General features: G+C 63.7%; 46 protein-coding genes (1 of these 46 running past the window's edge). 11 read left to right on the plus strand and 35 right to left on the minus strand.

Annotated elements, in window-relative coordinates; genetic code table 11:
- Positions 1-362: 362 nt before the first annotated feature.
- The 6 genes from I8J29_RS21800 to I8J29_RS21825 all read right to left on the minus strand — a co-directional run bounded on the left by I8J29_RS21800 (position 363) and on the right by I8J29_RS21825 (position 11,063).
- Positions 363-1,775, minus strand: a complete 1,413-nt coding sequence (locus tag I8J29_RS21800; protein ID WP_208849598.1) for an AraC family transcriptional regulator — start codon at positions 1,773-1,775, stop codon at positions 363-365.
- A gap of 112 nt (positions 1,776-1,887) precedes the next feature.
- On the minus strand, positions 1,888-3,696 hold the full coding sequence (locus tag I8J29_RS21805) for a cache domain-containing sensor histidine kinase (RefSeq protein WP_208849599.1): 1,809 nt from the start codon (positions 3,694-3,696) through the stop codon (positions 1,888-1,890).
- On the minus strand, positions 3,689-5,314 hold the full coding sequence (locus I8J29_RS21810; protein ID WP_208849600.1) for a response regulator: 1,626 nt from the start codon (positions 5,312-5,314) through the stop codon (positions 3,689-3,691). The genes I8J29_RS21805 and I8J29_RS21810 overlap by 8 nt, the downstream gene beginning before the upstream one ends.
- A gap of 177 nt (positions 5,315-5,491) precedes the next feature.
- Entirely contained in the window at positions 5,492-6,535 is a 1,044-nt protein-coding gene (locus I8J29_RS21815; RefSeq protein WP_208849601.1) for a DUF3231 family protein, read from the minus strand.
- A gap of 865 nt (positions 6,536-7,400) precedes the next feature.
- On the minus strand, positions 7,401-8,093 hold the full coding sequence (locus I8J29_RS21820) for an ankyrin repeat domain-containing protein (protein WP_208849602.1): 693 nt from the start codon (positions 8,091-8,093) through the stop codon (positions 7,401-7,403).
- A 228-nt stretch (positions 8,094-8,321) separates the two neighbouring features.
- Positions 8,322-11,063 carry a glycoside hydrolase family 2 protein gene (locus tag I8J29_RS21825; protein WP_208849603.1) on the minus strand — a complete coding sequence of 914 codons (2,742 nt, stop codon included), beginning with the start codon at positions 11,061-11,063 and terminating at the stop codon, positions 8,322-8,324.
- A gap of 157 nt (positions 11,064-11,220) precedes the next feature.
- Between I8J29_RS21825 and I8J29_RS21830 the strand changes: the two genes are divergently transcribed.
- Positions 11,221-12,153: an ArsR/SmtB family transcription factor gene (locus I8J29_RS21830; protein WP_208849604.1), complete on the plus strand. Its 933-nt coding sequence runs from the start codon at positions 11,221-11,223 to the stop codon at positions 12,151-12,153.
- Positions 12,154-12,556: 403 nt separating this feature from the next.
- On the opposite strand, the gene I8J29_RS21835 is transcribed toward I8J29_RS21830, so the two are convergent.
- Together I8J29_RS21835 and I8J29_RS21840 are read right to left on the minus strand one after the other, a co-directional pair.
- Positions 12,557-14,299 (minus strand): SulP family inorganic anion transporter, encoded by a 1,743-nt coding sequence (locus I8J29_RS21835; RefSeq protein WP_208849605.1) that lies wholly within the window; start codon positions 14,297-14,299, stop codon positions 12,557-12,559.
- Between the two features lie 163 nt (positions 14,300-14,462).
- Complete coding sequence (locus I8J29_RS21840) at positions 14,463-14,789, minus strand: ArsR/SmtB family transcription factor (protein WP_090647888.1); 327 nt, start codon at positions 14,787-14,789, stop codon at positions 14,463-14,465.
- A gap of 289 nt (positions 14,790-15,078) precedes the next feature.
- Between I8J29_RS21840 and I8J29_RS21845 the strand changes: the two genes are divergently transcribed.
- Positions 15,079-15,408 carry a PadR family transcriptional regulator gene (locus I8J29_RS21845; RefSeq protein ID WP_208849606.1) on the plus strand — a complete coding sequence of 110 codons (330 nt, stop codon included), beginning with the start codon at positions 15,079-15,081 and terminating at the stop codon, positions 15,406-15,408.
- Positions 15,405-16,115 carry a VanZ family protein gene (locus tag I8J29_RS21850; RefSeq protein ID WP_208849607.1) on the plus strand — a complete coding sequence of 237 codons (711 nt, stop codon included), beginning with the start codon at positions 15,405-15,407 and terminating at the stop codon, positions 16,113-16,115. The genes I8J29_RS21845 and I8J29_RS21850 overlap by 4 nt, the downstream gene beginning before the upstream one ends.
- Before the next feature lie 82 nt (positions 16,116-16,197).
- Here I8J29_RS21850 and I8J29_RS21855 read toward each other — a convergent pair whose 3' ends face one another.
- The 3 genes from I8J29_RS21855 to I8J29_RS21865 all read right to left on the minus strand — a co-directional run bounded on the left by I8J29_RS21855 (position 16,198) and on the right by I8J29_RS21865 (position 18,352).
- Positions 16,198-16,440, minus strand: a complete 243-nt coding sequence (locus I8J29_RS21855) for a hypothetical protein (protein ID WP_208849608.1) — start codon at positions 16,438-16,440, stop codon at positions 16,198-16,200.
- Between the two features lie 102 nt (positions 16,441-16,542).
- Positions 16,543-17,316, minus strand: coding sequence for a phytanoyl-CoA dioxygenase family protein (locus I8J29_RS21860; protein ID WP_208849609.1), 774 nt, complete (start codon positions 17,314-17,316; stop codon positions 16,543-16,545).
- Between the two features lie 268 nt (positions 17,317-17,584).
- Positions 17,585-18,352 (minus strand): DODA-type extradiol aromatic ring-opening family dioxygenase, encoded by a 768-nt coding sequence (locus tag I8J29_RS21865; protein WP_208849659.1) that lies wholly within the window; start codon positions 18,350-18,352, stop codon positions 17,585-17,587.
- Positions 18,353-18,565: 213 nt separating this feature from the next.
- On the opposite strand from I8J29_RS21865, the gene I8J29_RS21870 reads away from it, so the two are divergent.
- The gene (locus I8J29_RS21870) at positions 18,566-18,922 is read left to right on the plus strand and encodes a winged helix-turn-helix transcriptional regulator (RefSeq protein ID WP_208849610.1); all 357 of its coding nucleotides are present in this window, start codon (positions 18,566-18,568) and stop codon (positions 18,920-18,922) included.
- Between the two features lie 157 nt (positions 18,923-19,079).
- Here the strand turns inward: I8J29_RS21870 and I8J29_RS21875 are convergent, their stop codons facing one another.
- The 3 genes from I8J29_RS21875 to I8J29_RS21885 all read right to left on the minus strand — a co-directional run bounded on the left by I8J29_RS21875 (position 19,080) and on the right by I8J29_RS21885 (position 21,394).
- On the minus strand, positions 19,080-20,189 hold the full coding sequence (locus I8J29_RS21875) for an acyltransferase domain-containing protein (RefSeq protein ID WP_208849611.1): 1,110 nt from the start codon (positions 20,187-20,189) through the stop codon (positions 19,080-19,082).
- Positions 20,190-20,387: 198 nt separating this feature from the next.
- Positions 20,388-21,101, minus strand: a complete 714-nt coding sequence (gene yidC / locus I8J29_RS21880) for a membrane protein insertase YidC (RefSeq protein WP_208849612.1) — start codon at positions 21,099-21,101, stop codon at positions 20,388-20,390.
- A complete protein-coding gene (locus tag I8J29_RS21885) occupies positions 21,035-21,394 on the minus strand; it encodes a hypothetical protein (RefSeq protein ID WP_208849613.1) in 360 nt (119 codons plus the stop codon). Before I8J29_RS21885 ends, yidC begins: the two co-directional genes overlap by 67 nt.
- A gap of 210 nt (positions 21,395-21,604) precedes the next feature.
- Here I8J29_RS21885 and I8J29_RS21890 point away from each other — a divergent pair, with 210 nt between their 5' ends.
- Positions 21,605-22,762 (plus strand): copper amine oxidase N-terminal domain-containing protein, encoded by a 1,158-nt coding sequence (locus tag I8J29_RS21890; protein ID WP_208849614.1) that lies wholly within the window; start codon positions 21,605-21,607, stop codon positions 22,760-22,762.
- Here the strand turns inward: I8J29_RS21890 and I8J29_RS21895 are convergent.
- From I8J29_RS21895 to I8J29_RS21930, 8 genes are all read right to left on the minus strand, one after another.
- Positions 22,717-23,448 (minus strand): hypothetical protein, encoded by a 732-nt coding sequence (locus tag I8J29_RS21895; protein WP_208849615.1) that lies wholly within the window; start codon positions 23,446-23,448, stop codon positions 22,717-22,719. The two genes, I8J29_RS21890 and I8J29_RS21895, sit on opposite strands and share 46 nt — an antisense overlap.
- Positions 23,449-23,735: 287 nt before the next feature.
- On the minus strand, positions 23,736-24,482 hold the full coding sequence (locus tag I8J29_RS21900; protein ID WP_208849616.1) for a class I SAM-dependent methyltransferase: 747 nt from the start codon (positions 24,480-24,482) through the stop codon (positions 23,736-23,738).
- A gap of 268 nt (positions 24,483-24,750) precedes the next feature.
- Positions 24,751-25,194 carry a GNAT family N-acetyltransferase gene (locus tag I8J29_RS21905; protein WP_208849617.1) on the minus strand — a complete coding sequence of 148 codons (444 nt, stop codon included), beginning with the start codon at positions 25,192-25,194 and terminating at the stop codon, positions 24,751-24,753.
- A gap of 62 nt (positions 25,195-25,256) precedes the next feature.
- On the minus strand, positions 25,257-26,765 hold the full coding sequence (locus tag I8J29_RS21910; RefSeq protein WP_208849618.1) for a hypothetical protein: 1,509 nt from the start codon (positions 26,763-26,765) through the stop codon (positions 25,257-25,259).
- Between the two features lie 191 nt (positions 26,766-26,956).
- On the minus strand, positions 26,957-28,273 hold the full coding sequence (locus tag I8J29_RS21915; protein WP_208849619.1) for a glycoside hydrolase family 140 protein: 1,317 nt from the start codon (positions 28,271-28,273) through the stop codon (positions 26,957-26,959).
- Between the two features lie 232 nt (positions 28,274-28,505).
- Positions 28,506-32,780: an IPT/TIG domain-containing protein gene (locus I8J29_RS21920; RefSeq protein ID WP_208849620.1), complete on the minus strand. Its 4,275-nt coding sequence runs from the start codon at positions 32,778-32,780 to the stop codon at positions 28,506-28,508.
- 810 nt (positions 32,781-33,590) lie between these two features.
- Positions 33,591-34,613 carry a Gfo/Idh/MocA family protein gene (locus I8J29_RS21925; protein WP_208849621.1) on the minus strand — a complete coding sequence of 341 codons (1,023 nt, stop codon included), beginning with the start codon at positions 34,611-34,613 and terminating at the stop codon, positions 33,591-33,593.
- A 1-nt stretch (position 34,614) separates the two neighbouring features.
- Positions 34,615-35,460 (minus strand): sugar phosphate isomerase/epimerase family protein, encoded by an 846-nt coding sequence (locus I8J29_RS21930; RefSeq protein WP_208849622.1) that lies wholly within the window; start codon positions 35,458-35,460, stop codon positions 34,615-34,617.
- A gap of 162 nt (positions 35,461-35,622) precedes the next feature.
- On the opposite strand from I8J29_RS21930, the gene I8J29_RS21935 reads away from it, so the two are divergent.
- Entirely contained in the window at positions 35,623-36,522 is a 900-nt protein-coding gene (locus I8J29_RS21935) for a helix-turn-helix domain-containing protein (RefSeq protein ID WP_208849623.1), read from the plus strand.
- 315 nt (positions 36,523-36,837) lie between these two features.
- Here I8J29_RS21935 and I8J29_RS21940 read toward each other — a convergent pair whose 3' ends face one another.
- Together I8J29_RS21940 and I8J29_RS21945 are read right to left on the minus strand one after the other, a co-directional pair.
- Positions 36,838-38,712, minus strand: a complete 1,875-nt coding sequence (locus I8J29_RS21940; protein WP_208849624.1) for a heparinase II/III domain-containing protein — start codon at positions 38,710-38,712, stop codon at positions 36,838-36,840.
- Between the two features lie 18 nt (positions 38,713-38,730).
- Positions 38,731-39,243 carry a GNAT family N-acetyltransferase gene (locus I8J29_RS21945; RefSeq protein WP_208849625.1) on the minus strand — a complete coding sequence of 171 codons (513 nt, stop codon included), beginning with the start codon at positions 39,241-39,243 and terminating at the stop codon, positions 38,731-38,733.
- 449 nt (positions 39,244-39,692) lie between these two features.
- On the opposite strand from I8J29_RS21945, the gene I8J29_RS21950 reads away from it, so the two are divergent.
- Positions 39,693-40,784: a hypothetical protein gene (locus I8J29_RS21950; RefSeq protein ID WP_208849626.1), complete on the plus strand. Its 1,092-nt coding sequence runs from the start codon at positions 39,693-39,695 to the stop codon at positions 40,782-40,784.
- Between the two features lie 221 nt (positions 40,785-41,005).
- Here the strand turns inward: I8J29_RS21950 and I8J29_RS21955 are convergent, their stop codons facing one another.
- Positions 41,006-41,863 carry an AraC family transcriptional regulator gene (locus I8J29_RS21955; protein WP_208849627.1) on the minus strand — a complete coding sequence of 286 codons (858 nt, stop codon included), beginning with the start codon at positions 41,861-41,863 and terminating at the stop codon, positions 41,006-41,008.
- 327 nt (positions 41,864-42,190) lie between these two features.
- Here I8J29_RS21955 and I8J29_RS21960 point away from each other — a divergent pair, with 327 nt between their 5' ends.
- A complete protein-coding gene (locus I8J29_RS21960) occupies positions 42,191-43,960 on the plus strand; it encodes a glycoside hydrolase family 36 protein (protein ID WP_208849628.1) in 1,770 nt (589 codons plus the stop codon).
- A 249-nt stretch (positions 43,961-44,209) separates the two neighbouring features.
- Positions 44,210-45,262 carry a hypothetical protein gene (locus I8J29_RS21965; RefSeq protein WP_208849629.1) on the plus strand — a complete coding sequence of 351 codons (1,053 nt, stop codon included), beginning with the start codon at positions 44,210-44,212 and terminating at the stop codon, positions 45,260-45,262.
- Positions 45,263-45,411: 149 nt separating this feature from the next.
- On the opposite strand, the gene I8J29_RS21970 is transcribed toward I8J29_RS21965, so the two are convergent.
- The 7 genes from I8J29_RS21970 to I8J29_RS22000 all read right to left on the minus strand — a co-directional run bounded on the left by I8J29_RS21970 (position 45,412) and on the right by I8J29_RS22000 (position 54,071).
- Positions 45,412-47,010, minus strand: coding sequence for a response regulator transcription factor (locus I8J29_RS21970; protein WP_208849630.1), 1,599 nt, complete (start codon positions 47,008-47,010; stop codon positions 45,412-45,414).
- Positions 47,011-48,954, minus strand: coding sequence for a cache domain-containing sensor histidine kinase (locus tag I8J29_RS21975; protein WP_208849631.1), 1,944 nt, complete (start codon positions 48,952-48,954; stop codon positions 47,011-47,013).
- 205 nt (positions 48,955-49,159) lie between these two features.
- Positions 49,160-50,854, minus strand: coding sequence for a type 2 periplasmic-binding domain-containing protein (locus I8J29_RS21980; RefSeq protein ID WP_240546397.1), 1,695 nt, complete (start codon positions 50,852-50,854; stop codon positions 49,160-49,162).
- Between the two features lie 156 nt (positions 50,855-51,010).
- Complete coding sequence (locus I8J29_RS21985) at positions 51,011-51,907, minus strand: carbohydrate ABC transporter permease (protein ID WP_208849633.1); 897 nt, start codon at positions 51,905-51,907, stop codon at positions 51,011-51,013.
- Positions 51,908-51,910: 3 nt separating this feature from the next.
- The gene (locus I8J29_RS21990) at positions 51,911-52,804 is read right to left on the minus strand and encodes an ABC transporter permease (protein ID WP_208849634.1); all 894 of its coding nucleotides are present in this window, start codon (positions 52,802-52,804) and stop codon (positions 51,911-51,913) included.
- 291 nt (positions 52,805-53,095) lie between these two features.
- On the minus strand, positions 53,096-53,347 hold the full coding sequence (locus I8J29_RS21995; protein ID WP_208849635.1) for a hypothetical protein: 252 nt from the start codon (positions 53,345-53,347) through the stop codon (positions 53,096-53,098).
- A 67-nt stretch (positions 53,348-53,414) separates the two neighbouring features.
- Complete coding sequence (locus I8J29_RS22000) at positions 53,415-54,071, minus strand: M48 family metallopeptidase (protein ID WP_208849636.1); 657 nt, start codon at positions 54,069-54,071, stop codon at positions 53,415-53,417.
- Positions 54,072-54,276: 205 nt separating this feature from the next.
- On the opposite strand from I8J29_RS22000, the gene I8J29_RS22005 reads away from it, so the two are divergent.
- Entirely contained in the window at positions 54,277-54,672 is a 396-nt protein-coding gene (locus tag I8J29_RS22005; protein ID WP_208849637.1) for a VOC family protein, read from the plus strand.
- A gap of 124 nt (positions 54,673-54,796) precedes the next feature.
- Here I8J29_RS22005 and I8J29_RS22010 read toward each other — a convergent pair whose 3' ends face one another.
- The gene (locus tag I8J29_RS22010) at positions 54,797-55,564 is read right to left on the minus strand and encodes a pirin family protein (protein WP_208849638.1); all 768 of its coding nucleotides are present in this window, start codon (positions 55,562-55,564) and stop codon (positions 54,797-54,799) included.
- A 328-nt stretch (positions 55,565-55,892) separates the two neighbouring features.
- Between I8J29_RS22010 and I8J29_RS22015 the strand changes: the two genes are divergently transcribed.
- Positions 55,893-56,099, plus strand: coding sequence for a hypothetical protein (locus I8J29_RS22015; RefSeq protein ID WP_208849639.1), 207 nt, complete (start codon positions 55,893-55,895; stop codon positions 56,097-56,099).
- A 147-nt stretch (positions 56,100-56,246) separates the two neighbouring features.
- Here I8J29_RS22015 and I8J29_RS22020 read toward each other — a convergent pair whose 3' ends face one another.
- Together I8J29_RS22020 and I8J29_RS22025 are read right to left on the minus strand one after the other, a co-directional pair.
- Positions 56,247-57,308 (minus strand): BtaManbiosPhlase, encoded by a 1,062-nt coding sequence (locus I8J29_RS22020; RefSeq protein ID WP_208849640.1) that lies wholly within the window; start codon positions 57,306-57,308, stop codon positions 56,247-56,249.
- Positions 57,309-57,437: 129 nt separating this feature from the next.
- Positions 57,438-57,671, minus strand: partial view of an MTP-1 family protein gene (locus I8J29_RS22025; protein WP_208849641.1) — the final stretch only. Its footprint extends 708 nt past the window's final position; only the last 234 of its 942 coding nucleotides appear in the window; its start codon lies off the right edge, out of view; the stop codon is at positions 57,438-57,440.

The raw sequence follows: 57,671 nt of genomic DNA on the forward strand, positions 1-57,671 counted from the left end.
TGGTTTGAAGCAAAGAAAGAATGAGGGTGTCTATGTGACCTTTTAACACCTCTTTGTTAACTTCCATTTTTTTCACCTCTTGCAATCACTATAAAATAGATTACTCTATAATACAAGGTATTGGATTAAAAAAATTGCCAACTGTTATTCAATTCTAATGACCGTTAGCTGAGAAAACGGCAGCTTTTAAAGCTAGCTGCCGTTTCTGCGAACTTGAACTCTCGTTTCCCGTCAGTATTTGCGAAATGAATGAACAATCCTGCCCGTTAGCTTAATGCCCGCCTGCAATCTACACGGTCTACTACTTTATTTTTCAGTCTATTATTTTCACCGAACACTTGCGGCGGGTTGCGGCGCGCCCGCTAGTCCGCGGTCGCGCCGCTCCGGTACTCGCCGGGACCCGCGCCGACGACGGCCTTGAACAAGCGGCTGAAGTAGGCCTGGTCGGCATACCCGACCTGCTTGCCGACTTGATACACCTTCATGTTCGTCTCGCGCAGCAGCGCCTTCGCCCGGTCGATGCGATACCGCGACAGATGCCACGTGAACGGGCGGCCCGTCTCCGCCGTGAACAGCGCGCTCAAGTAATTCGGCGTCAGCTCCAGCCGCTTGGCCAGCAGGTTCAGCGTCAAGCCGGGATCGGCATGGTCCGCTTCGATCATCAGCAGCGCGAGCCGGACGATCCGGCCGACGAAGCCGGCGTCGCGCCCCGGCGCCGGGAACAGCTCCGCCGCGTCCAGGCCGCACAGGCTGTGCTTGTACAGGCCGCGAAGCTCCCCGGCTCCCCGGGCGATGCCCCCGATGCCGAGGCGGATGGCGACGCCGAGGTTCTTCTCGAGCAGCGCTTTGCTGCGCGCCGCGTACTCCTCGATCGGCGGCACGGCCAGCCGGTCGGACAACAGCACCGCGGTCATCAGCTGCTCGCCGACGATGACGACGGCGTTCCCGTGCGGGGCGAGCGCGTCCTCCAGCAGCACCTTCGCCCAGAACCGCTCCGGCTTCGTCCAGAAGCCGCGGTCCGGAATCATGACCGAGAACACGCCCGCCCAGCGAAACGGCGGCAGCGCGCTCCCGCCCGGCCCGCCGTCCCCCTCCGGCGCGCGGAGCAGCTCCTGCACGCGCTTCTCGAGCGCGTTGCGCTCGCGCAGCCGCTGCACGGCAGGCGCTTCCCCGCCGGAACGCTCGCCGGCCGGCCGCGCCGGCTTCGCTCGCTCCGCTTGCCCATCGGCACCCTGGCCGTCGCCGTCCCGGGCTTCCCCGGCATACTCGGCGAGCGCCAGCAGCATCTGCAACGCCGCCGCGCGTTGGGCGAAGCCGTCGTCCGCCCCGCCTTCCCGGGCTTCGTCCGCGCGCGCCGCCAGAGCGTCGAAGTACGGGCGCAGCGTGCGCGCCGCGTCCGAATCCGCGGCGAAGAGACGATTCCCAAGCCCCGCGAGGCGGCCGTGACAGACGGCGTCGTCGACGTCGAGATGCAGGCAGAAATACGTCATGGACGGGGACGGTCCGATCCGGCTCCGATGCGCGACGCCGGGCTGGATCAGCAGCAGATCGCCTTCGCGCTGCTCGTAGTCGACCCCGTCCAGCGTCATGGTCTGCCGCCCCTCCAGCACGAGGTTCAGCTCGAACAACGGGTGGTCGTGATCGGGATACGTCCAGCCCTCGCCGACCGTCCGCCCGTGCATGCCGTACAGCTGCGCCGAGAACCGAAAGTCCGGCAGCGCGTGCTGCCGCAGATTGTAGCGCCTTCCGGCACCGGCGTCGGATATCCAGGACATGCGCGTTTCGCCTCCTTTTGCTTTCCGAGTTGCGTCGTTCATTCCTTCAAGGTGCTCTCCATACGGTGCGCCAAGCCGGGCTCGCGGTTTGGCGCCTCCTCCGTGCCCGCCGTCACTTCGCCGGCCGCAGCTCCCCTTCCTTCAGGATCGGGTGCCGCAGCAGGATGCGCGTTCCTTCCGGGGACGTCTCGATGCGCAGCTTGCTGCCGTCGCCGAAATACAGCTTCAGCCGGTCGTTCACGTTGCGCAAGCCGACGCCCCGGGCGCCCTCGGCCGACCTGCCGTTCGGATCGGCGTTCTGCCCCAGCTTCTCGATGACGTCGGCGGGGATGCCGCCGCCGTTGTCGATGAGATCGACGACGAGCTCGTCGCCTTCGCGGCGGGCGCTGAGCAAAATTTTGCCCTGCTCGAAATTGTCCCGGATGCTGTGCTGGATCGCGTTCTCGACGAGCGGCTGCAGCAGCAGACGAAGGAACGGCACGTCCTTCAGCTCGGCGTCGACCGCGTACAGGATGCGGATCGTCCGGCCCATGCGCGCCTGCTCGATCTGCACGTACGCCTTCACCTGCTCGATCTCGCGCCCCAGCGTCGTGATTTCTTTGCCCTGGTTCAGGCTGAGCCGCAGCAGGTTACCGAGGGCGGAGACCATTTCGCTGATCTCGCTCCGGCCGTGGTTTTCCGCCTTCCAGCGGATCGACTCCAGCGTGTTGTACAGGAAGTGCGGGTTGATCTGGTGGCTCAGCACCTGGAACTCCAGCTCCTTCTTCTGCCGCTCCGCCCGCGACGCTTCCTCGATGAGCCCTTCGATCCGGCGGATCAGGCTGCCATAGCCCCGGTACAGCCAGCCGACCTCGTCCTGCCGCGACGACGCCGGGATGAGCTGATGCAGGTTGCCTGCTTCCAGCCGCCGCATGTACCGGACGAGCCGGGCGATCGGCTGGGTGAAGTACGCGGTGATGTACAGCACGACGCCGATGCAGCAGAGCAGGTAGATGACGAGGAAAATGACGAGCAGCCGGTTGATCTCCGCGATCGTGCCCGTCAGCTCCTTCAGCGGCGTCAGGCTGGCGATCGCCCACGGATAACTGTCCATCCGCACGTACGTCGCGAAGTACTGGATACCGTCGATCATGACGGTCTCCGAGCCCTGCGCGCCGCCGCCGCTCCCTTCGCCCTGCCCGATGAACCGCTGCGCCGGAAACGGGCTGCCCGTCCATTCGTTCGCATGGGAATCGTACAGCACCGTTCCTTTCTCGTCGAGCAGCAGCACCTTTTGGCCGGACATGCTCCCCGACGGGGAGAAGAACCGCTTCAGCTGGTCCTCGGACAGGTCGGTGGCGATGATGCCGCGCGGCACTTGGTCGTACAAACCGGAAAACCGCTTGATATACGTCAGCAGCGGCCGCTCGAAATTGCCCTTCTCCGGCATCGACAGCCGCCACGTCGGGCTGACCGTATTGAGCGAGCGGCGAAACCACGGCTCGTCCTGCACCCGTTCCGGCTCCCCGATCGTGCTCATGTAATCCTTGTATTTGGCCGGGTCGATCGGGTAGACGTGGATGCGGAACGCGTCGATGGACGACGTCTTCTGGTAGATGAGGCTGACCAGATTGAGCGTGAACGCGTCCTCGGTCGCGGCGTTCGCCGGCGCCGGGGCGCTCAGCAGCGCCTGCAGCTGCTTATTGCCGATCAGGCCGTTCACCTGGTCGTTGAGATTTTCCAGGTAGCTCTCGAAATTGCCCCGCGACTGCTGCAGGTAATTAATCGAGGCGTTCATGTTGGCGTCCGATATGCCCTCGATCGCCTTGATGTGCGCGTAGTACGCGAACCATAAAAAAGGGACGATAATGATCATGAAGAAGATCAATATCATCCGGTTGCGAAACGAAGACGCGAGGCGCAGGGACACCGGACTAGTCATGGCCCGCGATCCCCTGCAGCCTGCGGTATTCCTTCGGCGTGTGGCCCGTCTGCTTCTTGAACAGCTTCGCGAAATGAACCGGATCCTTGTAGCCCACCTGCGAGGACACCTCGTATACCTTGAACTGCACCGATTCCAGCATCCGCTTCGCCCTCTCCATCCGCAGGTCCGTCAAGTATTCGAGGAACGTCTTGCCCGTTTCTTTCTTGAACAGCTTGCTCAGCCACACCGGCGTCACGTGCACTTCTTCCGCCACGTGCTGCAGCGTCAGGCCTTCGGCGTACCGGTCGCGGATGAACCGCTCCGCCGCCTGGATGATCTGGCCGGGCGACACGCTCTGGGTCCGGAAGCCCCCGGCGATCGTCAGCAGCGCCTGCTCCACCTGGTCCTTCAGCGATTCCAGCGTATCGAACTGCTCCAGCCGCTCCCAGACGGCCATCGGATTGCGCTCCCACGTCCGGTCCGCCCAGCCGTGCTGCCACGCTTTCTTGAACAGGTCGAGCAGCCACTCGAAGATCCGCTGCTGGATGTCCCGGATCTGCGTGAACGACCAGCCCTGCACCATGTCCACGAACAACTCCATCGCCGTCCGGATCTCCTCGTCCGTGCCGTAGCGGATCAGGTCGAGCACCTCCGCCGGCTGCCGGAGGGACAGGTTGTCCTGCTCCGCCTCGCTCTCCCAGCCGAGTCCCGTCAGCAGGCGGTTGCCGCCGTAGACGGCTTTCTGCTCCAGAATCTCCTCCGTCTCCGTGTACATCGCGTTCAGGTCGCTGGCGTGGCCGATCGTGCAGCCGAGCGCCCCGCTGACGTTCGCCTTCACGTACTTGTTGATGCGCCGGATGCACAGCTGGCCCAGCTCCTTGTACTGCTCGAGCCGCTGCGCCTCCGGGCAGTCGAGCAGCAGCACCCAGCGGTGTTTGCCGTCCTCGTAGAGCACCGAGCGGTAGGCGCAGTCCTCCTCCAGCGTCTGGCGCACGACGTTGCCGATGCCGAAGAGGATCAGGTTCCGCTCCTCCCGGCGCTCGACCGCCTTCAAGTCGTCCGCTTCGAGCAGCAGCAGCGCGAGGCGCTCGCCCATGAGCCAATCCAGCTCGAGCGTCCGCAGCCGGTGCGCGATGCGCGTCTCCCGGTAGGCGTTGTATTTGGTCTCGACCAGCTCGCGCAGCACCTCCTCGCGCATCTTCGGCAGCGCGCTCTGCACGTGCGACTGGAGCAGCACCTCGTTATCGCGGTCGCGCTTCTCCTTTTGCAGCTGGTCGATTATCCGCGACAGAATCGCGCCCAGATCCGCCGTGTTGATCGGCTTCAGCAAATAATCCATCGCGCCCAGCTTCATCGCGCTGCGCACCATCTCGAAATCGTCGTAGCCGCTGATCACGATCGCCTTCCAGCCGCCCGCCCGCTCGGCGCCGTAGCGCTCGATCAGCTCCAGCCCGGACATGCGCTTCATCCGGATGTCGGTCAGGATCAAGTCGGGCTGCCGGGTCCGGGCCAGCTCCAGCGCGGAATCGCCGTCCTCGGCCGTAATCGCTTCCATAATCCCGTACGCGTCCCACGGAAAATTGCGGCGCAGCCCCTCGCGGATCTCCCATTCGTCGTCAACGATCAGCACCAGCATCGCGCTCCCGCCTTCCCCGTTCTTTTCCCCGATCATATAACGGGCGCGGCCCGTTATACAAGATGCCAATCTTGTCTTTAGGGGAGAGAATCCAAGCGTTATTTCGGCGACGAGGTCGGAAGGGCGCAAACAAATAGGCCGCCCATTCGAATGGCGGCCTAATCGGGCATCGCAGCATCAGTGCCGGACTAAAGCATCGCGGTCGGCCGCTTGCGGCGGCTCCTCCAGCCACCCGTGTTCGATCAGGATGTTGGCGCCGTCCTCGACGTAATTTCCGACTTGCAGCAGAAAGCGCCCGTATTTCTCGACGAGATCGTGCCGGGCGCTCAACGATATCGCATTGCCGTACGAGCGAACGCGCATCGTATACATATCGAGTTTGTGAAACAGCATTAATTTGTCCGAGAACGGGGCTGCCGTCGAGGTGGTGATGAACGGATCGAGGATCGGCGGCGCGAATAGGTTTTCCCGTTCGAGAATTTTGCTGAAGTGGGCGTGGTGCTTCTCGGCGAGTTCTCTCCCGCGAACGAAATACGACTTGGCTTGCTCCGATCGGGCGACTTGGCTGAAGGCGATCAGAACGGCCTTGCTGATGGCGTTGTTTTCGATGTTATCGTACAGATGCGTGATTTCCATCGCTTGAAGCGGCCGGACATCCCCGAAAAATCCGTTCAAATAGCTTTGCTTGCGGATGAAGTCCACCCGCTTCGGATACGGGATATACGGGGGCTTGACGATCAGTCCTTTTGCAAGCAAGGCTTCGTTCACCCGGTTAATCATCGAGAGCGTGAGCGTGACGCATTGCGTAAAAAATTCGCGCAGGTCCGGTCTTGTCATCAACGGAACGGCGATGGAATAGAGGCTGAGTCCTGCCTTGCCGACGTACTTCAAATAGAACAGGCAAAAGTCATCCGCGAATAACCGCGGCGCCCCGGTAATGAGGTCATCCGCCGTGAATCCGACGGGAATCGGGTAATTCTCCTTCGCGAAGATGTCTCTTATCGTCTGCGCGAGCTGTTCCGCTATCTCAAGGGCATACGCCAGAATGCTTCTGATTTCTTCGTTCTCGGCATGCTCCAGCATATGGCTCAACACGCAGATCCCCATCGTGTTCCCCATATAAGTCGTCCAGAGCTTGCCCTGTTCGGAGGACGTTAACGGTTCGTCGGCGCCGGTTTCGGGGATTAAGGGCATTGTGGATGTTGGTTTAATGATGATCATGCGTTGGTTCGCCACCCTATTAAAATTTGCCCTTAATATAACCTTAAACCGCTATCCTATACCTTTAGGCGCCTAGCCGACGCGCCGTAAACGGCATTTCGGGCCGATTATTTGGACGGGAAAATGAAACGGGACAGCCGCAGCCGCCCCGTACAATCGGCAAAATCGCGGCCGCGGCACGTATGTACGGGATGTGGTACTGTACATTTGGTGAAATTGCGGCTGCGGCGTGTATGTACGGGACGTGGTACGGTACATTTGGTGAAATTGCGGCTGCGGCGCGCATGTACGGGATGTGGTACCGTACATTTGGGTGAAATTGCGGCTGCGGCGCGCATGTACGGGATGTGGTACGATACATTCGGCGATTTTCCGGCCGCGGCGCGCATGTACGGGACGTAGTACGGTACATTCGGCGATTTTCCGGCCGCGGCGCGCATGTACGGGATGTGGGACCGTACAATTGGCGAATTCGCGGTCCCGTCTCGCATGTACGGGATGTGGTACGGTACATTTTGCGAAATTGCGGCCGCAGCACGTATGTACGGGATGTGGTACGGTACATTTTGCGAAATCGCGGCCGCGGCACGTATGTATGGGATGTGGTACGGTACATTTGGTGAAATTGCGGCTGCGGCGCGCATGTACGGGATGTAGTACGGTACATTTGGCAAAATCGCGCTTGCGGCGCGCATGTACGGGATGTGGTACTGTACATTTGGTGAAATTGCGGCCGCGGGACGTAGTACGGTACATGCCTCCCGCCGCGAACCGCCGCCCCGGCAAAAAGCCGCCGTTGGCGCCAAGCCGGTCCGCTTCCGCGAGCCGGCCCGACGCCAACGGCGGCTCCGGACGCAGCCAGGCGCTACGTCGCCGCGAACAGGGTCAGCGCCTTCTTCCGGTTGTTCGCTTCGGCCAGCGCCTTCGGCGTGACGCCCGCCGTGTTGGCTTGCTCCGCGTCGGCCCCGTGCCGGAGCAGCAGCTGCAGCAGCTCCGCCGGGTCCCTGCGCTTGACGGCGTGATGCAGCGCCGTGTTCCCCGCTTCGTCGGCTTCATCAACGTCGGCGCCGTGCTTCAGCAGCCACTCGGCGATGGCGAACCGCTTCCACTTGTACGCGGCGAGAAATACGCCGCCGTCGATCTCGGCGCCGTACCGGCGGAACAATTCGGCCGCCTCGACGTCGTCGTTCCAGGCGATGGCGAACTGGCAGTTGCCGGGGTTCGCGCCCTCGGCCAGCAGGTAGCTTACCAGCGCGTCGTTGCGGCCGCGCGTGTAGGCATACCAAAGCGGCGTCGCGGGGAAGAAGCCGCATGGCGCGGACCCGGACGCGATGCGGTGCACGGCGTTGATGTCCATGCCGCTCCCGAGCAGCAGCTTCAGCAGGGGCAGGCCGTTCGCCGCCTTCCGCGGGTCGCCCGACGCGTCGAGCCCGCACAAGTGATGCAGCGCGTTCTTGCCGTCCTCTTCCGACCAGGCGAGCCATTTCGGCTCTTCCCGCAGCAAACCGCGGACGGCGTCAAGGTCCGCGTTCCGCACCGCGCGAATGAATCGGTTCATCGGTCATCTCTCCCTCCGTGCGTGCCAAGCGGTACGCTAGCGTACCGCTTAACTTCCCCGCGGCCGGCCGAAAATCCTGCCGCCGGTCCGGCCCTTCCGCACGATTCAACCGGGCTCCTGCCAACAGTCGCGTGCGCTTTCCGCCCGCCTACCCGACCCGCGACGCGCGAACGCCAAAAAACGGGGCAGCCGCAGCCGCCCCGTCCCGAAATTCCTTGAATGCGCCGATTAGTTCACGTTGACCAAAATATCGATCGGATACCGGCCGGCATTGCGTCCGTACAGCGCCAATCCGCCCTCGTCCGCCTCGACCGTCAGCTTGAACGCGCGGCTCCGGTCGAGCTTCGCGACGATGCTGCTCGGCAGCACGACCTTGCACAGGTAGCCGTAGGAACCGGCTTCGTCCAGCTTGTTGTGGACTTCCTGGTACTGGTACGACAGCGCGCCCTGGCTGTCCGCCGGATTGTCCGGCAGCAGGAACGAAGCGACCTCTTCGCCGTCCACGAGCACGCGGATCCGCGATTCGTGGCGCTCGTCGTCCGTCATGTAGTACGTGTTGGCGTTGTATTCCACCGCCGCGTCCGCGCCGTGCATGAAGTCGATGCCGTGCGCCTTCTCCCGCGCGCCCTCGATGTTGCGCGCCAGCAGCCGCTTCGCGCTCGCCTCGAAGTAGAGGTCCGCGTGCCGCAGCAGCGGAAGCTCGCCCGCGTCCGGCAATCGCACGTCGTAAACGAAAGCGCCCGCCCGGCCGCCGTTCGTCTTGCCCTCCTGGATCGCGTTCCATTGGTACGCGAACGTCTGCTCCGCGAAGCCCGTCACCGGCACGGCGACGAACCGGCCGTCCGCGTCGTACACCGGCGTCTCGCCGCCGCCGCGCACGTCGAACGTCACGAAGTTGCGCGTCACGACCGTGCCGTCCGCCGCGCGCAGCGTCAGCGCCAGCACCGCGAGCGCATCCTGCTTCGGCAGGTCGAACGCGATCGGCGCATGGATCGCCTTCACGCCGAAGCCGTTCCAATCCAGCTCGATGACGCCGCGGTCCCCCGTCACGCGGGTGCCCAGATTGTCGTGCCAAAGCTCCCAGCCGAGCAGCAGTTTCTGCCCGTGGTAGCGGTCCGAATAGCTGGACTTCAGCAGCGGCACCGACAGGCGCGTTCCGGCCTGCGCCGTCTGGCAAGGCGGCGCGTCGATGACGATGAAGTCCGGCGCGTGCAGATCCGCCAACGTCATGCCCGGCACGAAGCCCTCGTAGCCGAAGAATTTCTCGCCCCCGTCAAGGCGGTAATACCCGTTGAACTCGTTGGTCACGTCGCGCAGCTCGGTGAAGACGAACCCGCACATTTTGTCGTGGCGGCGGAATTCGTTCATCATGTAGCGGTAGTGCCAGGCGAGGTCGCTGTCGCCGGCGCCGCTGACGAAGCCCCAGACGTTGCCGCATTCGCTGTTCAGCAGCGGCGCGTCGGATTGGACGTTGCCGCCGGCATAGTTGAACGCGGAGCCCGGATACGTCTTCTCGACGACCTCCGTCACGTGCGCCCGCACCTGCTCGTAACCGTTAATGTAGAAATGCCACGTGTTGATGTCCGATTCCACTTTGTCGTAGTTGCACGGCGAATTGTCTTCGACGAGGCGCGTCGGGTCGACGCTCTTCGCCCAGCGGTACATCGCGCGCACCCATTCCTGCGTCTCCGGCAGGTACGTCGCGACGGCTTGGTCGCCCGCCTGGCCCGTCAGCGCGAGCGTCTCGGCGTCCGTGCGCAAGCCCCACGTCTCGTTGAACATGATCCACGAGAAAATCGACGGGTGATTGAAGTCGCGGTCGATGATCTCCTTCGCCTCGCGCTCGTACGCCGCGCGGGTCGGCTCGTCGGGATTGCCCCAGAAGCACGGCATATCCTCCATGATCAGCATCCCGAGCTTATCCGCCCAGTACAGCTTGCGCGGCTCCTCCGGCTTGATGTGAATCCGCACGAAGTTCAGGCCGAGGCGCTTCGCCAAATAAATCTCGTCGCGCATCTCGTCGTCCGTCGGGTACGTGAAGAAGCCCGTCTCGTGGAACGATTGGTCCAGCGTGCCGTTCAGGTACACCGGCTTGCCGTTCAGCGTCACCCAGCGGTAATTGCGGTCGCCGAACAGCGCCGTGCCGACCTCGCGAATGCCGAAATACGTCGTCACGGCATCCGTGCCGCCGTCGCCGGCCGCGAGCTTGATCTCGCCCTCGTACAGGTACGGGGTCTCCGGGCTCCACAGCTGCGGGTCCTCCACTTGGAACGATACGCCGACCAAATTGCCGCCCGGCGCGAGCGACACGTTCTCCGCGTGGCAGACCGCGCCGTCGCCGAAGTTGAACTGCAGCGAAGCCTCGCCGGCTTTGCTCGCCGCGATAATCAGGTTCGCCTGCACGGTACCGTCGATCTTGGTGACGAACTTCGCCTGCTGCACGTAAGCCTGCGGGCGCGCCTCCAGCCAGACCGGCTGCCAGATGCCGCGAATCTCGCCGTAGCCCTGCTTGCCGCGCGTCTGCGACTTCCGGTCGTAATCCTCCGCGCGCACCATGATCGTGTTCGGAGCGTCCGTTTGCCAAGCCGCCGTCACGTCGAATTCGAATTCGCCGTAGCCGCCGGAGTGGGAGCCGGCGTGCGTGCCGTTCACCCAGACGTCGCAGCGGTAGTCGACCGCGCCGAAGCGCAGGAATACCAGCGATCCGGCCGCTTCCGGCGTCCAGCTGACCTCGCGCTTGTACCAGCCGATGCCGCGCTCGTCGCGGCCGATGCCGGACAGCGGGCTGGCCCACGAGAAGGGCACGACGATTTCGGCGTCGAACTCCGCGGAACCGCTCTCATTTTCGCTCTCGAGACGGAACGACCAGGCGCCGTTCAGGTTCAGCCAATCCCGGCGCTGCCAGTCCGGACGCGGGTATTCGGGGCGGGGCACGGAGGCCGCCGACGTTTGCACTGCTTGAGCTGCCATGAGGGGAGCACAACCTTTCGGATCAAAGTAGGTTACTTCTAGCACCGATTCTAGCACTGGTATATAATTTAATCAATATGTATTATACTTTTACAATATAACAGTTTTCGAGTACACTGATCGTATCCGAATCGACCGATGAAAGGCTGGCGTCACCATGAGTTTTGAATCCAGGCAAGACCTGCTGCGTTTCCCCTCCTCCCGGATCGTCGACGTGGCCAAAGCACTGTCCGGCGACGTGCGCGTGCGCATACTGGAAGCGCTCGGCGAGAAGCCGATGAGCATCAGCCAGCTGGCCGAGGCGCTCGGCGTCGCGCAGCCGACGATCTCCATCAACGTGCAAATTCTCGAGAGCGTGGAACTCGTCTCTTCGGCGCTCGGCGCGAACCGGGAAAAAATCTGCTCCGCCACCTGCCGGTCCATCCAGCTCGACCTGCCGGTGAAGCTCGGCGAAGGGCTGCACCGCACGGAGGAGCTGCACATGCCGATCGGCATGTTCTCGCACTGCTCCGTCCAGCCGACCTGCGGCATCGTGACGAAGGAATGCGTGCACGTCGGCTCCGTGGACGATCCGCGCTCCTTCTACATGCCGGAACGTTTCGAAGCGTCGCTGCTCTGGTTCTCCGGCGCCGGCTACGTGGAATATTATTTCGCCAACCCGATGCCGCCGGGCGTGACGATCGACGAGCTGGGCTTCAGCGCGGAGCTATGCGCCGAGGCCTCTTCCTTCCAGATGGACTGGCCCTCCGACATCTCGCTTTACATCAACGATATCCTTGTCGGCACCTATACCAGTCCCGGCGATCTCGGCGACCGCAAAGGCAAGCTGACACCCGATAAGTGGCGCAGCGGCACGGAGTACGGCCAGCTGACGGAATGGCGCGTGACCGGGGAAGGCAGCCGGGTGAACGGCGCCGCCTCGTCGCCGGCGACCGTCGACGCGCTCGGGCTGCAGTACAACAAGCCCATCCGCGTGCGGCTCGAGGTCGGCGAAGACGCCGTCAATTGCCGGGGCTTGAACCTGTTCGGCTCGGACTTCGGCGATCACCGGCAGGACTTGGTGCTGTCGTTCATCCGCTACGCGGAGTAAGGACGGAGCGAGGCGGGCGAGTGCGAAGGACAAAGCCGTACGAACCTCACGAGCCGTGCAAACGAGCAGCATGGACCTATGCACAATACGCACAGCACGCACGATTCAAACCCGAATAAGCGCGAGACCGCCATGCGCGGTCTCGCGCTTATTCGTCGTGAGCGGGGCATGGCCTTGCGGCAGGGGGCGCCGCCGCATGAAAATCCCGGTTCGCCCATGGCGACCCGCCTTTGGTCCGGCGCGGCGGAAGGCGGCGAAGGACCAATGTCCCGTTGTGGACAACTTTCGCTGTGGATATGTGCATCGCATTCCGTTCTACGTGGAATTCCTCCGCTTCCGCTTGTGCGCAATGGGGATAACCCTGTGCATAAATCGGGGCTGGAAGGCTGGCAGAACAGGCAGCTTAGCCTTCGATGTCGCCCGCGGCGCCAGCTCCGGCCGCTGCAGCCGAATCAGGCCGCGCGGCCGGCCGTTCCCCGGACCGGCCGCGCAGGCTGTCCGCCCGAAGCGGCCTCGAGCGCGCGTACGCGTACGCCTCGTCCGCGCGCGCGAACCGGTGGCCGGGAGCCACGAGCCGCTCCCACTCGGGCTTGGCAAGCACCCGGAACGGCTGCGGCCGGAGCCCGGCGACCAGCACGGTGCCGCCTCGCCGCGCGAACGGTTCCAGCGCGGCGGCCAAGCAAGCCTCTCCCGTCGCGTCGATGTAAGGAACCCGTTCCGCGTCCAAGATCAGCACGTCCCTCCCGGCGTCGGCCTCGTCCCGGAGCATCCGCTCCAGCCGGTGCGCCGTAGCGAAGAACAGCGCGCCTTCCACCGCGAACGCGCCGATGCGGCCGCCATGCGTATCCGGGCTTGCCGCCTCCGCCGCCGTTCCTTCCCTTCCCTGCGGCTCCGGAAGCCGCCGCACGATCGTCAGCGCGCCGCCCATCCGCAGGATGAAAATCAAGCCGGACAACAGTAGGCCCGCTTCGACCGCGGTCGTCAGGTCCGTCAAGACCGTCAGCAGGAACGTCGCGGCCGGCACCAGCGCCTCGAGCCCTCCCGTCTTCAGCAGGCGGGCGAACGCGCGGCGCTCGCTCATGTTCCAGGCGACGACCATCAGAATCGGCGCCATGGCGGCCAGCGGAATGGCGGACGCGTACGGGGCGAGCAGGAACAGCACGAGCAGCACCACGATGCCGTGAATCACGCCGGATAACCGCGAAACCGCGCCGCTCTTGATGTTCGTGGCCGTCCTCGCGATCGCGCCCGTCGCGGGGATGCCCCCGAACAGCGGCGCGGCCATGTTCGCGATGCCCTGGCCGATCAGCTCGCGGTTGCCGTCATGCCGGGTGCCCGCCATGCCGTCTGCGACCACGGCCGACAGCAGCGACTCGATGCCGCCGAGCAGCGCGATGACCAGCGCGGGGCGAATCAATTCGACGATGCGCTCGAGCGACAACGCCGGCCAATGGATCGCGGGCAGGCTGTTCGGTATGGCGCCGTACGCGGTGCCGATCGTGGCGACATGGCCTGGGTAGAACAGCGAAGCGGCGGCCGTGGCGGCAAGCAGGCCCGCCAGCGAGGCGGGCATGCCGGGCAGCAGCTTCGGCGCGAGCAGGATGAACGCCAGGGAGATCCCCGCCGTCAGCAGGCTATAGCCGCTCGCGTCCCCGAGGTGCAGCGCCAGCTCCTTCATGTTGGGGAGGAACGCTTCGTGTTTCTTCAGATCCTGCAGGCCGAGGAAATGGCCGATTTGCCCGGCGAAGATCGTCACGGCGATGCCGGCCGTGAAGCCGACCGTGACCGGCCGCGGGATGAACGCGATCCACTTGCCCAGCCTGAGGAGGCCCATGAGGAGCAGGAGCACGCCTGCCAGAAAGCCCGCCAGCAGCAGATTCTCGTAGCCGTACTGCAGTACGATCGCGAACAGCACCGGCACGAACGCGCCCGTCGGGCCGCCGATTTGAAACCTCGAGCCCCCGAACAGCGACACGCAAATCCCGGCGACGATGACGGTGAACAAGCCGTATTCCGGCTTGACGCCCGAGGCGATGGCGAACGCCATGCCGAGCGGAATCGCGACGATGCCGACGATCAAGCCGGCCGTCGCGTCCTGCCGCAGCGAACGCATGCCGTAGTTTCGGAATCCGTCGCCAAGCTTCATGGACAACATCTCTTTTCTTTTGAATATTTGATTATTTGAATATATAGAAAATGATACGCCCGCTTTTTGCCTGCTGTCAACCGCGCTTATATCCGCCCGCCTTTCCCCGGAACAACAAAAAAAGGCTCGACGGTGCGGCGGCCGTTTTGCCCTTTTGCGATGGCTATTGGTTTTTGATGTTCTCGAGCAGCGATATCGCGTTGATCAAGTGGTTGTCAAAGATTTGCCGGGCGACCTTCAGCAGGTCCTTGATCAGCGGATCCCGCAGCGCGTAGATGACGGACGTGCCGTCCTTCGTCCCGACGACGACGTTCTTGCTCCGGAGCACCGCGAGCTGCTGCGAGACCGCCGAGCCTTCGCTTCCGAGCAGCGCCTGAAGCTCGTTGACGGTCCGGTCGCCTTCCGACAGCACCTCGAGAATCCGGATCCGCAGCGGATGCGCGAGCGCCTTGAAAAAATCGGCCTTGAACTGCTGGACTTCCTGAATCATGGCGCCTCCCCTGCACGTTGACATTAAGATTAGCCCCTATCATATCATATTTGCCGGCCAAACGCGCATCCGAATGTGGATAACCTCGCCTGTGGATATGTTTACGGGCGTGCCGATCGCATGGCAATCAGGCGCTTGGATGTTGTGCATGTTGGGGATAACGTTGTGCATAAGTCCGAAAACGGGACATTCGGCGGCGACCGTCTCCCGCGATGCGCCAGGGACTTCCTGCCAAATATGTCTTGTATAGCGACATACATCGGTATACAATATCGGTGAGGTGAACGTCGTGGACAAGGAGCTCTTGAAAGGCAGCATCGACATCCTCCTGCTGTCCGTCATCCGGAGGCAGGATACGTACGGCTACGACATCGTCCAGCAGCTGCGGACGCTTAGCCGGGACTCGTACCACATGAGCCAAGGCACGCTGTATCCCGCGCTCAAACGACTGGAGCAAAAGGGGCTGCTCCGCTCGTATTGGTCCGACAACGCGGAAGGCGGCCGCCGGAAGTTCTACGCGCTGACGGACGCGGGCCGCGCGGAGCTGGCGGAGAAGCTGCAAGCCTGGGATCAGGTGCATGCCTTGATTCAATCGTGCAGAAAGGCGGGTTTCGCATGAATCCATTTCACGAGTATTTGGACCGGATGCTGAAAGGCGTCCGCGCTTCGGAAGCAGCGAAACGGGAGCTGTATGACGAATTGCTGGATCATCTGCAGCAGCTCCGGGCGGACTACGCGGCGCAGGGCTTGGCCGACGAGCATGCGGTACGGCTGGCCGTCGCCGATTTCGGCGATTCCGGCCGGCTGGGCGGGCTGCTGAACAAAGCGATGTCTCCGTATCGCAAATGGCTCCGGGCCAGCGCGTGGGTCGTCCTGGCGGTTTATGCGCTGAAGGTGATTCAGGTCTTATTCCTCAATTGGTCCAGGTTCAGCATGCGGAGATCGTCGTTTGATATGCCCGGCTATTACCCGCATGCCAACTTGACCCCGTTCGTCAGCATCCGCAACTACGCCATGAACTACAGCCATTACAACTTCGACATTTGGTTCTTCAATCTCTTCGGCAACGTGCTGCTGTTCGTGCCCTTCGGCTTCCTGCTGCCGATTCTGTTCCGGAAAGCACGAAGCGCGTCCGCCATGCTTGCCCTGTCGCTCGCATGCAGCCTCGCGATCGAGCTTACCCAGCTGGCGACCCGTCTGGGCCAGTTCGACGTCGACGATCTCCTGCTGAACGCGCTCGGCGGCTTGACCGGCTTCGCCGCCTGGGCCGCGGCTTCGAGGTCCGCGCGATGGGTCGCCAATAAATATCGTCCGGCCTCGGCCTGAGCCGGACAGCCGCGGCAGCAGAAGGCTCCGACCGTTACGGTCGGAGCCTTCTTTATACAACGAATACGCATCGGCTTCGGAGTCAACCATTCGCCTTTGAAGCGGCGGACGATAAGATCCATCTCAAGCCCGCATCCTTGACGAAGACGCCCGTTCCCGCCTCGCTCGCCTGCTGCAGAGACTCGACCTTCCCCTCCGTCTGATCGTCACCCTGATTCCGGCTGACGCCAAGCCCGTACTTCATGCCGATCAGCGTCCACGCGATCGCAACTACCGCAAGAACCGCCACGATCATTCCCATGATCTTCAGCTCCCGGTTCACCATCGTCAACCGCCCCCTTTTATCCCTCAGACGGAAGAAACTGGATAAAAGTTGCGCCGGTTTCGCCGACGCGGGCCTGAATCGTTCGCGCGCCGGCGAACCGGCTTACGCGCGGGTTCCCGTGCTTTGCTCGACTTCCTCTTGCGTCACGAAGCCCGCGTACGCGCTGCGCCCATCCTTGGCGATAACCGGCCCGTTCAGAAACTCTTTGCCGGTATCCGGATTGTACGACCCGACGACGGAATACTGAATGACGTAGCCTTTGCGCGTCGTCCGGCTTCGGTTCGGCGTGCTGCGGTGGAAGAGCAGGGAATGGAACGCGACCATGCTGCCCTTCTTCAGCTCGACCGGAATGCCCGGGTCGTCGCCTCGGTAGCAGACATAGCCGATCTCCGAGTGCACGTGCTCGACGAAGCCCTGCTTGTGCGAACCCGGCTGGACGTAAATGCAGCCGTTCTCGATCGTCGCGTCCTCGAGCGCGAGCCAGCACGTCACGTAATGCACCGGCTCGGTCGGCACGTAGCCGTTGTCCTGATGCCACGGAAAATCCCGTTTCGCTTCCGGGCGCTTGTACACGGACTGGTCCCAATACAGGCGCGTGTCCGGCCCGAGCAGCTCCGTCGTGATCGCCGCGAACCGCTCGTCCGCGATGAACCGCTGTATGTCGGGATGCCGGTAGTTCAGATGGCTCGTAAAATTGATCTCGTTGGCGGCGCTGATGAAATCCCGCCCCTTCTGCAGGCGGCGCGCCGATTCCTCGTCCAGCCGGTCGATATGCCCGCGAATCGCGTCGATCTCGTCCTCGCCGAACAGATGCTCGAACACGATGTACCCTTGTTCCTCGTACTGCTTCAATTGCGCTTCGGTCAGCTTCAGCATGCGTCATCGCTCCCCATGGATTGGTGAACCGGCCGGACGGCGGAGCCCGCAACGAAGGACGGCAGCCGGCCGGTTGTAATCGCTTGCTTTCATTGTCCGCGATGCGCGCGTCCCGCTCAATGGCTTATCTCCGCCGGTTCGTTGTACGTTTTCCACCTTTTCCGGCGGTCGGGGCGCCGCCGCCGCGGACATGACCAAAAAGCCGGCCCTCCCCTTGGCAGGGAAGAGACCGGCTTTCGGCCGAGCGCTTATCGCATGCGGCGCAGCGTCACATCTCGAGGCACAGCAGCGAGAAGGTGCCCATCTGGAAGCCCTCGAACAGGACGCGCGGCGCCGTCTTGCCCGAAGCGCTGCCGTACGCGAGCAGCAGCGGGACGAAATGCTCCGGCCGCGGCACGGCGCGAAGCGCGTGCGGCGCCAGGCGCTCGTAGTCCGCGAGCGCCTCGGCATCCCGTTTCGTCACCTTGTCGGCGATCCACGCGTCGAACTCGGCTGCCCACGGCTCCGCGTGCTCCTGCTTCCATTTGATCTCGCCGAAATTATGCACCGTCGTGCCGCTGCCGATGACGAGGATGTCTTCCTCGCCGAGGCCGCGCAGCGCTTCGCCGATCGCGAGCTGCCGCGCCGCCGGCAGAAACGGCTGCACGGATATCGTCACGACCGGGATGTCCGCGTCCGGATACATGTGGCGCAGGAACACCCACGCGCCGTGGTCCAGGCCGCGGCTCGCGTCCCGCCGCGTCTCGATCCCGTGCCGGGCGAAGCGCGCCTCCACCTCCGCCGCGACGTCCGGCGAACCCGGCGCGGGATACGTCAGGCGGTACAGCTCATCCGGGAAGCCGCCGAAATCGTAGATCGTCGGCAGCGGCCCCGCGGCGAACGAAACCGTCGCGACCCGCGTCTCCCAATGCGCGCTGAAGAGCACGATCGCCCGGGGCTTCCAGCGTGTGCCCGTCTGTTTGAGAAAAGCGGTGTACGCGGATTCCTCCACGGCCATCATCGGCGAACCGTGGCATATGAACAGGGAAGGCAGCAAGGCGTTCATCTCCTTTACGCCCGTTCCGCGCGGCTTCCGCATCTCCGAAACCGGCCGCTAGCGCGCCCGTCATGAGGCGAGCCGCCTCCCGCGGCGGTCCCTTGTGCGCGGAAGGGCTTTAGGGTTATAATACGACAATAGACTTACTTTTAGTAAGTAGGCACGTTCGCGTGCCCTAGTACCCTTTGGGAAACCGGCAAGGAGGATTTCGACTTGGACGAATGCAAAGCAAACACGGCGCTCGACATTCTGATCGGCAAATGGAAGCCAATCATCCTCTATCATCTCGGCAGGGGCGGCACGATGCGGTTCAGCGAGCTGCAGAAGACCATTCCGGAAATCACGAAAAAAATGCTGACCTCGCAGCTGCGCGAGCTCGAATACCACGACATCGTACACCGCGAGATTTACATGCAAATCCCCCCGAAGGTCGAATACTCCATCACCGAGTACGGCCAGACGCTGTTTCCGATCATCAGTCTCATGCACGATTGGGGCGAGAAGCATGTCGTCCATCTCGAAGAAAAGTACAGCAATAACGACGATGCGTTACAGGAAAACGCGAACTGAAACGGCGAAAGGCCGCGGTCCGGACGAAATCGGACGGCGGCTTTTTTTTGCGCGCAGGGGCGAGCCCGCCGCATCGACGGCGCGCGGCGGGCGGCCAGCGAAATCATCTCCATCTTCGACCAGTGTTCCCCGATCGCCGCCGCGTTACGCGCGAGCGCTATGCCAATCGAAACCCGCCCGCATTATGAATCCGTCCGCCCGCGGCGAGATGATCGCGCACGATGCGCTGCAGGGTCGTCTCGGCCTTCGCGCTCGGCAGGTCGGCTAGCGTCGTGCCATAGCCGAATACCCGCTCCAGCGTCTGCGATTCGTTCGACAGCACCGGCACCGGATGATAGTCGCGCTGGAACCGGACAATGTTGGACGACTCCGGCAGCAGCGTCCGGAACGCCGGCGCGAGCAGCCACGAATCGCAGACGAACGCGCGGTACGGGTTACTCGGGAAATGCGTCGCCGCGAAGGCGGCAGCGCGCGCGTACGAGTCCCGGCACCCTTCGGGGGAGAGGCGCTCGCCTTCGGGGACGTGCACGTTCAGCACGGGATCGCCCTTCTGCAGCGCAAGCTCCCATTCGTCCGCGCCGAGCCGGACCGTCTTGCGGTCCGCCGCGCCGAGCGCGGAGACCGGATGTCCCTCATAACGCGCGCCGTCGAACGCATACGCGGATTCCCAGCCGCCCGCTGCGTCGAAGAGGCCGCATGTGCCGTCGAGCTGTCCGTCGCTCCGGTAGCGCACGCCGCCTTCGGACAGCACCGCGACGCCGCCCGTTGTCCGGTGGCGGAACGCTTTGGCGGGGAACGGACAGGCCGCGAAATGGAACTGCAGCCGTCCCAGCCGGAACAATTCCCCGCGCAGATGCTGATGCAGCCAGCCGAGCTCGCTCAGCCCCCAGCGCCCGTGACGGCGCAGATGCGCGCGCATCCAAATGACGAGGTCGTGCACCGTGTCGACGAGCACCTCTTGCGGCAGGCCGCGCGCCGCATAGCGTTCCGCGAGCAGCGGAATCGCGCCCGCGTAGACGACCGCCGCCAGCAGCGCGCCGTCCGCGCCGAAAGCGAGCAGCTCCCGGTTCACGTCGTCAGGCGGCCGGTTCGCATCCTCGAACAGCTCCCGTCGGAAACGCACCGCCGCTTCCGCCAGCTCGCCGTCCCCGCGGACCGCCTCCGCCGCCTTGCCCAGCACGTCCGCAATATCCGCCGGAAACCGCGCCGCCTCGCAAATCGCCGCCAGCTCCCCCGGCGCCAAAAAATCCCCGCTTGCGCTTATCATCTCTGCCTCTCCCCTTATCGGCCCGGGAACCATTCCTTCGGCCCGCGGCCCGAATCCTCATCTCCTCCCACTATAGCAAGCGCGGCGAAGCGCCGGCAAGCCGTACCGGCAATAACGAAAAAGCCTTCGCCCCGAAAAGGGGCGAAGGCTTCGATAACGCGGAGCGCGGGAGCCGCGGAGCGCAGCCGCGGCGGCTCCTTACGCCGTGCCGACCGCGGCGCCGGCGGCCTCCTGCGGATACAGCCGCTTGGAGATCAGCGTCTGCGCGATCATGACCAGGCCGCCGACGCTCCAATAGAGCGGCAGCGCGGCAGGCGCCGTGAACGAGAACACCCCCATCATGACCGGGGACAGGTACAGGAGCAAGCCCATGCCCTTCGCGCCGTTCATCGGCGGCTGAGCGGCCTGCTGCAAGCGCGCCTGCAGCAGATAGACGCCCGCGGCCACGAACGGCAGAATCGGATCCGGGCTTCCGAGCTGGAACCACAGGAACGTATGATGCGCGAGCTCGGGATTCGAGCGGATCGCGAAGTAGAGGCCGGACAGGATCGGAATTTGCAGCAGCATCGGCAGGCAGCCGGCGTTCAGCGGGTTGTAGCCGTGCTTGGCGTAGACCGCCATCGTTTCTTCCGTTTGCTTGCGCTGCTTGTCGGGAGCGGCGCTTTTGGCGTATTTGCGCTTGACGGCCTCGAGCTCCGGCTGCATGGCGGCCAGCTTCCGCCGCATGCCCTGCTGCCGCTTGTACTGGTTGATCATGAACGGCATGAGCGCCAGCCGGACCAGGATGGTGATCGCGACGAGCGCGAGGCCGAAGCTGCCGTCGAACCAGCCCGCGAAGTGGTCGATCAGCCAAGTGAAAGGCGAGACGAAATAATCATGGAATACCGCGATTTGCGCGTACGTGTCGGACATCTTGAAAATCCTCCCTGTTGATGGTTTGCGTCGGTCGTCATCAACAGGGTCGTGCACGGGGATGAATCATCGTCGGGCGCTTCCTTGCGTTTCGTCAGCCGGACATACCGCAGGCTCTGAACCGGCGCATCGACGGCCGGCAGCTTGGGCAGCGCCGGACCGCCCGCCGTCTCGCGGAAAGCCGTCCAACCCTTCGCCGCCGAGGCCGGCAGCGCGAACAGGCACAGATACGCCAGCGACACGAGCGTGCAGATGGAGATTGCGTACAGCAGCGCGTCATGAAGCTCGAACAATGAGGATCACCCCCTTCGGTGCAATGCGTGTTCGTCCATTGTAGTCCTATTCGCCCCGAGCGGCATCGGTCGCAAGACGGACGGCGCCGCGTCGTCGGGGCTCAAGATTTGGAAGCCGGCGCAACTTCTGGCGGGCGGCTTTCGTCATTCTTCATAACAATCTCCTCTACTCCTGTCTTCTACTTCAATTTCTGAAAGGCGATGATTCGATTGAAACTGAAATGGCTCGCGTCGGCGGCGCTCGCCGCGTCGCTGCTGGCGCCCGCGACCGCCGTTCACGCCGCAACGCCCGCATACGCAAGGCTCTCCTGGGACGGCGGCGGCGATTCGCTCGGCACCGCGATCATGAAGAACGGCACGGTATACGTGCCCGCGAATACGCTCGAATCGGCCGGCATGACCGTGCGGTGGGACAAGTCGCGCCAGCGCGCCGATTATGCCGGCTACGGCAGAAGCCTCGCCGTGCGGATCGGCGGCACCTCCGCCGTGCTGGACGGCGATCCGGTCCGGGGCATGCCCGCCCCGTTTCTGTACCAGGGCCAGCTGTACTTGAGCGGACGGTTCGTCGTCGCGGCGCTCGAAGGCGATTCCGTCGCCTGGGACGCGAAAACCCGCGTGTTCAGCGCCAAGCACCTGCACACGTACGCGGGCTTCAGCCAGACGTACGGCGGCCGCACGTACAGCGTCGTCAAGCGCACGGGCGAATTGTTCGCAAGCACCGGCAAGAACGGCGCGCAGGTGAAGCTGGCCGACCTCGGCTCTCAGCTGTACGACGGGGTGTCGATGGAGTTTCAGCCGACCGAAGGCGGCCTGCTGCTGCTGACGATCACCGACAACTACGGCGAGCCGCATCTTAACGATCACCGGTTCGCGCTCCTTCTGAAGAACGGCGCCGTCATCCGCCAAGCGGACGTCCATTATTGGCAGCGCTTCGAGAAGAACGTCGCCGCCTACGGCGATCATCTGCTGCTCACGGACGGGCAGACGCTCCGGGTGATCCGGGACGGCACCGGCGCGGTCGAGCAGACGATCGATCTCGTCAAGCTCGGCGGCGAGGATGGGCCTTACTTCGTCGAAGGCGCCGCGGACGATTACCTGCTGATCCGGCCGAACGCTTCCGGTCTCCTGACGCTCGTCGACCGCACCACCGGCGCGAGCGTCAAGCTGTACAAGCAGCTGCTCGACGCCGAAGGCCAAGCGTACGCGACGGAAAACGACGTTCCCTACCATGGCGACGAGCTGCATTTCGTGAAACGCGACGGCGATACGCTCTACTTCGAGGACGACAGCCCTTTCGCGAAGGATAGCGGCCGCCTGCTGCCTTATAAGCTCCCGATTCCGGCCGAAGGCGGCACGTCCGGCCCTTGACCGGCATCCGCCGCGCCCCCGTTCTCCGGAACGGGGGCGTTTGCCGTTCTTCCTTCGCCCGGCCTTTCCGCCGCGTCCGCCGTTTCCTTCTTCCGCCACACGTTGCGGTACAGGCCGGTCACCGTCAACGTGACGGTGCCGGTCTCCTGCAGCGACACGCCGCCGGCCTCGTACGCGCCGGCCGGGAACACGTAGAACGCGAATTCGTCGCCGTCCTTCTCGTTAAGCCCTCCGATGGCGAAGACGGGGCTCTCGTAGTTCTGCCCGTTGTACGCCGCCGTCATGGAAGCCGTCATGTCCGACGAGAAGGCATGCGCGCCCATGGTGCGGTGCCGCGACCCGGAGACGAGATCGGCGCCGTCCGGCGAATACGTGCCGTGCGAGCGAAGGCCGATCCGGTACCCGCCGGTCATGGCGCTGCCGGTATTGTCGACCCAGCCGACGTCGATGACGTACGAACCGTCGTCGTACAGGACTTTGCCGGTATTGCCGCCCAAGTCGGCCAAATCGATATCGACGGAGTAGCTGCCGGGAACCGGGTAGCCGCCCGTATCCGTGAACGAATCCGTGTCGTTGACGATGCGGGCCATGCCTCCCTGCCACGCGCCGATCCGCGGCTGCGCATAGCGGTAACCGGCCAGGATGGCGACGCACAGGACGGCCGCGGCAATCGCTCTCGTTTTCATGCTTGTCCCCCCGATCAAATTGTTGTTCGCACCGAGTTCCGGTTCGCGCCGGACCGATGCCGGCCGTTCAGGCAACCTGCGGAGCCGATGATAACCCGTTAATCCGTCTTACGATGAAAACGGCGATCGGTTCCCCCAGCCGGGTGGAAAGCGGAAATTTCGGCAGCGGCGCGGCTCCGCGGCGTTCGGCAGGCGCAAAGCAAAAGGAGCCGCGGATAAGCGGCTCCTTTTGCTTCGTATTCGACGCGCAGGTCTGGCAGCACCGGGTGTCGCGGAACGGGCGCGCGTTATTTCCGCGCGACGATCAGCATCCGTTCCGCGTTCGTCCGGATGCCCTTCTCGGTCCGATGCTCCTCGGCGAAGCGCGCCAGCACTTCAACGTCCTCGTCCCGCTCGCCGAACTCCGGAATGATCGGCGCGTGCTTCAGCAGAAACATCAGATCCTCCGCCGACCGGTAGTACTCCGCCGCGTCATACCGGAACGACTGCACGTCGCCAAATCCGGCATCGCGAAGCTCGCTGACGCAGCGCCGCAGCAGCGTGCCGGGCGGCGCCTCCCGCCAGCCGCGGCCGAACGCCGCGACGAGGTTGCGTTTGTCCCCTTCGCCGACCTGCTGCGTGACGAAGACGCCGCCCGGCTTCAGCACCCTGGCGACCTCGCCCGCGTGGAACGGCGCATGCCGGCAGCAGACGACGTCGAAGCCGCCGTCCGGAAAAGCCAACCGCTCCGCGTCCATCCGCAGGAAGCGGACGTTCCGCCGCCCGCTGCGTTCCGCGTTCCGCTTCGCCGTCTCGATCATGCCGGCCGCCCGATCGATGCCGACCAGCTCCCGCGCGGCATCCGCGAGCACGAGCAGCGCTTCGCCGCCGCCCGTGCCGATGTCGAGCAGCGCGTCCTCCGGCCCGCACCGGGCGCGCACCTCCTCCGCGTACTGCCATGCTTCGCCTTCCGCGACCGTCCGCACGGCGCTGAAATTCCAGCCGTTCCGCGCGCCCGTCCGTTCATAAAAGGACCGGTAGTCCTTGTTCGTCATCGTGTCATTCCTCCCGTTATTCGGCGAGAAGCGCCATCCCTCCCCGCCTCGTTCGTCATCGCATGCCGCCCGGAGGGCAGAGTTCCCCCTTGGCGGCCGGTACGCGTCTCAGCCCGGCCCGGCTAGCAGCCGCTTCGAACGATTCGGTGCGCCAACCTCTTCGCCTCCATTCGGCAGAATCTACCTGTAATTGTAAATGGCCGCAAGCATCCCCGGCAATCCCGGCACGATTGCGGCATGCAAAAAGGCGCCGCATCGGCGCGGCGCCTTAATCGTCTTCGTCTTCTTCCGTCTCGCCGGCTTCGTACGTGCAGCGGAACCGCTCCGTACCGGGGTATTTCTCGCCGAGGCTCACCACCGTGAACCGGCTGCTCCGGTAGAAGTCGGCGGCGTCCTCGTCGGTCTCGGCCACGAGCGCCGTCGGCTTTTCCAATTCCAGCAGCTCCAGGATCATCCCTCTGCCGTAGCCCTTGTACCGCTCCTCGGGCGTCACCGCGATATGATCGATCTCGACCGCGCCGCCGTCGATCCGGTGGTAGCCGATGAGGCCGATGACGTCGCCCTCCGATTCGTAACCGAGCAGCGTGTGCCCGGAGCCGTCCTTATAGAGCTCGACCGCCCGCCGGAGATGCTCCGGATCGGGAAACACCGACCATTCCAGCAGCTCCCGGATGGCTTCTTCGTCCAGCCGCGATGCGATGTTCACTAACATGCGTAAGACCGCCTTTGCTTGGTTTCTCTGGGCCATTATAGCATAATCGTCCGTTCCTTCGCTTACTTGGCGGCCGGCCGCTCGATCCCGTCGATGACCCACGCGCCGTCCGATCGCGCGAGATGGAATTCAAGCCGGTACGTACGCCGGTCGTCCTTGGCATAAGCCACGTTCGCGGTGGCATCCGTCTTGCCGTCGCCCTGCACCTGAACGTCGAACGGGTCCTCCGCGAGCGCGGCCGAGCCGCTGAATGCCTGCAGCCAAGCGCCGCCGACGAGCTCCGTCTGCGCCTTCGAGCAGGCCGGGCACAACGCCTCCAGCCGCCGGTCCACCTCGGGGGCGTCTTCGAAACCGGCCAGCGCCCGCAAGGACAAATACTGCGTCACGGCGCTCTCGGCATCCGCCGGGTAGTCCGGGAGCGCCACGATCGTGCCCGTATGCACGAAAGCGCCGCGCTGAAGGGAGTACGTGCGCGTCACGTCGTAGAACAGCACGTCGTAGCTGGTCCGGTGCTGTACGTAGCCGTCGTAATCGCCGTTCTGGTCCGCGTCGATCAGCGCGTCCTCGCCGACGCCGGTCGGGGAGGCGCTGCTCACGAGCCGGATCGGTTTTTTGCCCGGAAGGGCGATCAATTCGAAGCCTTCCAGCGAGACGCCGTTCGTCAGCTTGGTCTCCACGACGGGCGATTTCCGGTCCGACAGCCGCACGAGCTCGATCTCGTAGACGCCGTAGCCGGTGCCTTCCGCCAGATTGCTTCCGAGCTGCGCGACGCCGCGTTCCCCCTGCTTCAGCACGTAGATTTCGCTATACAACCCGTCTCCGTCCCGGGTGTTCTTCACGCCCAGCACCGCTTCCGATTCGCCGTCTCCGTTCAGGTCCGTCTCCACGAAGAAGCCGATCGCGCTCCCGTCCTGCAGCGGGTGGCGCTCCGCCATGAAGTCGAGGTACGCCTGCGGCACCTTCGGCCCGGTCTGCGGCGCGTCCGCCATGGCTTCGGGGTAATCGACGCCGTTGACCTTCACCCCGGTCACCGTCTTCGCGGCCGCGTCGCAGACGACCTCGACCGTCACGCCGTCCTGCCCGTTCACGAGCTTGAAGTCCCAATACCCGTTCGCATGGGCAAGCTCCCGCATCAGGCGCCATAGCGAAGCATGGTCCGCCAGATCCTTCTCGCCGGGATAGCTGACGTAAAAGGCCGGGTAAGCCGCGTCCCGCGTCAGCTCGACCTTGGTGACGAAGAACGGCGCATCCTGCAGGATCGCCTTGGCCGGATGATTCCAGCCGGCGATGTCGGTGATCGTCAGCGTCCCGTCGGCCGAGGCGGCGCCGGCCGCGCCGTTCCCTTCGGCCGGGTCGGACGCCGGACCGTCCGCGCCGCCGAGCGGAGTCGAGCGGGCGTCGGCATCGCCGGAGCCCGCATCTCCCGTTCCGACAGACGTATCGATCGGCGTTTTCGCGCCGTCGCCCGGCGTCCCGGCGCCGGGTTCGTTCGCGCCGCTGCAGGCGGCGAGCATAAGTTGGGCAACCATCAGACCTAGCAGCGGAACAAGCCGCCATCGTAATGTTCGCATAGATTCCCCCGGCGCTTTTTTTGCCTAATTATACCACGCGCCGGCGAAGCCCCGCGGCCTTTCGGGCCCGCGCGCGCAAAAAAAATTCCGAGGCGCCGGCCTCGGAACGTTCTTCACGCTTGCCTGGCAGGGCCGGAAATTAGCGGGATGCTTCCCTGCCGCTTCGCGACTGACCGCGGGACAGGTCCGCGCTAGACGGCGTCCAGCACGAGCACCCAATCGCTGCCCCTTCCCGCTTGCGGCGGCAGAAACGTCGCTTCGCCCGCGTTCGGGAACCGGCCGATCGCCGTCGTTTCGCCCGTGCGCGGATCGAACCAGGAGGCGTCGACTTCCTCGCCGGCGATCCGGCCCATTGCCGCGCGCAGCGCGAGACCGTTCGGGGAATACAGGAACGCGTGCCGCTCGCCCCTCGCCGCGACCGCATGATTGGCGCCTTCTTCGTTGGCGGCGAGCAAGCTTTGGTCCGGCACCCGCTCCAGCATCGGGCGGGACTCCGCAAGCGTGCGCACATGCCGCATCTGCGCCGCGCCGGGACGCAGGATCGCCTGCTTCCACGTCATGATGAACGTGCTCGTCGGCTCCGTATTCAGCGACCAGACGCAATGGTGCCCGTACGTGATGCCGAAGCCGCCGGCCAGCACCCCGTAATACGCGGCCTTGCGCACGTCCGCCTCGTCGAAATAGCCGTTAACGGGGTTAAAGCCCCGCGGATGGTCCTCGTAGCAGGGCTCCGCCTCGAGCATCGGCTTGACCGGCGTCCGCGCGTAGTCGGCCGCCACGAGCTTGTAGTTGGTTTGCTCGCCGAGGCCGTGGCTGGATTGAATCATGTTGAAGTCGAGCCACGGCTCGCCATGCACGTGATGGGAGGAAGAGTGTCCGCCCATCGGATGGAACGTCCGGAGATGGCGGTTGCCGTCGCCTTCCGCGAGCCCTTCGGCCATGGCGTTCACGATCTCGAAATGGCGCCGCTGCGTCAGCGCCCGGTCCCCGCCGAGCACCCAAATCACGTTCGACCGCTCGCGGTAGCGCTCGCCGAGCCACCGGCCGTAGGTCCGCGCGTTGTCCGGCGCGAAGATGTCCGGTCCCTCGCCCCAGGCGATATGGTACTTATCCCCCCAGGTCGGCAGCAGCGCGATATACAGGCCGAGCTCCGCCGCCTTGTCCACGACGTAATCGACATGATCCCAATACGAATAGCCGCCCGGCTCCGCGCCCGTATCGGGCGTCGACGGATCGAAGGCGCCGTTCGCCGACCGGAGCAACGGCACCCTGCCGTACGCGTTGGGCTTCGTCAAGCCTCCGAATTCCGCGAGGCCGACGGCTTGAATGACCGTATAGCCCCGTTCCGCGCGATTGCGCAAATAATGGTCCGCTTCCTCGCGCGTGGACCGGTGGAACAGCTCCCACGCCGTATCGCCGAGCCAGAAGAACGGCGCGCCGTCCTCCGTCACGAGATAACGCCGGTTCTCGCTCACCTTCAATCTTGGCAAAGCCGCGTTCGTCGACATTCGCTTCTCCTCCGCGCATTCAAAATGGTTCAACCCCGCCATAAACCGTTTCACTTCGCAATATAGCACGGCAAGTAAGCGCTGTCCATTCTAAATATACGCGTTGTATACAATCGATCCGCGACCCGTGGGCCAAACGCAAAAAAGCCCGCGCGTCTAGGACGCTCGGGCTTCCGCGCTTCAATCGCGGACAGAATCGATAGCTAATAATCGCGGATTCATTGGCTGAGCATTAAGGTTCCGCTATATACGTGAAGGCATCGGAGACGGTGGATGAACCGCCTTCTCCCATCACGATGACATCAACGAATCCCGGAGCGCTAGCCGGCGTTACGAGCGTAATCTGGGTATCCGAATTGATTGTAAACGGAACCTTCTCGCCTCCGAACCAAACCTCCGTAGTGTGTGCAAAGCCGGAGCCCGTAATGACTACCGCCGTACCGCCAGTAACCGGGCCGGCCGTCGGGCTAATTTGAATGATATTAGGCATCGCCGCGTACGTATACGAACCGGTTAACGTCCCCGAACCGCCGTAAGTCGTAACCGTTACGTCAACCGGAGCGCCTGCCATGCCTGCCGGTACAATGACATTGAGCTGCGTGGGCGAGATAGGCGTGTAGTCGTAAACCGATACGCCGCCGAACGTAACGCCGGTCGTCCAATACAACCCGCTTCCCGTGATGGTCACGGTATTGCCGCCGCTGTCCGGACCGATAGGTTTGCTAATGCTCGTTACCGTTGGGGCGGCGACGTACGTAAAGCCTCCGATTACGGTTCCCATGCCGCCCGCCGTCGTGACCACTACATCTACCGCGCCCTCCATGCCAGCCGGTACGGTGGCCGAGATTTGCGTATCCGAGATGACCGTGAACGATACAGCCGCTTCGCCGCCGAAGGTAACCGATGCCGCGTCCGTAAGGCCGTTACCCGCGATCGTTACGAGAGTGCCTCCCGCAACCGAACCATAAGCCGGACTAATAGCATTGACGACCGGCGTCGCAACAAACGTATATCCGGCAGTCGCCGTTGTCGATCCGCCAAACGAGGTTACCGTAACGTCCGCCGAACCGGTAAACCAAGAAGATGGTACGATGACTGTAAGCTGCGTGTCCGTCACGATTCCCGTAATCGAGCCTGGCATGCCGTCGAACGTAACGGCCGTCGCGCCCGTAAAGCCGCTTCCGGAGATGGTTACGATATTGCCGCCGCTATCCGGTCCGGCTGCCGGACTGATGCTTGTAATCGACGGGACCCCGACATACGTAAAGCCGCCCGCCTTGGTTCCCGTGCCGCCGGACGTCGTGACCGCGAGATTCGCCGAACCCGGAGCCGCTGCCGGCGAAGTCGCCACGATCATCGTATCCGAAAACACGGCGAACGATATGGCCGGCATGCCGCCAAACGTGACGGCCGTCGCGCCCGTGAACCCGGTGCCCGTAATCGTCACGCTCGTGCCGCCCGCTGTCGGACCGGCCGAAGGGCTGACGCTCGCAATCGTCGGCGCCGCCACGTACGTGTAACCCGCGGCCTTGGTCCCTGTACCGCCGATCGTCGTAACCGCGACGTTTGCCGAACCTGCCGAGCCTGCCGGGGCGGTAGCCACGATTTGCGTATTCGATACAAGGGTGAACCCGGTCGCAGCTGTGCCGCCAAACGTGACGGCCGTTGCGCCCGTAAACCCGGTGCCCGCAATCGTCACGATCGTTCCGCCTACTGTCGGACCGGCCGATGGGCTGACGCTCGCAATCGTCGGCGCAGCCACATACGTATACCCTGCGGCCGCCGTCGCCGTACCGCCGATCGTCGTAACCGTCACATCTACCGCGCCTGCCGTTCCTGCCGGAGCGACAGCCGTGATTTGCGTATTCGAGTCCACTTCGAACGAGGCAGCCGCCTCTCCGCCAAAGTTAACGGCCGTCGCGCCCGTAAACCCGGTGCCCGTAATCGTCACGCTCGTGCCGCCCGCTGCCGGACCGGCAGACGGGCTGACGCTGACCGTAGCCGGAGCCGCTACGTACGTAAAACCTCCGACCTTGGTTCCCGTGCCGCCGATCGTCGTGACCGCAACATTCGCCGCGCCTGCCGTTCCTGCCGGAACGGTTGCCGTGATTTGCGTATCCGATACGATCGTATACCCCGTAACCGGCTCGCCGCCGAACGCAACGGCCGTTGCGCCCGTGAAACCGATGCCCGTGATCGTCACGCTCGTGCCGCCCGCTTCGGGGCCAACCGCCGGGCTAATGCCGGCAATCGCCGGAGCCGCTACGTACGTAAAGCCGCCGGTCTTGGTTCCCGTGCCGCCGACCTTCGTAACCGTGACGTCCGCCGCTCCCGCCGTGCCTGCCGGCGCGACTGCGGTGATTTGCGTATCCGAATCAACCGTGAACGAGGCAGCCGGCGCGTCTCCGAATGTAACGTCCGTCGCGTCCGTGAACCCGGTGCCCGCGAGCGTCACGCTCGTACCGCCCGCTGCCGGACCGGCCGCCGGGCTGACGCTCGCGACCGCCGGCTTCCGGACGATCGTCACCGCGCTGCCGTCCGTCGTGGCTTCGACCGTCAACGAATAAATGCCCTGGGCGTTCTTCACGTTAATTTGGAAGGTTGCCGGCTCGCCCGTGACAGGGTCGCCGTCGTCAACCAAATGCGTTGCCGTATAGACGCTTCCGACATTCGTAAACGTATCCGGGTTGCTGCCGTTGATTTTAAAATTGTCGAGCTTCGTAACCGGAACGTCCGCCGTAAAGGTCAGCGTGATCGTATCGCCGATAGCCGCGACGCCCGGGCTTTCGTTGTTTGAAGCGATGCCGACGTTCGAGATGACCGGCGGAGCCGCCTGGTCGACGACGACCTCGCGCGTCGCTTCCGCGGCCGGATTGCCGGCGGTATCGCGAACGTTGTAGTGTACGACATACGTTCCGGCCGACGTCGTGTCGATGGAAGAGACCGGCTCGCCGTTCTTCGTGTACGTGACCGTCGCGCTCAAAGCCGAATCCTGATTGTCCGTCACCGTAACGCCCGCATCCGCATAGTCGCTGCCGTATGCGACATGGACAGTCGCTTCGCCTTTCAGCGCGATTACCGGCGGCGTACGGTCCGGCGTGCTCGTCACCGGCGACGACGGACGCACCAGATCCGAGCCCGCGCCGTTGTTGACGGCGCTCGTACCGCCGGCAATCGCGGCTCCGCCGCCTCCGGTCACGCCGGTCACGCCGGCCGCGACCGAAATGCTCGTTCCCGGCGTCGTGATTTTGGCATTCGCGCCGCCGGACTTAACCTCGACCTTCGCAACCTTGCCCGCGCCGGCAACCTCCGTGCCTTCGGCCGCGGTCGCGACCGCGCCGACCGTTCCCGCGACGTCCACCCGGGCGCCTGCGGCTTCCGCGTTCACGGTCACCGTATCCGCGCTCGAGTCTTCGTCGACGATGACTCTCGAATGCTCGCCGCTGATGCTCACTTCCTTCATGGTCGCTTTCCGAGCGGTCACCGTGACTTCGGGCGCCGCGACCGCGATGCTGCCGACGGTCCCCTGCACGTTCACGTCGTCGGAGCCGTCGTCCACGTAGACGACTTCGACCCTCGCATCGTCCTGCACCTTCACGCTGACGACGCCGTCGATTCGGGACACGATGACCCGCGATACGGATGAATTCCCTTTAATGATGACGGAATTCTCCCCGCCTCCGCGAACGACCATCCTGCCCGTGACGTTCACGTTATGCAGCGTGATCTCGCCGTTGCCGACCCCGTCGCCGAGAATCAGATCGCCGTTCACCGTGACGTTATCCAGCATGACGCCCGGCGCGTTGATCAGGACGTTCCCCTGCGCAACCTCCGTGACGACGCCTGCCGAACGGACGTATTGCTTAATCATGTTATCGAGCGTCTGCGCGAACTCCGCCCGCGTCATGCGCCCCTTCGGGTTTAATTTACCGTCTGCCCCGTGAACGTAACCGGCGTTCGCGATCGCATGGACGCTCCCTTTGGCCCAAGCGGACAGCTCGCCCGCGTCCGCGAACGCGACGTTCGAGGCCTCCGCCGGCTGCAGCTTGAATACGCGGGCGAGAATCGTGAACGCTTCTTCGCGCGTGACGGCATCCTTCGGCCGCATTTGGCCGTTCGAACCGCCGACGGCGCCCATATGATAGGCGATCGCCATGTCCGGCGCGTACCAAGCCCCCGGCGCCACGTCCTCAAACGCGGCAAGATCCCCCTTCACGGAAGCGCCGAACATCCGCACGACGATCGAGGCCATTTCCGCCCGCGTCAGTTGGGCATTGGGATTGATCTTGCCGTCCGCTCCCCGCAGCAGTCCGTTCGCGACCGCATGCTGCAGCGCGGACGTCGACCAATCGCTCGGCATATCCGCGAACGCTTGCGCCCCCGCGCCTTGCCCCGCCCCGGCCGCCCCGGCCGCGCCGGCCGCAACCGGCAGCGCGCCGAACAGCATGGACGCGGCGACGAGCATGCTCACGCCGCGAAGCGTCTTCTTCGTCCTTCGTAAACGCAATTCCATTCTCCCCTTTTCTGTAAACCGAGTCCGCGGAAAACCGTCAAAACAAAACTTTCACGTTCTGACAAAATTCAGCAAAATTCTCCGTTTCCCTAGTATAGTTCCAGCGACACTAGTCCGCAATGCCTATTTTCATAGATTTACCAAGACCGGGGACGCAAAGGCGGCTTCGCGAAGAGGGAAGCAGGCTTGGAGAATGCCGCCGCATCGACGACAGACGACCCCCGCCAGAAGCGCAGACAAAAAGCCCCGACGCGCCGGCCGTCCGCCGATCTCGTCGAGGCTTTTCCGTTACAACGCAAGGACCGGCCGCACTCCTGGAAGCGATGCCGCCCTTATTCCCCTGCCGCCGTCAACTGCTTGCGGCCGACGATGACCCTGTCTGACGCGGGGCAGGCTCGCGATCTGACGGTCGTAGACGCTCCGGTCGTAACCGATGACGACCGTGCCCGGTCTTTGCCGAGCGGCTCTCCATAGACAGAGCGGTCCGGACGAATGGTTCGGCTTCGCGGCGATATCCGCCATGGCTGCGTCGTACCGCGCGACGGCTTCGTCGGACGCGCCATATTTTCTTGCCAGTCTTAAAGCACGACATAATCTTCATAAAAAAGAACCGGCCGGGCACGTAACGTGCCTCGGCCGGTTCTTCGCCCAATCTCGGAGCAGGACCGGGTGCTGCATGACGTTGCGCCGAGCACGGCGGACCGGCTTCGACAGCCGGCCGCCTCGCCGGCATCTGCCGGCAAGACCTGCCCGCCAGCCGATCGGCCTGCCCTGACCAGATGGCGCCCCGATCCGCGCCGCGCGTCAGTTCGCCGCGTTGACGGTCCGCGTCCGCGGCGCCACGAGCTCGCCGCCGAGCTCCGCCGAGCGCTGCTCCGCTTCGATGATCGCCATCGTGTCCAGCGTCGCTTCCGGCGGACAGACGGCGACCGGCTGCCCGGACGCCACGGCGTCCAGGAAGTAGCGAATCTCGCGGTAGTAGCCCGCGTCCTGCGGCAGCTCCGCCTTGAAGCCGGGCTCGCCGACGGGATGCACGGACACTTCGCCCTCCGCGAACACGATGCTCGCGCCCTCCAGGTTCACCCGGTACGTCATCGCGAACTTGATGTCGCCTTCCAGCGTCCAGTCCGCCTGCGCGTTCAGCACCATGCCCTCCGGATAATAGTAGTTCGTCGAGACGACGTCGTACCCGCCCTTCGGCGCGACGACCCGGCCCGACGTCGATACCTTCGCCGGCAGGCCGAACAGCCAATTGACGATGTCCGTGTCGTGGACGTGCATGTCGAGCAGGCAGCCGCCGCTGTTTTCGCCGTTCAAGTACCACGGCAGCGGATAGCCCGACCCGCGGAAGAAGTAGCCGGCTCTCACGTTGCCGTAGCGTCCGTCCGCGACGCAGGCTTTCAAATATTCATAGGCCGGCCAGAAGCGCAGGCACTGCCCGATCATCAGCGTCCGGCCGGAAGCGGCCGCCGCCTCCGCCATCCGGAGCGCCTGCTCCGACGTGCGGGCCATCGGCTTCTCGCAGAGCACGTGATAGCCCTGCTCCAGCAGCGAGCAGGCCAGCTCCGCGTGGAACGGCGTCGGCACCGTGATGTCGACGATGTCCAGCGTTTCGTCCCGCAGCATCGCCTCGACCGAATCGTACAGCGCGTACGCCGCCAGCCGGTCGTTCTTCAGCTCCGCGATCTTCAGGTCGCAGATCGCCGTCAGCTCGACGGGATAGCCCTCCCGCGCCAGCCGTTCGTACACGTCCAGGTGGACGCCGCCCATCGAGCCGATGCCGATCAGGCCGACCCTGAGCGTCCGGTTGTCGTTCGCGTTCGTCATCTTAGCCTCGTCTCCCTTCCAAAATGCGGTCCATCGCCAGCGACGCGTTGTAGACCATTTGATACGGATCGTGCTTGTACGTCCCCATCTCGGCGATGAGGTAGCCGTCGTAGCCGACGGCCTCGAGCGCGTTCATGACGGCCGGGAAATCGACGTCCCCCGCCAGCAGGTCGACGAAGCCGTGCAGCCCGCCCGCCTCCAGCCGGTAGTCCTTCACGTGCACCTTCTTGATGCGCTTGCCGAGGATGCGGACCCACTGCTCCGGGTACCCCGTCGCCAGCACGTTCCCCACGTCGAAATACGCCCCGACGTACGGCGAATTGACCGCGTCGATGAAGCCCCGCAGCTCGAGCGGCGAGAGCAGAAACTTGTTCCAGACGTTCTCGAGGCCGATGTTGACGCCGGCGGCGCGCGCGTCGTCCGCCAGCCGCGAGATCGCGTCCAGCGCGCGGTCGTACGCGTATTCGTAGTCGACGACCTCGAAGTCCGGGATGAATGCCACGCCGACGGCGCCCGGCACGACGAGTATCGTGTCCACGCCGAACGCGGCGGCCAGCTCCAGCTGTTTGCGGCAAATGTCCATCGCCCGGGCGCGGACGGCTTCCGATTCGCTCGTCATGCTGTTGCTCCAATACAGTCCCGTGGCCAGGCCGCAAATTTCCACGCCGGCCGCTTCCGCCTGCGCCGCGATGGCGCGCGCGTCCTTCTCCGTCGCCCGCAGCCCGAGCTCGCCCGACTCGTCGAGCGTCAGCTCGATGCCGTCGTAGCCCGCCCGCTTGGCGATGCCGAGACAATCCGCGATCGGCGTCCCGCCCGGGAACGACCATTTGTTGATCCCTTTTTTCACCGTGGCTCCTCCTTCGGCTTGCTTGCCGTTTTGCATCATTCCGTCATGCGTATTTTCATTATAGCGAGCGGAACGTATAATGAATTTGGACGATAGAGGCATTAGTTGGACGATTCCGGTTCGTTTTTTTCAAGGCTTTTCAAGAAAGGGGCCAGGCTCGCGATGACGGAAGAACCGCTCTACCCGCTGCGCCGGACGGCTGCGTTCCGCGAGTGGAGCCCGAGCATTCATTACGCGAAATACCAGGTGCTGCAGCCGGCCGCGCTGGAGTGGCGGCGCTTGTACGACTATGAGCTGCTGTACGTGTACGAAGGCGAAGCCGCGACCGAGATGAACGGCCGGCGCCACGCCGTCCGGACGGGCCAGCTGGTGTTCCTGCCCGCGGGCATCCGGCACCGGAACGCGGTCGTCGCCCCGAACACGCGGCTGCTCGGCATTCACTTCGATTTCTTCGACGAGCTGGCGGTCCTCTCCGACGCGGACTTGGTGGTGAACGAGGAGACGGCGGACGCGGCGAAATTTTGCCGGGAGGCGCACGCGGAGCCGTTCGCGCCGCTGTCGGCGTTCGCGGTCTTGACGCCGCCGCCGGCCTGCGTCGCGCTCATGGAGGCGATCGTCGAGGAGTTCTCGGCCCGGCCGCTCGGCTACGAGCTGGCCTGCAAGTCGCTCATGCTCGGCGTGCTGTCGCAGCTGCTCCGGCTGCAGTACGCCGAGCCCCTGTCCGGCGCGACGATCCACGTCGCGCGCATCCGGGAGCTGATGGCCGAGATCGAACGCCGACCGGCCGAGCGGTGGAGCAATCCGCTGCTCGCGGAACGGCTCGCGATGAACGAGGACCATATGGCCAAGCTGTTCAAGGGCGTCGCCGGCCAGGCGCCGGGCGAGTTCGTGCGCGCCGCCCGCCACCGCGAAGCGCGCCGGCTGCTGCGGGAATCCGACCTGACGGCCGAGCGGATCGGGGAGCTCGTCGGCTACGCGGACCTGCATTATTTCAGCCGCGTTTTCCGCAAGCTCGAAGGCGTGTCGCCGCGGGCGTACCGGAAGCTGTCGCGGGTGTTGTAAGGCACGGCGAACGACGGCAATGCCGACAATGGCGAACGCCGGACAGGGACGCGTCGACGGCGATTGAAGACGGCGAACGACGGCAATGCCTGATAATGGCGAACGCCGGAGAGGGACGCGTCGACGGCAATTGACGACGGCAGACGATAGAAGCGCACGACGACGAAGGCACATCGGCGCAAGACGAAGAGACCCTCCTCGGCGAGGAAGGTCTCGTTCGCGCGGCGCGTTCGGGCGGCATGTTTCGGCTTTACGATAAGACACCCCCATGCTCAGACGAGCCGGGGGTGCCGTTCTGCGTTACGGCAGCGACTTCTAGCAGCGGCTGATACGGATGACGCTTTCGCCGGTTTCGGCGGGCGCCCGCAGCGTCAACCGAATCCGGTACAGCTGCTCGCCCCACGCCTCCCGCATCACGGGGTCCTCCAGCGGCACGCGCTCCGCTTCGCCGGCATACCGGTCTCCGTCATACGCGATCCGGATCCGGTTCCCGCGCTCGTCCTCCAGCACGAAGCTTCCGCCGCCCTCGCCGCGGGGAAGGCGAGGCGTCATCAGATGAAGCGCGACGCCGGCCGACGGCTGCCGCAGACGATACGCGTCCCGGATTTCCACGTACGGCGACCCGCCGCGGACAAGCGTGCACGTCCGCCGCCAGCCGACGATCCCGGCCGCGTCCGGGTAGGCGCCCGCAAGCTCCATCGCGAGCGAAGCCGCCTCGTCATCCCGCTCGCAACGGACGTCGCCGGCCCGATACGGCCTGCCGTTCATCTGCTGAACGCCGTTCGCCAGCGGCACGTTGTGGTAGGCGGACCGCACGGCCCATTGGTCATACCGCTCGGCGAAAAACGATTTGGACGTATACGTCAAGACGCCGGGATCCACGAGCATCGGCGAGCCGTCGCAATAGACGATGAAGTGCCCGATATCGTTATGGTTGTGGCTTTCGTCGTTATGTCCGCCCTTGGCGGCCAGATAGAGCCCTGCGGAGGATCCTTCCCGTTCCCGCGCCGCCATCCATTGAATGCCGTCCAGCCAAGCGTCCCGGACGTAAGGCGAATCGCCCGAATACCGCTCGACCTCCGCGTAATGCAGAATCGCCGGCAGGAGGCGGAACAGGTTCGCGAACTCCGGCCGGGTCGCCTCCGCCCCCCGCATCCACTGCGCTCTCGCGCCCAATTCGGCAAGCCGGGCGTCCCCGGTCCGCCGCCCGTAGCGGTAGACCAGCTCCGCGGGAATCGCCACCCGGGGCGGACTGTCCGCGGCGTTGACGTAATACGCCTCGTCGATGAAGACCTTGTACAGGAAGGCGCCCATGCGCCGGATCAGCGGCTCTTCGCAGCCGTCGATCGCCCCCTCCGAGGCGCCGTGCAGCAATTCCAGGCAATCGAACAACGCCCCCGCCGCGTACAGCCAATATTTCGGCCCTTCCTCGCAGCCGCCGTCGGGATGCAGCCGTTCGAGGTAGCGGTCCAAGCTCCGCAGCGCCTTGGCGACCGCCGTTTCCCGCCGCGCGGGGTCCGCTTCCAGCAGCAGGACGGCCGCCAGGCAGTTGGAATGGCACCACGGGTTCCAATTGTTCAGCATCCGTTCCCCGTGAAAACCCATCCACCAAAAATCGTCCCGCTCCAAGTACGGATCCAGGATCCGCTTGCCAACCTCCAGCTCGATGCGCTCGCCGATCATCCGGCTCGTTTCGTCTAGCACGGGCCTCAGCAGGTACAGCGTCCAGGCGAGCAGCGCCGCCGTCTCGGCCGCGAAGAGCTCGATCACGGGATCCGATACGTCCGGGAGCAGCTCCTGCCGCTTCATCATGTAGCCGTGCGCGGGAATGCCCCAGAACGTCTCTTCGCAGATGGACCAGATGCCATTGACGATTTCGTCGGCGAAGCGGCCCCGGTTCTCGATGCATTCCGCGACGACGAGCTCGGCCAGCGCATGCCTCCGCTCCCAGGAAGCCCGGTCGTAGCGTTCGCGGTCTCCCGTCCGGCCGTAGGCCATGTACGCCGCGGCCGGCAGCGGTGCCCAGCCTTCTTCGAGCCGGCGCTCGCCTTTGCGGAGCCAAAAGGACTTCAGCGTCTCCGGCAGCGCCTCCCACGACTCGCGGTCCCCGATCGCGGGAAACGGCTTGTACCGGTCCTTCGGGAGCAGCAGCTTCCCCAGGTCTTCATTCGCATAGCGTTCCGCAAGCATCGAACGTCCCCCTTGTTCTCAGCCGCCGAAAGCATACGCCATCAGCACTTCGTGCGCGTACGTCCCGTCGTCCAGCTTCAGCGCGTTCCGCTCCAGCCCGTACGCGGCGAAGCCCAGCGACTCGTACAGCCGCTTCGCGGGCGCGTTCGTATCCACCACGGCCAGCTGCGCCAGCTCCAGTCCGGGCAGTTCGCCGGCGCGGCGGAGCAGCTCCGCCATCAGCCCGCGGCCGACGCCGCGTCCCTGTGCCGCCGGATCGACGTACATGCCCCAGATCATGCCTTTATGGCGCATCTTCCGCGAAGCTTCCCGGCGAAACCCGACGATTCCCGCGAGCTCGCCCGCTTCCGTGAACGCGCCCAGGATGAATTGGCCCGGATCCGCGGAGAACCGCGCCTGCACGTCCGCGAACGGCGTGTCCTTCGCTTCCTCGTAAGCCGAGCCGAAAGCCAGCGGATACCGCCGCAGCGCTTCGAGCCGCAAACGCCAAAAGCTCGCCGCGTCCTCGACCGTCAGTCTTCTAATGTCCATCTCCCGATTCTCCTTCCTTTCCGAACCCCGTAAGGCCTCGCGCCTGAGCCCCGCACCGGCCGCGCGCTTGGGCGCGAAACCGGCGGGCCGGCGCAAGCCGGCCGGGACGTCGCGGCGCCATCGCCGCCGCGACGTCCCGTTCGGCGTTTCTTACCCTTTCGCCGGCCGCCGCCGATTCCCTCCCGCGCGGTTCCCGCCGGCCGCCCGGCCATGCGCCTCGAAGCGGCCAAAACGGCAATCGGCGTGCTCCGCGCCCGATCTTGTGGTAGAATCTTATGGTAAACCATAGGGAATTCCCGCGAGCCTTGGCGGCGTCCGGCAGGATTTTTTCCACAACTGTCGAATACTGTCGTGATACCCAATCAATTCATAGGGGACAGAACCAGCAAGTTACTGCATAATGAGAAGTGTGCCAGACTATTTTTGACATGAAAAAGGGAGCACGTACCATGATCGTACATTACACAAAAGATATCGCCAGCGCCCTCGGCATTTTGAGCTCCGGCGAGCTTCAAATGACGCGTCTCGGCGGCTTGGACGAATCGAACGACGCTTTACGCCACTTGAACGACTTCAACCGCCTGCACTATACGCAGGATCTGATCGCCACCTTCAAGCAAGCGCTGAAACTGATGAACCAGACGCCGAACCTCGACCAGAAGCAATTCTTCACGCATACGTTCATGGCGGCGCAGCTCCGCAAGGTCGCGTACCAGAACGGCGTTTCGCTCGGCGGCTCCCTCGGCCGGCTCTTGAGCCAGAACAGCTTCATGGCCCGTTTCAGCGACGAGGAAGCGAGCGCTTTCGCCGATCCGTCCCGCGGGGAGATCGCCTTCGAATTCGAGGGCAATCCGCTGGCGGCGCCGCGCGGCTTCCAGCTGCTGTTCAATAAAGTGCACTACACCGACTCGGAGAAACTGAAGAAGCTCGAGGCGGACAGCGGCGACGACATGGCGCAGTTCATGGACGGCGTCGCGCAGGAGAACGACTCCACGTTCGCGGACATCCTGGCCGCGTACATCGAGAAGCTGGAGAAGCAGCAGCTTAGCTACACCGGCATCATTCACGATCTGCTTGCCGCCCTGATGGAAGAGAACCGCGGGGGCGACTATACGCCGCTCGACCTGTACACGCTCGACGAGACGGTGCAGACGGTCAAATTCATCCACGACTTCATCGTCGAGGACTACACGACCAAGTTCCGCACGGAGACCGGCCAGAAGCCGCCGACCAAGCTCGAGATCAAGCAGATTCTGAAGCAGAACCCGGACATGATCCAGGCGACCTGGATCGACATCCGCAGCGCCCTGATCGCGGACGACGGGTCCGAAGGGGAGCGCGAGGTGCGCGCGATCCTGCTGCCGCAGAACAAGAAGCAGTTCAATCAGCAGAAGAAATTCATTCCGGCCGACTTCGAAGCGGACAAGCTTCGCCGGATCGTCATTTCCGCGAACGCCGCGCACAAGGACGAGTGGAAATCGAAGCTCGAAGACGCGCTGTTCACGAACAAAATCGCGAACGTCGAGGTCGTCGTCCTGTAGGACGCGGCGCCGCCGAACGCGCCAAAAAGCGGCTTTCCCGTTGCGGGAAAAGCCGCTTTTTGGCATAAACGCCGCCGCGATCGCGCATGCTACGCGTGATCCGGCTTTTTCCGCGCGCGGGCGGACTGTCCGACAGGGCGGCGGCATCCCGGCCGGTCGGCTTGGACTTCTCGATCCGGCCTGCCCGCCGCTTCCCCCGGCGCTTGCCTCGCCCCGATCGCTTAAGGCCGGTTGCGGTACGCGGTCGGCGACATGCCCTGCAGCCGCGAGAACACCTTGCCGAAGTACGCCGCGTCCCCGAAGCCCGCGCTGCTCGCGACGATCTGCACGGGCAGGCTCGTCCGGCTGAGCAGCAGCCGCGCCTTCTCCATCCGGTATCGCAGCAGGAATTCGTACGGCGCCGCGCCGGTCCGCGCATGGAACAGCTTCGTGAAATACGCGCGGTCCAGGCCGACGTGCCGGGCGATGAGCGAGATCGTCAGCTTGCTCTGGTAATGCTGCTCGATGAATTTCACCGCGCGGGCGACGTACGCCTCGCTTCCTTCCTGGCGGCGCGCCGGCGTCCGCGCTTCCCGGCGCCCCTCCAGGAAGGTGCCGAACAGCTGCAGCAGCAGCCCGCCGCCATGCAGCTCGGCCGCCGGGTCGTCGGCGGCGGAGCGGCGCAGCAGCTCGGCGAGCAGCCCGGCCGCCGCCTCGGGCGCCGGCTGCGCGGCGGTCGGCGACTGCTGGCTGAATCCCGCCGCCCGCAGCAGCTCCGGAGCGAGCTTCCCGCCCATGCCGACCCAATAATACGTCCACGGCTCCGTCTCGCTCGCCCGATACGACGCCGGCCGGTTCGGGAACATGCAGAAGCAGTCGCCCGCTTGCAGCGCGTACTCGCAGCCGTCGGTCTTGAACGTCCCCTTCCCCGATACGACGAAATGGATCAAGTAATGGTCGCGCATCGTCGGACCGTATTGATGGCCCGGCTGGCAGCGCTCGCGCCCGCAATAATAGAGCCGCGCGTCCAGCTCCAGCCGTCCCGTCATGAAATGCTCCGCAAACCGCCTGTCCGGCGGCGCCTCTTCGCTTCGCGGCATCATGCCCCTCCTGTTCTGCCTGTCCTACCTAACCTACCTGTCCTACCTAACCTAGCCTGCCCTATCTAACTTACCCTATCTATCTCATCGCGCGAATCGTCGCTCCTCGAAAGAAACGCCGAACGACGCATCGAACGACACAACCGATCGGCACATCGCAGCGAACCTCGCAGCACACAAATCAACCCGCTTACAACCCCGAAATTCGGCCAATAACTCCATTTAAGACACAAACGAACGAATTTGCAACACATTTCGCACCTGTATGCCGCCCCCTCTCCGGCGCTATAGTTAAAGCAATGAAACGACGAGGAGAGGATTTCCCCTATGCATAGCTTAACGGCAGGCTTGTACGAATACCGGCTGGACAGCGAGGCTTCCCCGTTCCGCGCCAGCCTGCGGATCGAACGCGAAGCGGACGGCGTCGACATCGTCCATCTGCTGATCGAAGCCGACGAACCGCAGATTCCGCCCCCCTTTACGCTCTCGTGGCACGTCCCGATCATCGACGCGCAGGGCATGTGGCATCCCACGGCCAATTTCAACAAAGGCCTGCGGGCCGACTGGGCGCAGCCCTTCGATTCGAAGTCGACGTATTCCGCGCCCGTCGTCAGCCTCTACGCCGCTTCGGGCCGCAACCGGCTGACGTTCGCGTTCTCCGACGTGCTGAACGTGATCAAATTCGACGCGGGCGTCAACGAGGAGACCGCCCGGTTCCGCTGCCTCGTCGCCCTGTTCGACACGCCGACGACGCCGCTGTCCCGCTACGAGGCCGAGCTGCGCGTCGATGCCCGGGACGTTCCGTATTACGAGGCGCTCAACGGCGTCAGCCGCTGGTGGGAGACGTACCCGGCCTATGCGCCCGCGCCCGTGCCGGCGGCGGCGCTCGAGCCGATGTATTCGACCTGGTACAGCTTCCATCAGCAGCTGACGCCGGAGGCGATCGAGCGCCAGTGCGAGCTCTCCCGCGCGATCGGCTGCGATTCCGTCATCGTCGACGACGGCTGGCAGACGGCGGACAACGCCCGCGGCTACGCGTACTGCGGCGACTGGAACGCCTGCGCGGAGAAGATCCCCGACATGAAGGCGCACGTCGCCCGCGTCCACGCGCTCGGCATGCGCTACCTGCTCTGGTACTCCGTGCCGTTCGTCGGCATTCACAGCGGGGCATGGAGCCGCTTCGAGCACAAGCTGCTGGCGTACATCGACCGCCTGAATACGGGCGTCCTCGATCCGCGCTACCCGGAGGTGCGGGAATATTTGATCGGGACGTACGAGCGGGCGCTGCTCGAATGGGACCTCGACGGGTTCAAGCTCGATTTCGTCGACGTGTTCCGCCAGCCGGCCGCCGAGCGCGAGGACGCCGACCCCGGCCGCGACATGGACTCCGTGGCGCAAGCCGTCGACGTCCTGCTAAGCGGCGTCATCGACCGGCTGCGCGCGATCAAGCCGGAAGTCATGATCGAGTTCCGCCAAGCCTACATCAGCCCGCTCATGCGCAAATACGGCAACATGTTCCGCGCCGGGGACGTGCCGAACGACGCGCTGCAGAACCGCGCGCACACGATCGACGTCCGGCTGCTCTGCGGCCATACGGCCGCGCATTCGGACATGATCATGTGGCATCCGGACGAGCCGGCGGAATCCGCGGCGCTGCAGCTGATCAACATCCTGTTCGCCGTGCCGCAGATTTCGGTCCGGCTGGACGCGCTGCCGCGGCGGCATCAGGAGATGGTCGCCTTCTGGCTCCGGTTCTGGCGCGAGCACCGGGACACGCTCATGGGCGGAGAGCTGGCCCCGCATCATCCCGAGCTCAACTATCCGCTCGTGACGGCGCGCGGCGCGCGCGCGTTCATCGCCGCCGCCTACCACGACACGGTCGTCGGGCTGCCCGGCGGACGGCCGGAGACGATCATCCTCGTCAACGGCACGCGCGGCGGGCGCTTGGTCGCGGAAGCGGCGGAGGAGATCGGCCCGCGTTCCGTCCGCGTCCTGGATTGCTGCGGCGAGGAGATCGACGCGTACTCGCTGGACGGTCTGAAGGGGCTTCGGGCGTTCGACGTGCCCGCTTCGGGCCTCGTGATCCTGCAAGCGTAAGCCGTCTCAGCCGCGGCGGAACGCGGATTACGAGCGGAATTGACCGCATGAACGATTCGCATCCCTAACCGTTAACCGCGCAAAGGCCCATAGCCGCGATCGGCCGGATGAGCCTGAGCGGAAGCTGTTTCCGGCAGCCTGCCGGGGCAGCTTTTTCAATTTTCCGGCGTATCCGGATCGTGATGGAAAACAATAATTTGGTATACTAAAAATAGCCATTTTTATAAAATTTTAAAAGGGAGGCTGCCCATGGAACACCATAAAGAGGCGAATCATTTATCCGATATTCGTAATTTATTTGAAGGCATGAAAGGACATAATTTTGGATTGCCGGATTGCATAGCGTTTATTTCGGAACGCTTAGACGCGCACGAAGCGCTTGATTTTTGGACGATTGCCGCGATTACCGGCGATACCGTCGCGCAGGTTTACAACCATTATTCGACTACCGGCTGCGATTATTGCGTGTCGGGGTATCTAGCAGGGCCGGAACATATCGCGCATGTATTCGACGTGCTCGGTTATCGCCATGAATACGTTAAAGCCGCGCGAATCATCGCCGATCGGACCGTTTATCTGCGGAAAATAGCAGAGTCCATCGACAAGGGCATCCCGGTGCTCGTCAAATCCAATCTTAACGATATCCCGGCATGGGAATCCGACGCGGGGACGTACGTTCTGATTGTCGGATACGAACACGGCGGAAAAACGGTGAAATTGCTTTTACATGACACCGTTACGATCGACTATGAAATAAATGATGGGAATAAGTTGGATTTGATATTTATCGGCGACAAACAACGCGAGGTTTCCCTTCAGGATATCTATCTGAAGGTCATGAAGAACATGCCGCATTGGCTAACGCTGCCGGCACGAGACGGTATGTTTTTTGGCGCTGCGGCGTTCCGTGAATGGGCCGACGACATTGAAGCCGGGCGATTCGAGGATGAAAGCCTTGGACTATGGGAGAATTACGGCGTTTACGTCTGCAACCTTGCCACGAGCGGAGGCGAGCCTACCTACATCTTCAGCAAGCTCGCGGAGATCGATCCCGCCTATTCGGAGTGGGGGCTGTTAGGCGAAAACATACAAGAGCTGCTGCCCGCGGAAACGCCGACGGGCGGAAGAAGCCGATTGTGGATCCAACTGGAAGAGATGGGCGGCGGGATGAATATGAACGATGTTAAAGCTACGATGCGCGATAAAGAAAAACGTTCCAACGTCGCCGCCGCTCTCCGCGATTATGCGAAACGGCTCGATCAAGCGCTTGAATTAATGGAAGAAGACTTGCGTCGATTATAAGTAACCGTGCGCGTTGTTCGAATTTGGCTGGAAATCAGTGGCCGTTGCGGCAAGCGATGTGCGCCGCCACCGCTTGCTGCATTGCCGCTCCTACTTACGCCGTTTGAAGCACAGGCATGCTCGGCCGTCATGCGCGCACGGCTGGCCGGTCAATGATAATCCCGGTACTCCTGCGGCGTGCAGCCGACCAGCTTCTTGAACAAGTAGGTGAAATACGCGGACGTCTGGATGCCGACCCGGTCCGCCACCTCGTAGACCTTGATGCCCGGGTCCTTCAGCAGCTCGCGCGCCCGCTGGATGCGGGTTTCCTGGACGAACTCGGAGATCGTCTTGCCCATCTCGCGCTTGAACAGGACGCTGAGGTAGCTCGCGTTCAGGCTGAACGCCTCCGCCAGCTGCTTGACCGTCCAGTTCTCCTGCAGCCGCTCCTCGATGAAGTCCGCGATCCGCCGGACGAGGTTATGCTGCTGGTTCTGGCGTTCCTTCTTCTCGACCGTCATGTACCGGTCCACGTAATCGACCAGCAGCAGGATGATCTGCCCCGTGCTGCCGCAGTCGAGCATCCGCCGCCACATGAGGATGTTCATCTCGCCGTCCGCGTCGTCCTTCCACTTCAGGTTCCGGATCAGCTCGCTCAGGAAGCTCATGCCGAACGCCTGCACGTACGAGAAGGACGCCGGCTCCTGGGCCAGCAGCGCGTCGAGGATCCGGTTCATGTACGCCCCGACCTTGGCGGAGTCTCCCGATTCCATCAGCTTCAGGATCGTCGGCATGAATTCCTCGCGGAGCCGGAAATCCCGGAATTCGCTGCGATCCGCGTAATCGTGCCGGACGATCTGCCCGTCCGCGACGAGCCGCGCCTTCGCCATCATGAACTTGATCTCCTTGTAATGCAGCGGCACGTCCTCCCACCGGCTGCCCGCCCGGCCGCAGCCGACGGTCGCCGAAGCGCCGTACTGCTCGAGCAGCATCCCCTGGACGAACGGCAGCCGCTTCTCGGTCCGCGCCCGCGCCTCCGGCGTCTGCCCGAAGAGCAGGACGGCGATCTCGTCCGGCGTGAGCTGCGCGAGGAACAGCGGCTCGGCGCCGTCGCCGGACAAGCCGACCTCGACCGTCTGCTTGAAGCCGCTCGCGAGCAGGATCCGGTCCTTCGCGTCCTTGCCCGACGACAGAAAATGGTCCAGCCCGAACACGACGAGCTGGAAGCCGCGCGCGACGTCCGGCAGCGCCATGAGGCCGTTCCAGGAGGCGAGCATCTCGTCCGTCTGCGGAATTTCCGCGATCAGGTCGTTCACGAACCGCTCCTTCACGAGCTTCAGGCTCTCGGACACCTTCTTCTCCAGCTCGCTCGTCTGGTCGACGAGGCTGCGCATCTTCTCGAGCGTCTCGCGGAAGCCCGCGAGCCGGCCCGACACCTCGTCCATCTTCAGCGGCTTGAGCACGTACGCCTGCGCGCCGACGTGGATCGCGTCCTGCACGAACTCGAATTCGTTGTAGCCGCTGATCATCAGCACCTGCAGATGCGGATGCAGCTTCTTCGCCTCCGCCACCAGCTCGATGCCGTTCATGCCGGGCATCGAGACGTCGGAGATGAGCACGTCGAAGGCCGACGCGCGCATGGCGTCCAGCGCCTCCTCGGCCGATTCCATCGTCGCCGGCTTGTCGTACCCGAGTCCCCGCCAGTCGACGTAGCGGACCAAGCCTTGGATGTTGGATGGCTCGTCGTCCACGATAAGCACCTTGAGCATCTATGCTTCCCTCCTGATCGCCGGCTCTTCGGCGCTGGCCGGGAACGCGACGGACGCGTGCGTCCACGCGCCGGCCTCGCTCTCGATCGTCAGCGCCGCGCCGCTGCCGAAGTACAGCGCGAGCCGTTCTTTGATGTTGGGCGTGCCGAACCCGCCGCCCTTGCCGACATGGGTGCCCCGCTCGATCTCCCGGAGCACGGACGCCGGTATGCCTTGGCCGTTGTCGAAGACGGACATCCGGATCGTCTCCCCGTCCCGGACGACCGCGATGCGGATGACGGCGTCCGGCCGCCGCGTGATCGCGCCGTGCAGGTAGCAGTTCTCCACGATCGGCTGCAGGACGGTCTTGATCGTGTAGCAGTCCAGCGCCTCGTCGTCGATGTCCCATTCGACGCGCACCTTGTCCGGATACCGGAACTGGCAGATGTCCAGATACGCCCGCACGTGCTCGAGCTCGTCCCGGACGCGGATGACGCTGATCCGGTTGTTCAGCGTAATCCGATAGAACGTCGTCAGCGCGTCGATGATCCGGATCTGCTCCCCGTCGTCCGCGTCCATCGCCCGCCAGCGCAGCAGGCCGAGGGAATTGTAGATGAAGTGCGGATTGATCTGCGCCTGCAGCGCCTTGAACGCCTGCTCCTTCTCCGCGAGGCTCGACTTCGTGATGTCCTCGACCAGCTTGCCGAGCCGCTCGGACATGAGGTTAAAGCGGTTCTCGAGCTCGCCGAGCTCGTCGTTCTCGCTGTAACGGACCGCCGCTTCGAATTCCCCGCGCGACAGGTCGCCCATGCGCGTCCCCAGCTTGCGGATCCGCCGGACGATGTTGCGGACGATCGTCGTCATCAAGGACAGCGACAGCAGCAGGAAGAACGTGATGATGCCGACGATCAGGATGAGAATCATCCGGTTCTGGTTGTCGAGGTGCTTCGTGCGCATGAGCGCCACGAGCGTCCAATGCGAGGACAGCGGCTGCGTCATGAGCATGTCCTTCGTGCCGGCCAGGTCGAGCGTGCCGACGTCCGGCGCCTGCTTGGACGAAGACGGGGACGACGGCGCTTTGGTTGCGCCGGGCACTTCGGCCGCATCGGGCGCTTCGGCCGCACCCGGCGCTTCAAGCGCATCCGGCCCGGCCGCGCCAAGCCCTTCGAGCGCATCGGAGCCTGCGGCCGATCCGGCCGATCCGGCCTCCGGCCAATCGTTCATTTGCAAGCGCTTGCCGATTTCCGCGCGGTTCGTCGCCGCCAGGATGCGCCGGTTGTCGTCCACGATATAGAGGCTGCCGTCGTTGAACGGATGGTCCAGCAGCTCGCCGAAGACGGCGTCGTAATTCAGCAAAATGTACACCATCCCGAGCAGCTCGCCCGAGTTGTCGATGATCTTGCGCGTCAGGACGCTCTGGTTCGGCTTGCCCGGCACGCTGCTCCAGAACAGCGGATTCGGCGAGCGCTTCGCCCGTTCGTACCAGGCCTGCTCGTCCATGCCGGCGAGCTGCCGCCCCGCTTCCGGCCGCCAGAGCAGCTGGCCGTCCTCCACCAGCGTCCCGTTCGTATGATAGATGCGGAAATCCGCGATCCCGGGCAAATATTTGCTCGTGATCGTGAACGTCCGGTCCACGTAATTGACCGTGTCCACGTTCTCGGACATGTCCGCGTAGTCGCGCCCGAGCCGGGCGATGAGCTCGCCGTCGGTCGCCGTCCGGACCGCCAGCAGGTCATAGCTCTTCTTGCTGAAATCGACGACCTGCGCCGTCTGCTGCACCGCTTCCTCCGCCGTGCTCACGTAGCTGTGGTGAAAGCTGCGGATGACCAGATAGACGGCCCCGCTGCTCAGCACGAGCGTCGGCAGCAGCAGGATCAGCACGTAGAGCACGACGATCTTGCCGCGGAGGCTCAAGCTGCGGGTGAAGCCCAGTATCCATTTGTCGAGTCCCAGTCGCAGTCGCAAGGCTCCCTCCCCTTTCTCCACGGAGTATAGCACACGTTCGCGCCGCGGTTAACCGGAAGCCTCCCCCTGCCGCGCGTCCCCTCCGCAATCGTGCCGAAAGGGAAGCCGTCTTCGCGACGGCTCCCCTTTAATGAAGCAAAATCCATGCTTATGCGGTTGTTGCCCCGCCGGTACCTTCAAGCCGGCGCCATGCGGCGCGGGCGCGTCAGCCGTTGGACGCGGCCGTCTGCTCCTGCAGCGTCGCGTTCCACTCCTGCTTGAGCTCGCTCCAGTGGGCGCGCTTCTCGAGCGCGGACTGGAAGTCGGACCATGCCGCTTCGAACGCCTTGTCGTCCTTGGCCATGAGCAGCTTCGCCTTGTACTCCTTGCGGACGTTCTCGAGCTCCGGCAAATATTTCTCCCAGAGGCCGCCCGGCTTCGCCTTCACCATGTCGTACGGCTCCGCGACGCGGACGCCGCCCATCTTGCCGATTGCCTGCGTGAAGTCGATCGTCTTCTGCCGGCCCTTCGGCTCGGTCAGGGCGTAGTTCCACCACGGGTACCATTCGTTGCTGTAGGACGAGATGGCGTACAGAGCCGGGTTCGTGCTCGCGATCTTCGCCGCGTCGCCCGAATCGTGCAGCTTCTGGTAGTTCTCGTCCGTGAATTTCCACAGGCCGAGCGGCTTATCCACCCAGTCCCAGAATACGCCGGCCGGCCCTTCGTTCGCGACCTGCTGCTGCTCCGGCTTCGGCGTCAGCATGTAGTCGACGAACTTCAGAATCGCGCCCAGGTTCTTCGTGTTCTTGCTGATGTACAGGTCATTGCCCGGGTACGGGTTGACGATCTGGTTCGAGCCGATCTTGCCGACGCCCGGTACCTGCGGATACGGGATCGTGTCGATGTACCACGCCGGCTCCGTCGGCCCGTCCAGGATCTCCCAGATGTGCGCGTCCATGTTGAAGAATCCGCCGACGTTCATCGCGATGCGGCCGGACTTCGTTTTCTCCTTGTACCGCTCCGCCTTGTCCGTGATCGCCTCGGCGTCGATCAGGCCTTCGCGGTACATCTTGTTCATCCATTGGTAGGCGGCCTTGTACTGCGGATTGTCATAGATGAATTCGTAGCTGCCGTCGTCCTTCTTCTGCACCGGGATGACGCCGCCGGCGGTCGCGGTCGACACGCCGAACGTGCTCAGAATGATGTTCTCGTCGTTCGCGTCCGAGAGGAAGCTGAGCGGGATGAGCGCCTTGCCCGACGCGTCCTTCTGCTTGGCCGCGGCGCGCAGGAAGTTCTCGATGCCGTCGATCGTCTTCAGGTCGTCCATCGTCATGCCGGTCTTGTCGAGCACGTCCTTGCGCACGAACCAGCCCCCCGAAGCCCAGCCCGGCCATGGATCGGACGGATTCTGGTCGAACCAGGTCGGGATCGACCAGATATGGCCGTCCTTGTCCTTCATCGCGTCGAGGTACAGCTTCGGAATGGACGCGAGGCCCGGGTATTTGTCCGGCATGTCGAAGTACTGCTCGACCGGCATGATGCTGCCCGAGCGGATCATCGAGGAGTTGACGATGTCGCTGCGGCCGAACAGCGCCGCGTCGTCGAAGCCGCCGGTGTTCAGCTTCAGGTTGAGCGCCGTCATGGCGTCGCCCTGCGTCGACTCCAGCTGGACGTCGATGCCCGGCTCGTGCTCCCGCCAATACTTCTGGACCATGCTGTCGTTGTTGATCGTCGCGGTCCAGCCGAGCCATAATTTGAACGCTTTGGAATCGCCCGCGTCCGGAGCCGCGCCCGCCGTCTGGTTCGCGTTCGCGCCGCCGTTCTGGCCGGCCGGCGCGTTGTCCGCCGCGTTCCCGCCGGAGTTGCCGCCGCTCGAGCACGCCGTCAGGCCGAGCACGAGCGCCGTCAGGGCGGCCGCCATACTCTTTCTTCCCATAAGCCTTGTCATGCGCTGCTTTCCCCTTTCTGTCTCTCCATTATATATGGTGTTTCCGTACACCCGCTTGGAAATGGAACCAATTTCCAGCACGCGCGAGCAGGCCGCGCGAGCCGCTCCTGCAAGCCGCTGCCCCGCTGCTTACCCTTTGACGGAGCCGATCAGCACGCCCTTGACGAAATACCGCTGCAGGAACGGATAGACGCACAGGATCGGAATCGCGCTGACCATGACCGTCGCCATCTTGACGGACATGAGCGTCACGTTGGCGAGGCTCGAGCCCCGGGCGATCGCTTCCACGTTGTTGTTGGAGCCGAGCACCGCCGAGATGTCCTGCGCGGACAGCAGCTGCTGCAGGAACGTCTGCACGGGGATCAGGCTTTGGTTCGAGACGAAGAACGCGCCGGCGAACCAGTCGTTCCAGTGCATGACGCCCGTGAACAGGCCGAGCGCCGCGAGCATCGGCTTCGAGAGCGGCAGCACGATCGACCAGAGCACCCGGAACGGATGCGCGCCGTCCATTTCGGCCGATTCGATCAGCGCCTCCGGAATCCCCTGGATGAACTTCAGCATGACGAACATGTTCCAGGCCGAGAACGCGCTCGGCACGATGTACACCCAGAACGAATTCAGGAGCGAGAGGTCGTGCAGCTGAATGTAGAACGGGATGAGGCCGCCGCTGAACAGCATCGTCACGAGCACGTAGCCGAGCAGCGTGCCCCGCAGCGGCAGGCTCCGGTAGGACAGGCCGAACGCCGCGAGCAGCGTGACGAGCAGGCCGACGACCGTGCCGGCGATCGTCCGGGCGATCGTGATCCAGTAGGCGTGCCGGATGATCTGGTTGCCGAGCACGATCCGGAAGTTGTCGAGCGTGAATTGGCGCGGCCACAGGTAGACGCCGCCCTTGGCCGCGTCGCTCCCCACGTTCAGGGAGATGGCCAGCATATACAGGAACGGATAGATGACCGAGAAGCACAGGAGTGACAGGAGCACCGCGATGACGAGCTGCCCCGCTTTGTCGCTTGCCGAATGTTTCATGCGTTACCAGAGCCCCTCCCCGTTGAATTTGCGCGACAGCTGATTCGTGACGAGCACGAGGATCAGGCTGATGACCGAGGAGAGCAGGCCGACGGCCGTAGCCATGCCGAAGTAGCCCTGCTGCAGCCCGCTTCGCAAAATGTACGTGTCGAGCACGTCCGCGACCGGCTGGTTGGCCGGGTTCATGAGCGGGTAAATCTGGTCCATGCCGACCGCGATCAGGCTCGGCATGCTGAGGATGAGCACGATGGCGATCGTGGGCATGATACCGGGAAGCGTAATATGCCGGATCTGCGCCAGCCTGCCCGCGCCTTCGACCTTCGCCGCCTCGTACAGCTGCGGGTCGATCGTCGTGATCGCCGCGAGGTACAGGATCGTGTTCCAGCCGACTTCCTTCCAGAGACCGCTCGCCACGATGATCGGACGGAACCATTCCGTCGAGCCGAGGAAGAAGATCGGATCGGACCCGGTCTTGGTGACGAACTGGTTGACGAGGCCGCCGTCCAGCGTCAGCAGCGACTGCAGGATGTACGCGACGACGATCCAGGAGAAGAAATGCGGCAGGTAGCTGACGGACTGCACGAACCGCTTGAACCCGCTGTGCCGCACCTCGTTGATGAGCAGCGCGAGAATAATCGGCGCCGGGAAGCCGAAAATGAACTTCAGCAGCGCGATGATGATCGTGTTCTTGACGACGATCCAGAATTGGCCGTCCTTCAGGAACGAGAAATTTTCCAGCCCCACCCACGGGGCGTTCCAGATCGTGTAGCCGATGTGGAAATTTTTGAACGCGACTTGGATCCCGGCCATCGGGATGTAGCTGAACAGGAACAGCAGCACGACGGCCGGCGCGATCATGACGTACTGGGCGCGGTATTTTGCCAGTCTTTCGAGCATGGGATCACCTCTGTACGCTCATTATACGGACAGGGCGAAGGCCGAGGTAGAACACAACGGTTGGATTTCTATCGCAATGATTAGCGATTTGGACGGAGAACGAGGGGCGTTTTTGAAAACGTTTTTTCATGGAGGCTCGCAGCGGCGCGCAAACGAGGCGGCAACGGAAAAAGAGCCTCCGGAACGCGGGGTTCACGGGAAGGCTCTCGGCAAATCGATATGAGGGCGGCTTGCGGCAGCGGGTAAACCGCGATAATAAGAAGCAGACGCCGAGCCTGCTCCCCCATGCGTTTATTTCATTTTCAGATGAATGCCGTGCAGCAGCCGGATGATTTCGGCCATCCCCCGAAAAAACGCGCCCGCGGCCGCAAACGCGCAGAGCGACACGAAGGATCCGGTCGCCGCGTCTTTCCACCACGGCAAGACGAACAACAGCAGCCCGATGCCGAACGAAGTCCACGCTGCGAAAATCAATAGGGAAGCAACTCTATTTTCCTTCTTATCGCTGTAATCCATCTCGAAATCCTTGAGATCCGACTTCAAACCCGACACTCCTTATCGCTTCGTTCGTCCTTAACCGACCATGCACGGCCGTCGCTTGCCGCCGAGATCAAAGCTCCATCGCATGCCCGTACCTGTCCAGGAACGCTTCCTTCTCCTTGTAATCCGGCATGATGCTCCCGACCCGCCTCCAGAACGACCGGTCGTGATTCATATGCAGCAGATGGCAGAGCTCGTGGATAATGACGTAATCGATCACTTCGACCGGCGCCATGGCCAGACGGTAATTGAAGGTCAGCTGCTTATTCGAGCTGCAGCTTCCCCACTTGGTGATGGAGTCCATGATTTCGATGGACTTCGGCGTTACCCGCAGCTGCTTCTGATACCCTTGAATCCGTTCCAGCACGACCTTCTTGCAGCTGGCCATATAAAACTTCTTCAACCGCAGCCGCAGCTCTTCCTCGCTCAGCCCCTCCGTATCGATCAGCTCGTTCAGCTTATAGTAGCGGCCGAGATGCAGAAATTTCCCTTGCTCGCCCTCGTATTCCCGCACCCGCGGCGCCGAACGCGCCCGTTCGATGGCGTCCAGCCGCGCCGCGAGCTGCGCGCCATGCTGTCTCACCGCCCGCGCGATCTCGTCCTCGCTTGCCCCGTTCGGGGCCTTCGCCGTAACGAGGCCGTTCGGATCGACTCGGACGGAGAGCTTATTTCGGGCCCCGTAGGCCACGTGAACGTCTATGACGCGGTGCTCCAGTTCGATTTTCATGCTCGTCATCATTTCTTTCCGGGATAATGTCGCGCCGCGCGCGTGCTTCAATTTTAACGCGCGCCGCAGGGGGCGTCCAGCCGGGCAGCCCGGATCAGCCGCGGTGAATCCGGCGACTTCGGGAATATACCCGCTAAGGCTTGCCCAAACCGGAGGCGTTGCGGTATATACTAGAAGAAGGAAGTCAAAAACAAGGAGGCTGTTCATGGGAAAAGTCGTTCATTTCGAGGTGCATGTCGATGACATGGAGCGTGCCAAGAAGTTTTATGGCGACGTGTTTGGCTGGACGTTCGAAGATTGGAGCAGTTACGCCGGCATGCCCTACTTCGGAGCGGTGACGGGCGACGCCGAAGCGATGGGAATCAACGGGGCTTTGATGCAGCGCATGGGACCGCCTCCCGCGCCGGGACAGGCCGTGAACGGCTTCGCCTGCACGATGGGCGTCGCTGACTACGACGCGACGGAAGCGAAGATTCTGGCGCTTGGCGGCACGGTCGCGCTGCCGAAGTACGCCCTGCCCGGCATGGCGTGGCAAGGCTACTACATCGACACCGAGGGCAACATCATCGGCATTCACCAGCCGGACGAGAACGCGAAGTAACGTGCCGCTGCAAAAGCCAAAAAGCTCGACCTATACGGGTCGGGCTTTTTGCTTCTCCGGGTGATTCCGGATTTCCGCGTGCTTCCGTTATTCCTAGCCGTAGCGATATCAACAGTTCCCGCGATTATTTTCGGTACAGCGGATAGGCGACGCGCATCGGCAGTTCGATGACGACGAGCCGCAGCGGCGCGTCGCTCGTCGGCCGGACGACCGCGCGGCCGCCTTCGGGCGCGTGGATCACGCTGAAGTCCCTGCCGCGGAACGGCACCGTTCCGACCTCCGTCTCCCAGGCGCCGTCGCCGCGGACCGCAAGCGCCGCCCACGAATAGCCGGCGGGAATGTCCTGCGCGAACGCCGCGCCCGGCTCGACCGCGACGTCCCACATCTTCGCGTCGGTTACGAGCCGGATCGGAGAGCCTTCTCCGAGCACGGTCTTCGCGCTGACGCCCGGCGCCGGCGACGCGGCGGGGAAATCCTCGTGCCGGTAATCGGCGTACGTCGGCTCCCGCAGCACCGCGGCGTTCAAATCCGGCTCGAGCCAGATCTGGAACGCCTCGGCGTCCGGTCCGATCGACCGTTCCCGGTGCGAGACGCCGGAGCCGGTCTGCATGACCTGCGCGCCCCCCGCGCCGACGATGCTCTCCGTGCCCAGCGTATCGCCGTGGATCAATTTGCCGTGCAGGACGTACGACATGATCTCGAAGCCTTGATGCGGATGCAGCCCGACGCCGCCCTCCGTCTTCGTATATCCCCAGCCCCAATAGAACAACGGCCCGACGCGGCGGACGACGGAATCCTGATGCGGGAAGCCGATCGGCTTCTGCACGACGATGCTGCCCCCGTCGAACAGCTCCTTGACCTGCTGCTCCGGCGGATAAATGCCGATTTTCATGCGTTCCTCATTCCTTTCCGTTCGCGATTCGGACGCTATCTTCCGCTTCACTTAGCTTCTATTCATAGAAATCCTATACTTAGGATATATTTATCCTAACACTAGGATATCGGCCTGTCAATGAACGGATCGGAGCTTGCTTGATGGCTTGATTGTTTGTTTAATTGTTTGTTTGATTGATTGCTTAATTGATAGCTCGCTTGCTTGCTTGTTTACCTGTCCGGAAGCGCGCCGCGCCAAAAAAACGGCAACAAGCGAAACCATCGCCGGCTTCTCCGTCGTTGATTAGAGTAGATAGCGCTCATGAACGGAAGGAGTTGAAGCATCCATGAAAATCCGCGCCGCGATTACGGCCGCGTTCGGCCTCGGCTTCGCGCTGTCGGCCTGCATGTCCGTCTATTGGCTCCGCGTCGACAAGGATCATCCCGCGATCAGCGGGCTGATGTGCCTCGCGATCATCTTCTTCGGGCTCGCGCTCGTGAACGGGCTGGCCTATCTCTCGATCCGGCTGCGCGGCCGGACGCATCGCACGTAACGTCCGGCGTATCGCCCGCGCCGCTCCGCGCAACGCCAAACAGCCTTCCGGGAACGCGGCGCGTTTCCGAAAGGCTGTTTGAGCTTCCGCCCGATGATGCGATGCCGGCGTCGGGAACGCCGCGCCGCTTAGACCTCTTTCAAGCCCTTAGACCTCTTCCAAGCCGTCCAAAATCTCTTGCAGGCTCAGCTCGGCGCACGCCATCGACGTGTCCGCCGCGCCGTAGTACATCCGGACCCGGTCCCCGTCCACGAGCGCGCCGCAGGAGAAGACGACTCCGCCGAAGAAGCCGTTCGCTTCGTAATCCGCATCCGGCTCCATGATCGGCTTCACCGAACGGGCCAGCACCTTCGACGGATCGTCGATGTCCAGCAGCACCGCGCCCATGCAGTAGCGATGGTCCTTCGTCGCGCCGTGGTACAGCTCGAGCCAGCCGCGCTCCGTGCGGAACGGCACCGCGCCGCCGCCGATGCGGCCGCTGTCCCACATGCCTTCGCGCAGGCCGATCAGATGCTTGTGGTTGCCCCAGTACAGCAGGTTGTCCGACTCGGCGATCCACATCTCCGGACGGCCGCAGCTCTTCGTCGTCGGCCGGTGCAGCGCGTAATACTTCCCATTGATCCGCTCCGGGAAGATGAGCACGTCCTTGTTGTCCGGGCCGAAAATCATGCCGTGATGCGTCGTCGTCACGAAATCCTTCGTCGAGACGAGGGACTCGCCGATGCCGACCGGCGACACCGCGGAGAAGTAGATGTAGTACGTATCCCCGATCTGCGTGATGCGCGGATCCTCGATGCCGAACGTCTCGAGCGACTGCGACGGATACACGAACGGCTTCTCGTCGATCGTGAAATTATGGCCGTCCTTGCTGCGCGCGATGCGCAGGTACGACAGCGACGTCAAGTATTGGAAGGCCGGGGCGTTCTCCTTCAAGATAATGACGCGCGGATCCGACAGGTCGTAGCGCTCGTCGTCCTTGCGGATCGGAATGAGATCGAGGCCCCCGGTCTCGACATTGTAGACCGGCGCCAGCACGACCTCGGGGTCGGGGCTGATCGGGCGCTCGGCGATGCGAAGCAGCATGATGACTTCGCCGTTATACTCCGCGATGCCGGCGTTGAACGCGCCGATGACTTCGAAGTCGTCCCGGTGCGGCTTCACGTCCGCCGGCGTGACCAGCGGATTTTGTTCATAGCGGTAAATATTCATGGCGTATAACTCCTCTGTATGGCTCTATTTATCGTAGACAGTACGGTTCTCTCGCTTAAAGAAAGGTTAAGAGGGCCGAACGCGCGGCTCGGCCCGGCGCGGGCCGCGCTTCGCCGCGCTCGCCGCCCGTTAACGGCCCCGGAACGGATCGTCGATGACGATCCGCTGCGCGTCCGCGTCGCTGATGCCCGCGTACAGCACGGCGCTGCCGTCCCCGCGGCGGACGAGCCCGCCGCTGAACACGACGTCCTGCAGATCCGGCCGCTTGGCCGGCCCCGGCAGGAACCGGCTGCGCTCGGCGATCAGCTTCATCGGCGCGAACGTTCGGTCGGCCGGGTCGAATTCGAACGCCATCGGATAATA

The organism is Paenibacillus artemisiicola (assembly GCF_017652985.1).
Classification (GTDB): Bacteria; Bacillota; Bacilli; order Paenibacillales; family Paenibacillaceae; genus Paenibacillus_Z; species Paenibacillus_Z artemisiicola.

Bases quoted from the DNA above. Each gene is read 5' to 3' on its own strand.
- I8J29_RS21830 (WP_208849604.1), top strand. From the start codon at position 11,221: ATGAGTTTTGAATCCAGGCAAGACCTGCTGCGTTTCCCCTCCTCCCGG.
- I8J29_RS21905 (WP_208849617.1), bottom strand. From the start codon at position 25,194: ATGTTAGTGAACATCGCATCGCGGCTGGACGAAGAAGCCATCCGGGAG.
- I8J29_RS21985 (WP_208849633.1), bottom strand. From the start codon at position 51,907: ATGAAACATTCGGCAAGCGACAAAGCGGGGCAGCTCGTCATCGCGGTG.
- I8J29_RS21980 (WP_240546397.1), bottom strand. From the start codon at position 50,854: ATGGCGGCCGCCCTGACGGCGCTCGTGCTCGGCCTGACGGCGTGCTCG.
- I8J29_RS21910 (WP_208849618.1), bottom strand. From the start codon at position 26,765: ATGCGAACATTACGATGGCGGCTTGTTCCGCTGCTAGGTCTGATGGTT.
- I8J29_RS21950 (WP_208849626.1), top strand. From the start codon at position 39,693: ATGATCGTACATTACACAAAAGATATCGCCAGCGCCCTCGGCATTTTG.
- I8J29_RS21810 (WP_208849600.1), bottom strand. From the start codon at position 5,314: ATGCTGGTGCTGATCGTTGACGACGAATGGGAGATCCGCGAGGGGCTG.
- I8J29_RS22015 (WP_208849639.1), top strand. From the start codon at position 55,893: ATGAAAATCCGCGCCGCGATTACGGCCGCGTTCGGCCTCGGCTTCGCG.
- I8J29_RS21990 (WP_208849634.1), bottom strand. From the start codon at position 52,804: ATGCTCGAAAGACTGGCAAAATACCGCGCCCAGTACGTCATGATCGCG.
- I8J29_RS22005 (WP_208849637.1), top strand. From the start codon at position 54,277: ATGGGAAAAGTCGTTCATTTCGAGGTGCATGTCGATGACATGGAGCGT.
- I8J29_RS21970 (WP_208849630.1), bottom strand. From the start codon at position 47,010: ATGCTCAAGGTGCTTATCGTGGACGACGAGCCATCCAACATCCAAGGC.
- I8J29_RS21900 (WP_208849616.1), bottom strand. From the start codon at position 24,482: ATGACGAACAAGGACTACCGGTCCTTTTATGAACGGACGGGCGCGCGG.
- I8J29_RS21915 (WP_208849619.1), bottom strand. From the start codon at position 28,273: ATGTCGACGAACGCGGCTTTGCCAAGATTGAAGGTGAGCGAGAACCGG.
- I8J29_RS21855 (WP_208849608.1), bottom strand. From the start codon at position 16,440: ATGGTGAACCGGGAGCTGAAGATCATGGGAATGATCGTGGCGGTTCTT.
- I8J29_RS21935 (WP_208849623.1), top strand. From the start codon at position 35,623: ATGACGGAAGAACCGCTCTACCCGCTGCGCCGGACGGCTGCGTTCCGC.
- I8J29_RS21840 (WP_090647888.1), bottom strand. From the start codon at position 14,789: ATGATTCAGGAAGTCCAGCAGTTCAAGGCCGATTTTTTCAAGGCGCTC.
- I8J29_RS21860 (WP_208849609.1), bottom strand. From the start codon at position 17,316: ATGCTGAAGCTGACCGAAGCGCAATTGAAGCAGTACGAGGAACAAGGG.
- I8J29_RS21965 (WP_208849629.1), top strand. From the start codon at position 44,210: ATGGAACACCATAAAGAGGCGAATCATTTATCCGATATTCGTAATTTA.
- I8J29_RS21895 (WP_208849615.1), bottom strand. From the start codon at position 23,448: ATGAAAACGAGAGCGATTGCCGCGGCCGTCCTGTGCGTCGCCATCCTG.
- I8J29_RS21850 (WP_208849607.1), top strand. From the start codon at position 15,405: ATGAATCCATTTCACGAGTATTTGGACCGGATGCTGAAAGGCGTCCGC.
- I8J29_RS22020 (WP_208849640.1), bottom strand. From the start codon at position 57,308: ATGAATATTTACCGCTATGAACAAAATCCGCTGGTCACGCCGGCGGAC.
- I8J29_RS22000 (WP_208849636.1), bottom strand. From the start codon at position 54,071: ATGAAAATCGAACTGGAGCACCGCGTCATAGACGTTCACGTGGCCTAC.
- I8J29_RS22010 (WP_208849638.1), bottom strand. From the start codon at position 55,564: ATGAAAATCGGCATTTATCCGCCGGAGCAGCAGGTCAAGGAGCTGTTC.
- I8J29_RS21955 (WP_208849627.1), bottom strand. From the start codon at position 41,863: ATGCCGCGAAGCGAAGAGGCGCCGCCGGACAGGCGGTTTGCGGAGCAT.
- I8J29_RS21815 (WP_208849601.1), bottom strand. From the start codon at position 6,535: ATGATCATCATTAAACCAACATCCACAATGCCCTTAATCCCCGAAACC.
- I8J29_RS21805 (WP_208849599.1), bottom strand. From the start codon at position 3,696: ATGACTAGTCCGGTGTCCCTGCGCCTCGCGTCTTCGTTTCGCAACCGG.
- yidC (WP_208849612.1), bottom strand. From the start codon at position 21,101: ATGTCCGACACGTACGCGCAAATCGCGGTATTCCATGATTATTTCGTC.
- I8J29_RS21800 (WP_208849598.1), bottom strand. From the start codon at position 1,775: ATGTCCTGGATATCCGACGCCGGTGCCGGAAGGCGCTACAATCTGCGG.
- I8J29_RS21875 (WP_208849611.1), bottom strand. From the start codon at position 20,189: ATGATAAGCGCAAGCGGGGATTTTTTGGCGCCGGGGGAGCTGGCGGCG.
- I8J29_RS21835 (WP_208849605.1), bottom strand. From the start codon at position 14,299: ATGAAGCTTGGCGACGGATTCCGAAACTACGGCATGCGTTCGCTGCGG.
- I8J29_RS21940 (WP_208849624.1), bottom strand. From the start codon at position 38,712: ATGCTTGCGGAACGCTATGCGAATGAAGACCTGGGGAAGCTGCTGCTC.
- I8J29_RS21945 (WP_208849625.1), bottom strand. From the start codon at position 39,243: ATGGACATTAGAAGACTGACGGTCGAGGACGCGGCGAGCTTTTGGCGT.
- I8J29_RS21820 (WP_208849602.1), bottom strand. From the start codon at position 8,093: ATGAACCGATTCATTCGCGCGGTGCGGAACGCGGACCTTGACGCCGTC.
- I8J29_RS21960 (WP_208849628.1), top strand. From the start codon at position 42,191: ATGCATAGCTTAACGGCAGGCTTGTACGAATACCGGCTGGACAGCGAG.
- I8J29_RS21925 (WP_208849621.1), bottom strand. From the start codon at position 34,613: ATGACGAACGCGAACGACAACCGGACGCTCAGGGTCGGCCTGATCGGC.
- I8J29_RS21825 (WP_208849603.1), bottom strand. From the start codon at position 11,063: ATGGCAGCTCAAGCAGTGCAAACGTCGGCGGCCTCCGTGCCCCGCCCC.